The organism is Phycisphaerae bacterium, from assembly GCA_019636475.1.
In the GTDB taxonomy this organism is placed as follows: domain Bacteria; phylum Planctomycetota; class Phycisphaerae; order UBA1845; family UTPLA1; genus JADJRI01.
In genome coordinates this window covers 115,344-173,014 of record JAHBXN010000008.1, presented here as the reverse complement: position 1 = coordinate 173,014, position 57,671 = coordinate 115,344, and the positions used below count along the sequence as shown (strand labels likewise).

Genomic DNA, 57,671 nt, shown 5'->3' with positions numbered 1-57,671 from the left:
CCACAAGATCGCCGGCGTGTCGAATCGCGCCGACCGGCGCCGAGGTGATCTGACCCGCGGTCTCGGTCAGATTCATGCTGACTGACGGATCGACGACGAATGTCAGCGAATCGCCACTGACGACGGCCTCCATCAGGTTCAACCCTGTGTTGATCGAGAAGACCTCTATTCCATACTCATCGAGAGCCGGTCGCTCCAGACGAATCGAAGTCTCACCGCCAACAACCGCCCAAACCGAATCCGCCGATGCAATGGATGGGCCGGTACAAAGACACGCAAGTAACGACCACGCTGCCACTCGATTGAGCATTCCCACTCTCCAGAAAAAAGTGTAAACGGCAAGACCGTCGACGAGCCGTGTCGATCGGCCTCAGCTTGAAGGATTTACAACGATCCAAGTCCCGTTTGAATCGGTTGAACAGGCTCGCGAATGGAGAAACCGAATCTCAGAATTCAGAGGTTTCCTATCACGATCCTGCACGAACTCGGGACCTCGCGGGTACGAGGTTGCGGAAGGTCCTTCATTTTCCTACCTACCCCTCACCCACATTATTACCGATAACCGAAACTTGAATCAAGCATTTGCTGGAAATTGACATCCGTCAATTATCGAACCCGTACCGTCCACTGAGGCAAAAAACGCAATCGGCGACCCGCAATTTCGGCGCGAGTAACCTGAACGGGGGATCGTTCGGGTAATCCCACATCAGCGAAAATCGCAGAAAACGGCCAGATCGGGCCTGGGGTGCGGCAAAATTTCCAGTCGAGGAAAAACCCGCATTCAACGCGGCGAGGGCATGAATTGATCGACTCGATCGCCGACAAATCGGGTGCGGGAGGTTCGGCGTGGAGGCAAATCGACAATCCCAAGGAAGGTCTCGTCGCCGATTCGCCGGTTACGACTGGGGAGTGTGAAGCTACTTACCAGGGGTCGAATCAACGAGCCGAACCTTGTCGTAGAAGCCGTCTTCCTTGATTCGAACCAGTTCCGGCTCGGCCTCCTCGCGCGTGACAAAACGACCAAGAATGACTCGAACGCCTTCGGGTGACATGCCTTCGACACGCCAGTACTTCGGCGGCGGCGGCTCTTTCACCGCGCGACCTCGCTTCGAAGCCGCGTCTTCGCCCTCTTCCTCGGGCGCATCAACAATTTCAGGCTCTTCCGCAGCCGTCTCGACTTCGTCACCTTCTTCAAGAATTTCATCCGGCACAGCATCTTCCGCGGTCTTTTTTCCGGGCTTCTTCGTTTTTCTGGATTTTGCCGCCATAATTCGAGTCCGCCGTACGACCTGTCGCGGTTCTTCCCGATCTGAACTCAGAACGTGACCAGTTCAGTCTCGCGGAGCTCACCGCCTGATCTTAAACAATTCCTGATTCAATCCACGTGGCGTCCGCATCAATTCGCGATGTCACGTCACGAACGAATCGCCATCGCCTGCCGCGGAACGGATTCTACCGAGGCCGCATTCAAAGGCAACAAGTCGGATTGAAGCGACGAGCGACATTTTCCGTGTTCTTTAGAAACAAGCTGAAGCGAATACTTGGCGCTACTCACTCCGAATTCCGCCACACTGAAGGTCGCGGATTTGCCCGATGCGACCGCAGCACAATGCGCCGACGTCGCTCGAAAACCAATTTCACCCGTAACGCCGCGGGCGACGTTCTGCGGGCCCCACCGACGGCCGGGTAATCGACTCGCCGGCGCAATCGCTAAGTTCTGATTAAATCATCAAAGAACACGCCCGAGAACGCCGAATCGCCTTATGGCGCGACTTGGAACTCGTTGAATTGATACAGCGGGTCCGGTATCATTGAAGCCAATGGTGGCGTTGCCGCGAATGCACCGCGAAGCGGCGCCAAATTTCCGAGACAGCTTGGAAATGCGTAGGAGGGGAGGAAGTATGTCCGCTACCCGAAGCGCGGTTTGCGCCTTGGTGTTATGTTCGGTCGCGCGCATCGCCCTTGCAGGCCCCGGCAACGAGCCCATCCCGCTTCCGACCAATCCAGCCAATTTCTATATTCGCGGCACGCAACCCAATACCCTTCTCGATTTTATTTCTCCCCCAGAAGAATGCGGCGCGTGCCATGGTGGTGTCCCTGACAATTACTATGACTGGCAAGGCAGCCTCATGGCACATGCCGCTCGTGATCCGATGTTCTACGCAGCGCTCGACATTGCCGAAAATGACGCCCCGGGAATCGGCGACACCTGTCTACGTTGCCACGCACCGCAAGGATGGCTCGAAGGTCGTGCGGATCCCACCGATGGCTCGGCCCTCGATTTTGCCGACCGCAGCAGTGTCTCGTGTTCCATCTGTCATCGTTCGGTCGACCCATTCGGAAGCCCGGGCGCCCCCAGCATTGATTCGACAATCCTGGCCGACCTTGGATCCGACGCGCCCATTCAATCAATCAATCTCAATGGCCAGCCTGGCCATAACGGAAACGGCGGATTCGTGATCGATCCTCTGAATCGCATCCGCGGTCCGTTCCCGGTCGGCAGTCTACCGCCCGGGCAGAACATGCCGCCGTCCACGAACTGTAACTGGTTTCACAATACCTTTCTGGGTCAGCCCGCATACGAATCGGCCATCCACCGGCGGTCCGATCTCTGCGCGTCGTGCCATGACGTCAGCACCCCCCACTTCATCTATAACTCGGTGAATGATGAATTCTCATTTGCGGGCACTGGCGTGACTGAGCCGTCGGGCAACAAGTACCGCATGATGCCGCAGCAGCGGACCTACAGCGAATGGCGAAACAGCCAGTTCGCCGCGGGCGGCGTCAACATGCTCGGCCGATTCGGAGGCGACAACGGCCCGACAGTCATTCAGAACTGCATGGACTGTCACATGCCGAAGTCAACCGGCAACATGTGCAACTTCGTCGCAATCCAGCGGAACGACATCGGCCGACACTTCCTGAACGGCGCGAGCACCTGGGTTATGGAAGCGATCGCGAGGATGCACGGCCCCGAAGGCGATTCCGAACTCAGCTTTGATACCGTTGAAGCGATGGCAGAGGGGGTCCTGCGAAGCCGGAAGATGCTGAAATGTGCCGCTGACCTGGATGTCACGGTCGTGAACAGTCCGCAGCCCGATCCACCCCAGCTTCGAGTTCGGGTCATCAACCAGACAGGCCACAAGCTTCCCACGGGATTTCCCGAGGGCCGACGCATGTGGTTGAATGTCGAGTTCTACGATCTTTGCAACCAGGTCATCGATCCGATCGCAGTTTTTGGTCAGTTCGACGAGGTCACCCATACGCTCGACTCGGCTTCCACCAAGGTTTACGAAGCCAAGATCGGCCCCAATTCGAACCTCGCACCGATCGTAAACCTCCCGGCGGGTCCCAGCTTTCATGTCGCCTTGTCGAACCAGGTTTACAAGGACAACCGCATTCCGCCCCGTGGTTTCTCAAATGCCGCGTTCGTTGGTATCAACGCTGCGCCGATTGGAGCGGCCTACGCCGATGGTCAGCATTGGGACGACACTTTCTTCCCGATTCCTCCGAACGCATCGGGTGTCCGGGTCCGGCTCTTTTACGAGTCCGCCTCTCGCGAGTACATCGAGTTTCTCCGCGACCGGAATCCCAACGCCGGCACCCCCGGAACACGCGGTGAAATACTCTGGGAAGCATGGGATAATAATGGCGCGCCGCCGATGCCCGTACTTATGGCCAGCTTCCCACCGACCTATGAAACGGATGACGGCATGCCGCCCTGCTCGCTACCCGATCAGGATCTCTTCGCGCTCGACCCTGACGGCGACGGCATCTTCTCGCTGGTGAAACCCGGTGACGCAAACGGCGATCTCGCCGTTAACACCGATGACATCGCAGCGTTTGTCGACGCGCTGCTCGAAGGCTCGGTCGATCCCCGGCTGCTCTGCGCGATAGATTTCAACAACGATCAACAACTCGACGGCGGCGACGTGCAGGGCATGGTCGATCTGCTCATCACGCCATAGTCGCAACCATCATATTGCCCCCCAAGCCATGCTCTGCCGGGATATCCGCGGCCCCGTCAGGGGCATGTCGTGTTTGCGGCACCCGGCGTATCGAATCCCAATCCGATATCAAAATCGCCTATGACCCATGTGCCTGTCCCGCTCGGACAGCGATAGACATGGCTCGGAGGACCGAAACCGTCCGGACCGATCGTATCCACCGGGCTCGTTCCGTAGTGACATTCCGTTCCGGAGGGCGGGTTCATCTCTTCAATCAGCGCGACCCGATCCACGATTTCGATCCAGGGGGTCGTCTCCAGCACGCAATCGTTGTCCAAATCGAGGTCCTGATTGAGAACACCCGAGAACCCTCGCACAAGCATGTGGGTGACATTATCACCATTCTCGAAATTCAGTGGGAAGACCAGATCCACTCCCGCCAAGGGCACGAGCGACATCGTGGATTTCGCGACCAGCAGGTAACCGTCCGCCGGAATCGAAAGTGCATCCAGATTGACAACCAGTTCGATGATGCCGCTGTTTCCATTTGTCGAATCGCCGATTACCAGATAGGTGTATCCGGCCAACGATGCCCCGCTGGGACCGCAAAGCTCGAAGTACTCGTTCGGATCGGCCGATCCCGATTCGTCGATGCGTATTTCGTTGATGCGAATCATGGTGGCGACGCCGACACAATCGGGATCGTCACCGTCCGCCACGCTGTCACAATCATTGTCGATGCCGTCCGAACAGTTGCCCTCCGCCGTCGACTCGACCACTCCCGGATTGATCGAGGGGTCGAAATCGTCGCAGTCCAGACCATTGCCGAACGGACCTTCAAACCCGTCGCCGTCCGCGTCTTCGTCGCAGGCATCGCCGATCTCATCGCCATCCATATCTTCCTGGCCGGGATTGAAAATCAGATCGCAATTGTCACAATCGTCGGGCACCAGGTCGCCGTCCGTATCAAAATCGCATTCGTCGGGCACGCCATTCTCGTTGCAGTCCTGGCTGACCAGCCCGTTGCCGTCCGGATCCAGCGGATTCAGATCGCACTCATCGGGGATGCCATTGCCGTTGCAATCCAGGCTTGTCGCGCAAGGCGCATACACGTCGCATGGATCACAGACTCCGTTGCCATTGCAATCCGGACATGTTGGCGACCCGAGCACCGGATCATCGGCGCTACACGCGCTCGTTCCCATGACATAAACCTCGCAGCCGTCACAATTCAAATCCGGCGCGGGATCGAGCGGATTAAAATCGGTATTCCACTCCACCGGACTGGTGCGAGTAAAACACCCTGACAGCGCGGGGCGACAGCATGCGGGTGACACAAATGCGGCATCTTCAAACGCGTCCGGAATACCGTCGCTGTCCAGATCGTCACACGTCGTGTGATCGCCACGGAAAACCCCGCCCTGGCTCTCGCAAACCGTCCGCTCCGTGATCAGACATAGTTCTCCATTGCCGATGCAGCATGCCCCGGGGCACGATGCGGGACTGACCTCGGCGACGATCAGACAACCCGCTCCCGCGTGAACCATCGGGACCTGGATCGCGCACGGCGCGGGATCGACGCTGTCGCGCATTGCCGGATAGAAATTTCGTACGTGCCCGTCGCCCGGGTCGCAGTAGCCGATCTCGAGGCCTGGAAGGGGCACTGCATGAACCCACGGCATTGACCCGCCCGGGCTGAGTTCCGCCGGCACGACACCAGCGACGGCCGGCTCGAACACTCGAAAAATGGCCGGATTATCCGATCTGACGAAGGTGTACCGTGCCGGAATACGAAATGACGACGTAAACTCGCCGCCGTTGTCCGAGATCTTCGACGCATGGAGCATGCCGATCGGCGGCTCGGGCGGAGGGGCGAAGTTCAGTGTCCAGTTGCCGATCGATCCGGATAGACCACTGGCGCAATCCGTCACGATCAACTGCCATGTGCCGCAGGTCTGCCCGCCGCGGAATGCGCCGACCTCCAGCGCTTCCTTTGGGCGGTAGGACTGCCCCGTGTTCACCGATGTCGTCTGCGACTGGATCGTCGCGGAGGCTGAATCCGCGAATATGACATTCAAGTTGGAAGTCGTGTTTCCGGCCGGCGTGCAGGCCCCGCAGTTTGGGGGGGACGCACCCGCTCCGATGCGCTCCATCAGCGTGACCGTTCGATTGCTTTCCACGTGTCGCAATCGAACAGTAAGATCGCCGACCCGCGGATGGGAAATCTGCACCGCGACACGCAGTGTGTAGACCTGCCCGCAATTCGGAGGCGACACGCTCGATTCCGATACGGCCTGCGCGCCGCCGCAGTCCGGAATCGGCAGACCCCCGGCACTGACATTGACGATACGTTCCTGCGGCAGATCGATCTCGACGTTCCAGAGCTGAGGCGACTGACCGCCGTTGTACGTCACCGTCGCAGGCTCGCAGGATGTCAAGCGCAATGCGGTTATTTCAAGAGGTGTTGAATCGTTGGACGGCACACCACAGAATGACATCGATGCGGCACGTCGCCATTCCATTTGGAAATCGCCATCCCCGCCGAAAGTAAGTCGCCCGTCGAACGGATCCGATCCGTGGCCAAAGAAATCCGCCGGTACCGGATGCGCACAGAGATCAAAGAGCGTGCGACCGTCCAAGCATGTCGGGATCCGCCAGCAGTCCCGACCGGCCGGGACCAGAATCGGCCCGCCGAATCCGATCAGCGCATCGACAAACGGATGCACATCCTTACCGTCGCAAGCGCCGTCTCCGTTCAAGTCGGCGCAGCCCGAAGGATCACAACCGCCGCCGGCGCTGATGAGCGCAGCGGCAAAGCCCGGTATGTCCTGCAAATTGACCGCCCCGCTGCCATTTATGTCGCCAGGACATGGACAAGCAGCCGCCGTTGGCGTTGCGTGGACAGAGATCACATAGGCGGCCGCGAGAGCGCTGGCGATCAACCCAAGGGCAAACCGAGTCATTTCTCCCCTCCGGGCCCCCGAGTTCGAAACGGTGAGTTCAACAGTACGGTGAGAAGCGAACATCCAATTCGTGCGGCATTCCCGCCCGCAATTCGATCGGCTGCATCGCCCTAGGACCGATAATAACTAAGAGAGTTTGCCCAGTCAACGAAATTACGTGCTTCAAAGAACGGGGCGACCGAGAGCCACGGCTCGACCAGATGGGATCAGGGGAGTTGGTAGCTGCCGACCCGACGCTGACTCCAGATGTCGGTGGTCGGCGTGAATGCCTTCCGATCGGCTTCACCCAACGCGAGACGAATTTTCCGATTCTCGTCAGCCGCACGCCTTAGCACGCCTCCCGACGGCTCCACAACCAAATCGATTGCTCGATCATCTCCCGCGATCACAAAGACTCGGTTCTCCGCCGCGCGCGCCCGAGCGATTCGCTCATCGCATTTTCCGCGGTCCGCGACGATAACCTGAGCGCCGTCCAATGCGGCGCAGCGCGCTGCAGCGAAACATTGCAGTGCGCCGCAGGGCATCACGACGACACGCGCATGCTGCATTGCCAGCGAAGCGACCACCTCGCTTGTTCCACGCCGGCATTCGATCTCCGCCACGCGATCCGTCGGCACATTGCCGAATGGCGACTGACGATCCAGAAGGCGAGATCGTAACTGCTGGGAAATCGCCTGTGGTCGCGGTGACTTCGGCTGCAATTCCGCAACCACAAGTTCGTCCCGATGAATGCCCGCCGTGGATTTAGTCATGCCGTCGGCGTCGACGATACGGCTTTGACCTACGTAAGACATGCCCGACGCTTCATGCCCGCTCTTGCTGCAACTGATGAACGGCAAGCCGAATTCAATCGCTCGAGCAGCGAGCAGGAAATCCGGCTGAATATTAGCGTAAGAGCCTTCGTTCGCGCTCGCGTTGACCCATGCCGTCGGCTGGACCACGAATTCTGCGCCCCGTGCAGCCAGCGTTGCAGTGATTTCCGGCATTCGCAGGTCGGCGCAGATCTGTACGCCCATTCGTCCGAGTTCGGTGTTTATCACGACCGATTCTTCACCCGCCGAGAACCATCTGCGATCACAATCCCACATGAATTGTTTTCGAACCAACTGAACAAGTCGCCCGGTCCGATCGAAGACGGCTGCGGTGTTAAAGAGGCGCTCCCCGTCCTCCTCGACGATCCCCGCAACGATCCAGATTCGATGGGCAGCGGCTTGTCTCGAAAACCGCGCGATTACCGCGGGGGTTCGCTCAATATCGGCATGACGATATCGATCAGCGGATTCCAGCCAGTATGAAGGATAGACGACTTCGGGATACACAAGCAGATCGGCGTTCGCGGCTTTCGCGCGCTCAGCCATGGACTCGACACGCGGCCATACACCGGATGCCGCGTCCATGCCGACGGCTTCGAGCTGTGCACAAGCGACGCGCATCACGAGACTCACCCGCCAGATTCTATCACTGCATGCAGAATTGCAGTAGCGCGCTTCGGTTCATATAATCCGGTTGGATCAAGCGATTGGCCGTAAAGTGATTGAGGAATGAGTCCCCTCGAATGGGCAAACGTGATTATTACGAAGTGCTCGGCGTCGCGCGCGGCGCCTCGGACGACGACATCAAGAAAGCCTATCGGCGACTGGCGAAGCAGTTTCATCCCGATCAGAACCGGAACGATAAGAACGCTGAATCCCGATTCAAGGAAGTGCAGGAAGCATATTCGGTTCTGTCGGATCGCGGAAAGCGCGCCCAATACGACCAGTTCGGTCATGTCGAATCTTCGCCGGGCGGTGCCCAGGGCACTCCAGGCGGTGTAAGGTACACATGGACCGGCGGTGGACCGGGGCAGAGCATCAACATCGAAGATCTGGCCGACATGTTCGATTTTGAGTCGATCTTCGGCGAACGATCTCGTGGCGTGCAAGGTGCTTCACCGTTTGATTTTGTCGGCCAGGACGCCAGGCGACGTTCTCGCGGCCCTGTGCACGATTCTTCGCGAGACATTGAGTTTCCCGTGTCGCTCACCTTCGATCGAGCTGTTCGGGGAACGACCATCGAATTGGATCAGCCATCTTCTGATGGCACGCGACAGCGCATTCGCGTGACAATTCCTCCGGGGGTCCGGGACGGGCAGAAAGTTCGCGTTCGCGGCAAAGGCGCATCCGGGCGCGGCCGCCGTCCTCCCGGCGATTTGTATGTCGTCGTGCACATCCAGACGCATCCCTTTTTTCATCGCGATGGCGACGACATCTATGTCACTGTGCCGGTCACGGTCGCCGAAGCGGTGCTGGGGGCTAAGGTGGATGTTCCCACAATTGATGGCCGCAGTACCGTGACGATTCCTCCGGGTACGCCCAGCGGGGCGAAGCTGCGTCTTGCCGGCATGGGCGTCGCGCACTCGTCGCGAAACGACCGGGGTGACCTATATGCCGTCGTGAAAATTGTTCCGCCACGATCGCTGACCGCGGAACAACGCCGGATCATGGAAGAGTTCTCCAGGGAAGATCAGACCAGACCGCGCGACGGAATTTGGTGACAGCTTGCTCAAACCGATCGCACAACGCGGAGCGCCCGCCGTGGCGGCGATGCTTGCCGCGCTGCTCGCTGTCAGTGCGCACGCCAGAGGCGATGAAACAAATCGGCTGCCAACCGGTACGACGGCCAGTCAAGGCGTGGCCGGGCGCGGCGAATCGCAGCCATGCGACCACGTGGCCCATGACGACGGTCGTCGATTTCAAGACGACCGCCGCGTGCAACACTGGTGGTTTACGATGGGCTGGGGGTTTCTGATCCTTGTGACTTTTTTTGCCGGTGCGACCGCAATCATCGTTTTCTCGCGGCGCTTCCGCACGCTTCTGCGATCCGAAGCCGCCCCACCGACACCATCGGAAGACCTATGGGCGATGCACAAGACGCCGCCCATCGACGAAAACGTCTTCGAAGAATTCGAAACACGCCATGACGCCGAAGACCCAATCGAGTTCGAAGATGGATTCGATGAGAAGCCTGAAGACGATGACAGCGGCTTCACGGGTGAGGACAAGGACGATGACGACGAACCACCCGGACGATGAGCGCCACTCCCCCGGCCGGTGAATCCTGTCGCTGCCCGCTCATTCTTCAATGCACTTCACGGAAGCGATTCGAGGAAACGAATCAGCGCCCTTCTTTCATCGGCCGCCAGATTAGTGCCAAACTCGTGTCCCATGTTGCCATTCCCCGGAAGTAATGTGTCAAACGTGAATCGCTGTGCGGGCAATCCCGCGGGAAAGCGCTTTGTTCGTTCGCCGGATGGACGCAGCAAATCGTCGAGCGTCGGCACCGAACCGTTATGAAGGTAAGGCGCTGTGCGCCGGAGCGTGAGCAGTGGAGCCACTCGCACGAATCCGAATCCCACTCTCGAATACTCCAATTTCGAGGGCACTTTTCGGGCATTCGGCGATACGACGTAGGTCTCCTGATGCCGACGCCGATCCGGCGGCAGGAGTTGCTGCGCGAAAATCGAGTCAAGATTCAGATGGGCGTCAGTGCCGATGCCGCCCGCGCGAAGGTCCTCCGCTTCGTCGCCATGGGTGATCCCGTCACCGTCCGCATCAAACGGCAGGAGCCACGAATTGCTGAATACCTGCGGCCCAAACTCGGGATGCGTTTCATGGCAGCTCAGGCAGCCGTCAAACGTCTGAATGGACCGAAGTTTCATATGCCGCGCAAGCGGGATGAACGAGTCGGGTTCGTCTTCGTCGGGATGATCGAAATGGCAATTGTCACAACGCAACATTGCATCGATCGGCTTGGGCATCGGCCGTGCAAGCGTCCCGGGGGAATGATTGTGGCAGGTCGCGCAGCGCACGCCGATCAGATCAGTCATCGGCCTGGATCGATCAAGAGGAACCACGGCTGTCCTCGTGCGTGCATCAGCCGGTACCCGCGCCTCCCGACCGAAGACGATGCGCTGATTGAGAATTCGTCCGGTCTCGCGATCAGTGAAAATGCGAAGCCCTTCGGCAATCAATGGATCACTTGTGTCGCCGTGTGCGGGCCAGTTATGCCGCGTCAGCAACGAACGGATGCGATCCGCCCCATACATTTTCGGAATCCGCGATAAGGCGTCCTTGCTTGGCGTCTGCATGGCGAATTCCGGCCAGTGATTTCCCGCGTTCGAGTCCGACTCGCGGCCGAATGTTCCGACGTTGCGAAAATCCAGCGTCAGCGCGCGCGACAGAATCTCGTAGTCCACGTGGTCTTCGAATGACAGGCCGACCAGCCGGGCCAGCTTGTCCGCGGATACATGCATTCGGGATGTGATTTCGGCGACGGGATCAGCCTTGAAGGAAGAGTCCTTGCCCATCCATGAATAATGCGACACGCCCAATCCACTAAGGCTCGACGGGATGCTGACAGGATTGAACACCGTGTACTTCGGGCTCTTTGCATTCGCGAGGTATTTCGATTCGCCCCATTTATCACGCCAGTAGTGCTGAAGATTCGCCAGCGGGACGAATCCATCCATTCGCGCGTCAACGCTCTGATCAAGACGCCCTGGTCCCGCGAGTAGCATGAGAGCCTGAGTCACCCGGGCAGGCGGCAGCTTCATTGTTCGGTGCCATTCATCAATGCTCACCGCGCCGTCGCCATTCGTGTCGAACTTGAATTCTCCGGTGAGACCCTCCGCGGCGATAAGCTCCGCTTCGCTGATCGGCTTGCTCGATCCGGGCCGACGAATCAAATGCGACTCGTTCATGGCAAGGGACGAGGCAAAAATAAGACCGAGATAGATGTTCGTATTCGGCGTGCCGTAGAGGATCGTGCCATCGTCATCGACTGTCGCATGACAATACCAGCAATTGAAGCCGTAACGGCCGGTGCCCTTGCGTGTCCGCCTGTCCATTTCCTCGCGAACACCGAGAAAACCCGTGCTGATGCTGAACAACCCGGCCTTACCCCTGGGATCGTTCGGCGTCGGCACGAATCCCGCCACCTCGGGATTGGCGAGCAGCCCCCCCTTCAATTGCCAACGGTCTGCAAACACCAGGTCCGGATGTCTGTCCAGATTCAGATCAATCGGAGTTTCCGGGATGTTCAGATCAATATCCCGATCGAAGGCCACCCCAACGATGCCAGTCCAATACTCCGCCGAGGCATTGACGCGGCGACCATCCTCAGTCGAAGCCTCCGGGCCGAGAAAATCGTTCAGCCACGCGATCTCGTCCTGTGACAATTGCGCCGACTCCTGCGACAGACCGACCGACGCGACTGAAATGAATGCAATGGCGACCGAGCAGATCATCGGCAAGTTCCTTTTGTGGCGATCGACGCGAAGAAAACAATGAACTCCGCGCGGATTATATCCAAGGCGACAACCGTCGCGCCGAGGTGCATCTCGTCGCAGTCTGCAAACAATCGCTGGAAATTGGAACCCCGGAGGGCTTCGATCGGAAGGAAAGTTGTGCGACCATACGATCAGCCGGCAAGCACTTCGACCGACGACTCACTGAGCGAGGCCTTCAGCTTGCGAAGGGCCCTCACTTCGATCTGCCTGACGCGCTCCTTGCTCAGGCCGAATTCCCGGCCGATTTCATCGAGCGTTCTTCCGCCGCCCTGACCGGAGATGCCGAAATGCTGTTCAACGATTGCCCGCTCGCGCGGTTCCAACCGAGCCAGACAGCCGGCGACGCGCGTTCTGAGCTGCTCGGCGTCGGACTCCGAGGGAAAAGGAATCGACCGAGGGTCATCCGCGGAGGCGAGCACCTCTTCGAAACCTGTGCGGAATCGGGTGGAGCGAGTGCGCTCATCTGGAACGCTTCGCGCGAACGCCCTTGTTATGGCCCATGTTGCATAGGTGCTGAAGCGGAAGCCTCGCGAGTAGTCGAATTTCTCCACGGCGCGAATCAGTGCCATATTCCCGTCACTGATCAGTTCGAACAGATCGGACGCAGTCCATCCGGCTGCGTGCCGCTTCGCGATGCTCACCACCAATCGCAAGTTCGCCTGAATCAGTCGGTTCTTTTCGACTGTCGCCGCTTCGATGAATCGATCCACGGAATCCGCATTTGCGGCGGACGCGTTCGCCGGATCCGCCGCGATCTCCCGGCGAGCCATCTCGGCGCGATGGAGCAGGTAGTTCATTTGTCGGAACAACCGCCGTTCCCGTGCGGCCGATAGCAGCGGCGTGCGGTAGAGTTCCTGCAAATAGGACGGAAGCTGTGACGGAATGCGCGTGATCGCCGGATCTTCGACTGGCTCGTCATCGATCTCGGCCACGCCATCCAGGAGCATCGCCGACTCCGCGTCCGGCGAATCAAACTCGTCGCAGTAAATATACTCGATTGGCGAAGCCGCATACTGCGATATCCGCGAGCGATGAATCAGCGACCGAATCTCTCGCTCGGTTTTGCCGAATCGCAACGCCAGATCGCGAATCGAATCGCCTGCCGAATGCGAATCATGCACGACTTTCTCAAGCGGTTGACGGGCCGCGGATTCATTGCGATCGAACAACGCAACCGACGGATTCTCGAAGTCGAACCGGCGCAGCGTGTAGCGAATCGTCTCGACCGCTCGTCCGGTTTCCTCGGCAAGTCGAACCGTAACGGCATGCAGAGACGCCAAGCCGTCCGCGGTCAACTCCCGCGCCCGTCGCACAATCCGCTGTCGCTCACCTTCGTCCATCAACCGGAACGACGAACCTCGCCGAACCAGATCGAGATTTCTCGAAATGAAGACCTGAACCGCGCGCGTTGTGAAGATCGGCTTGGTTCGGCCCTGCCCCAGATCGAACCAGATCGAGACCAGACCGCGTGAGCGCCACCGCGAGATCGTCTTCGTGGACACCTTGAACCGCGCCGCCAAAGCCTCTGCATCGCACGCGCCACGTCCCGCCGCCTCAAGCGGCAATGGGTGGGCTCGCGTCAGATCATCGGCCATCTCGACGAGATCCTCGATCAGACTCTTGCCGCCATAGACCGTCTCGTCCGCGTCACCGCGCGAGCGGAACCCAGTGACCAGATATTCCACGAAAGAATAGGGATAGTCCTTCTTTGAATCGACGAGGGAGATCGCACGGATGATACCTTCGATGTGATGCAGACGATGACGCCATGGCGACAGACCCAACTGGTGCCGCAGACGTGCAACTGACTGGCAACAAAACGATCTCATCGGCGTCCTGCATCCTCCCGGGAGAGTACACAAACTTCAGCAGGCGAATGCCCTCCGCGGCCGACCGTGCGATGTCGGGCTGCCAGAAGGCGGTGGGCGGCCCTTGTCCGGGCCACAACGTCTCTCAATCTAGTCTAGCACGACCGATCGACTTCTTTCAATCCATTTCTTTTATGAAATTATCGGCACCTTTCGCCGTAAAGTCAATCCTCATCGGCGTTTGAAGCAGCCTCACTGGACAGCAGCCCCTGCCGAGGCCAACATAGCGATCCATCGCCGCACGCATCGGCGCCGGCAAAACAAAAAAAGCGATCACGACAGGGGTCAAATCGACCCGACCGTCGAGATCCGGGGTGTCAAGATGGCACACATCGAGCCGTTTCGAGGAATTCGATACACCTTACAAGACGTCAGCGAGCTGATTGCGCCGCCTTACGACATCCTGTCTGAGAAGGACAAATCCACGCTGCTTGGCAAGGACGACCACAATATCGTCGCCATTGATCTGCCCTACGTTCCACCGAAGAACGCCGGACCCGATCAGGTCTATGCCCAGGCGGCGGGCGATCTGACTCGATGGCTCGATATTCGGACGCTTCGACACGATCCGAAGCCCGCGTTGTATGCCTACCACCAGACTTACAAACTCGGCGGTCGCACACTGACCCGAAAGAAGTTCTTCGCAAGACTGCACCTTGAGGAATTCGGCAAGGGCAGCGTCTTTGCGCACGAGCAAACCTTCGGCGGCCCCAAGGAAGATCGCCTGAAGCTCACTGTTGCAACGCGATGCAACCTGAGTCCGATCTTTGGACTCTATCCCGATGCGGACAATGAAATCAGCGGACTGATCGACGAAGCTATTCATCGCGCGCCCGATCAGTTTGGGCAAATGGATCATGTCGCCAATCAGCTCTGGGTCATTGATGACGCGCCCACGATCAAGGCGATCCAGGTTCGGATTGCCGACAAACCGATCTTCATCGCCGACGGCCACCACCGCTACGGCACGGCACTGATGTACCGTCAGAACATGCTCGATCAGATGGGCGGCCTCGCTGATAACGATCCGGTCAACTATGTGCTCGCGGTGCTCGGCGGAATGGAGGATCCGGGCGCATCGATCCAGCCCTATTTCCGCACCGTGTCACACATGGGCCACGTCACGGCCAATGACCTGCAATCGCTGCTGAGCGAAGCCTTTCATTGGACGCCATGCCCCATGCCGAAGTCCGCCGATGATCTGGCGACCGCGATGTCGTCGCATGGCATGTCCTCGATGGCGATCTACATTTCCAAGGATGACGCCTGTGTGATCATCTCGCCGAAGCAGGCAGATCTGCTTGCCGAGTCCGAGCCATCGCATCACCCGGAATGGCGCAAGCTCGCGTATACGATTCTGCATCGATACATCTTTGATCGCCTGCTGCAACCGAAGCTCAACAACGGAAAGCCACTCGAAATCCACTATCACAAGACAATGGAGGAGGCCGTCCGCGACGCGCGCAACGACGGCGGCATCGCCTGCCTGATGCCCGCCACTACGATGAGCCAGTTGCGCGAGATCTGCCTGGCCGGCGAACTCATGCCGCAGAAGTCGACCTACTTCTTCCCGAAGCTGGCGACGGGGATGGTGATCAATCCGCTCTACTAGTCGTCAGTATTTGAAGTGCTTGATCGGCTCGCCGTGAATGCCGAGTTGGGTCATTGCGTCGACACCGATCTGAAGATGCATCTCCGACCACATCCGGGTAACTCGGGCGTCGCTTTCCTCGGTTTTGATTCCGTCTGGCGTAATCGGCACATCGGACACCAGAAGCAGCGCGCCGCGTGAGATTTCATTCTTGTGACCGACGATGAAGATCGTGGCGGTCTCCATGTCGATCGCGATCGCCGTCATGCCCTGCAAACGTCGCTTGAAGTCTTCGTCATGTTCCCAGACGCGCCGATTTGTCGTGTAGACAACGCCCGTTCGATAATCCAGACCGCGCTGAACGATTTTTTCGGAAACAAACTTGTGCAGCTTGAATGAAGGCAGCGCGGGAACCTCGGGCGGGAAGTAATCGTCGCTCGTGCCCTCGCCTCGAATCGCCGCAATTGGCAGGATGAAATGCCCAATTTCCGTTGTATTTTTCAATCCGCCGCACTTGCCGAGAAACAGCACGCCGCGCGGACCGCGAGCCGTGAGCAAGTCCATGATGATCGCGGCATTCGGTGAACCGATTCCGAAATTGACGATGGTCAACCCGTCGGCATTTGTCGCCGCCTGCATCGGCCGGCCTTCTCCCTGCAAGTCGCAGGAAAACTGCTCCGCAAATTTCTCGACATAATGGCTGAAATTCGTGAGCAAAACGTAGTCGCCAAACTGGTCGATGGACATGCCGGTGTAGCGCGGCAGCCAGTTCCTCGCGATTTCGATCTTGGTGGTCAATGCTGTCTCCACGAATCGGCGGGCGACGCGGCGTTATCCGGCGCCCCTTAACTGCGGCATTGTACTCCGCCGCGCCCATGTGTGAATCCAGGCAAATCACGGTGAATGCGCTTCCCCCTTTCCCCCAACCCCCGACTTGATCCTGAAACAACGCCGAGTCCCCGGCGAAACTCCCCCCGCTCCATGCCAAACCGGTGTTTGACAACTCCGCCACTTTAGTTAGCTTATGGTCATTTTATTGGTTGATACTTTATGAGTTATCTAGATTGCTTCTTATTAGTATAGGAGAATTTCGAGCATGTTGATGCCATGTCTCATTCGCCGTCACGCGTTTAGTCTTATCGAGTTGCTGGTCGTCGTCGGAATCATCGCCATTCTCATCGGAATTCTCCTTCCTGCCCTGTCGAATGCGAGACAAATGGGCATGCGCACCAAGTGCCTGGCCAATCTCAGGCAGATCGGCACCGCAGTCACCATGTATCTCGGTGACAATGACGATCGGTATCCGATGACAATGGAGACGGATTCGAACGGCTCGCCAACAACGATCAGTTGGTGGTCGATTGAAAATTATCAGGCCGCACTAAACCGCTACATCCAGGTTGACCGAGGCGGCGTGGACGCCTCCGGAATGGCACGAGGTGGCGTCTCAAGCGTCTGGTACGATCCCGCCGACCCGGATGCCGCACAACCTGCCATGTGGGGCTCCTTCTCGGACAACGGCCTGATCACCGGCGTTCCTCGCCAGCAGAGTGAAATCAAATCGACCTCAGCGACGGTCTATGCGACATTGAGAGAAAAGAATTGGGCCCGGATCGTCGGGACCGAAGTACCCAACCCCCTGCCGATCGACAACCCTGAGCACGCATTCTGGTCCAGCGAATATTTCGACATGTGCCTCGATCCGTGGAGTCCGACCGACGACCCCGATGATCCCTATCACTGGGCGACCGGCCGCGCCCGACCGCCCTGTGAAGATTTTCCCGCTGATCCGGCGTGCGGCGACTGGGCCCAGCAGATCGACGGGCGATCACCTCTTTTTCAGAACAACCGGCCGCGATATGGCGCTGGTCAGCCCTACCTGTTCTGCGATGGCCACGCCGAGGTCATGCGTTTCGAGGACACCTACCATGACCCGGACGGCAACATGTGGGACGTCCACTGAATTCCGGCAAGGAAAATCAACCTTTCACAATCACCTTGAATCCGCCATAAGCCATCTTCTTGCAGTCAAACGGCATCTTCTTACCAGCCATCATCTTGTGAATTCGTGGATCGTTCATGACGCTGGCGTTGACCTTGTCCCGATGAGCCCTGGATTTGTAGTGGATCATCGCCAGCACCACCGTTTCATTCGACTTCGTCTTGACCATTTTCGGAAACGGCAATGGTCCGCCCTTGATGTTCAGATCGTCCCCGAGACATTCGTAATACTCCAGAGCGCCATGCTCTTTCCATAGCTTGGCAGCCTTCCTGGCAAGGGCGCGATACTCAGCGACATTCTTCGTCGGGAGCGGCAGTACAAATCCATCAACATAGCTCATCGGCGGGTCCCTTTCTCATTCAAACGGATCGGCGGCCTGTCCACGCGGACAACCCGCAGTTTCATGCAATCGACCGGGTTTGTCGAGATTGCCCCGAGTTGCAGTCGGACACGACACGTAGGCGCTTTGGAAATCACGTCATTCCGTCTACGATGGCTCCATGCGGATCGACCTGCATACCCACATATTACCGGAGAACTGGCCGAATCTCCGCGAGAAGTACGGCTACGGCGGCTTTGTACAACTGGATCATTACGCCCCTTGTCGAGCCCGGATGCACATCGACGGCGCGTTCTTCCGTGAGATCGAGGCCAACTGCTGGGATCCGAAAACCCGCATCGCGGATTGCGATGGCGTCGGCATCCAGTTGCAGGTGCTCTCTACCGTGCCTGTCATGTTCAGCTACTGGGCCGAGCCGCAGCACGGGCTGGACCTTTCCATGCTGCTTAACGATCACATCGCCGGCGTCGTTCGCGACCACCCGACGCGATTCGCCGGGCTGGGCACCATTCCGATGCAGGACGCCGATCTTGCAGTCAAGGAACTGGAGCGATGTGTCAATGACCTGGCACTCCGCGGCGTTGAAATCGGGAGCAACATCAACGATAGGAATCTTGACGACCCTGAATTCTTCCCGATCTTCGAGGCCGCACAGGAACTCGGGGCCGCTGTCTTCGTGCATCCCTGGGAGGTCATCGGGAAAGAACGCATGCCGAAATACTGGCTACCGTGGCTCGTCGGAATGCCTGCGACGACTTCGATGGCCGTCTGCTGCATGATTTTTGGTGGCGTGTTTGAGCGCTTGCCGGGTCTAAAGGTGTGCTTTGCCCATTGCGGTGGCAGTTTTCCCTTCACGCTGGGACGAATTCAGCACGGCTTCGAGGTGCGTCCCGACTTGTGTGCGGTGGACAACCCGGTTCCTCCGATCGACTACGTCGGCCGATTCTACATGGACACACTGGTGCATGACGCCGATACGCTTCGCTTCGTTATGAAACGCTTCGGAGCAAACCGTCTCGCCCTGGGTAGCGATTATCCGTTCCCCCTTGGCGAATCGCGGCCCGGCAGTTTGATTGACTCCATGACCGACCTCACCGCGTACGAGCGGGAGCGAATGCTCTGGGGCACTGCCGCGGAGTTTCTCGGTCTTCAATTCGGCTGACGGCCCGCCAAAAACGCCCTAAAGACCGTCACGACAACATTGCCTGTTTGAAACAACACGACTTCTACGGCTACACTTCCGCCATGTCTGTTTACTCCGATGCCCCGCAATCATGGGATTCAGCAGAATCCACCGCCCTGCGCCTCGACGCGGCCGATCCGTTGCGTGAATGGCGCGATCATTTTCACATGCCGATCGCACCTGACGGCAACACCCATCTCTATTTCTGCGGGAACTCGCTCGGCCTGCAACCCCGATCCGCTCGACAACTCCTCATGGAAGAATTGGACGACTGGGCGGCCCTCGGCGTCGAAGGCCACTTCGACGGCCGCCGACCGTGGTACCCCTATCACGAGCAGTTTCGCGAATTGGGCGCGAGACTCGTCGGAGCGCACCCCGGCGAAGTCGTCATCATGAACAGCCTGACAGTCAACCTGCACCTGCTCATGGTGAGCTTCTATCGTCCGCATGGCCGACGATGCAAGATTCTCATCGACTGGCCCGCATTTCCATCCGACATCTACGCAGTCAAGTCACAGCTGACCTTCCGGGGATACGACCCTGACGAGAATCTCATTGTCGCCCGGCCGAGCGGTGACCGGCACACACTCCTGACGCATGACGTTGAGAGTCTGATCGAACGCCACGGCTCCGAGATCGCCCTTGTCCTCTTTGCCGGTGTCAACTACTTCACCGGCCAGTTCTACGACATCAAGCGAATCACGGCCTTTGCGCGTGCTCGGGGCTGCGTCGTCGGTTGGGACCTTGCCCATGCCGCGGGAAATGTGCCATTGGCATTGCACGATTGGGACGTCGACTTCGCCGCTTGGTGCAATTACAAGTATCTCAATGGCGGCCCCGGTGCCGTCGCCGGAGCATTCGTTCATGAACGCCACGGCCGTGATGCGTCGCTTCCGCGATTCGCCGGCTGGTGGGGCAACGATCCCTCCACGCGATTCAGGATGCATCTTCAGCCGGACTTCATTCCGCGCGAAGGCGCAGAGGGCTGGCAGCTTTCGAATCCGCCGATCCTGGCCATGACTCCCGTGCTCGCCTCGATGCGGACTTTTGACAAAGTCGGGATGAACGCCTTGCGTCAGAAATCGCTGAAACTGACGGCGTATCTCGAGTTCTTGATCGACGGAATCGCCGGAAAGCCCTACGAGATCATCACTCCGCGCGAACCATCGGAGCGAGGCTGCCAACTATCCATTCTCGCAAGGGACAATCAAAAAACGCTCTTCGCCCGCTTGAAGGCCGCGCACGTCATCGGCGATTTCCGGGAGCCCAACGTAATTCGAGTAGCGCCGGTGCCGCTCTACAACTCGTTTCACGATATCTGGCGCCTCGCTCGTATCCTTGCTGACTCGGCGCACTGAGATCGCCGTGACAGCGACCGGAAAATCGGCAGATTCTGCTCTCACCGAGAATATGGATCGGGAAATTCCGCACTTCGCGTCGGTCTAGTCCGCCGCCAGCCGGTCGAACATTTCAAGAACAGGCGCCCTTGCCGTCTCGCTCCGCATTCCGTTGAATACGTCCAACATGACACGCACGCATCAACCTCGTTTCACGATCGTCGGCGGCGGACTTGCGGGCGGCGTGCTCGCAAACTACCTCGGCGCTGCGGGCTTCGAAGTCCATGTCTATGAAAAACGGCCCGATCAGCGAAAAGCCGGCGTAATCGGTGGTCGCTCGATCAATCTGGCCCTTTCCGTTCGAGGAATGCACGCGCTGGGCGAAATCGGCGTCCTCGACTCGGTCATGAAACAGGCCGTCCCCATGCCCGGCCGCATGATTCACGCCATCGACGGCTCGACCGTGTTCCAGCCTTACGGCACCCGCGGCGAGGCCATCAATAGCGTCTCCCGCGGCGGACTCAATTGCATTCTGCTCGATGCCGCCGAGCGATATGCCGGCGTCAAACTTCATTTCGATCACAAGTGCCTTGACGTTGACATCGACACCGGGGAGACCACCTACGAACGATCCGGCGGCCAAATCGTCAAGGCATCGGGAGATATCGTCATCGGCGCTGACGGCGCGTTCAGTCCGGTCCGAGCGCGCATGCAGCGCCTTGATCGGTTCGACTACAGCCAGAATTATCTCGAGCACGGATACAAGGAACTGCACATTCCACCGGCCGACGGCGGCGGTTGGCGCATTGAGAAGAACGCACTGCACATCTGGCCACGGCGAAGCTATATGATGATCGCGTTGCCCAATGCCGACGGTTCCTTCACGGTGACATGCTTCTGGCCGTTCGATGGCGCGAATGGCTTTAATAACCTGCGCAATGGCACCGACGTCGTGGCCTACTTCAACGAGCACTTTCGCGACGCCGTGCCATTGATGCCCACCCTTGCGACCGACTTTTTCGAAAATCCAACCAGTACGCTTGTCACGGTGCGCTGCGCCCCGTGGTATTACAAGGATCGCGTGGTCATGCTGGGCGACGCGGCACATGCCATCGTTCCCTTTTTCGGGCAGGGGATGAACTGCGCATTTGAGGACTGCACGGCGCTCATCGAGCGAATCAGAAGTGCCGACGGCGACTACGAATCGGCTTTTCGCGCCTTTAACCACGATCGCAAGCGACACGCCGACGCCATCGCTGATCTCGCGCTGCAGAACTTCATCGAAATGCGCGACAAGGTCGGCGACCCCGCCTTTCTGAGAAAGAAGCAATGGGAAAAGCGGCTGCACCGCTGGTTTCCGAAGTCGTACACCCCGCTATACGAACTGGTCAGCTTCACGCGCGTCGGCTACGCAGACGCCGTCGACCAGGCAAGGCGACAGGAGCTTGCCATCGCATTGATAATGCAGCTGCTCATTGTCGGCGTATCAATCGTCATTTTGCTGATCCTGGCGCTGAGCTATTTCGTCAGGTAAAGCATGGCTGCGCGGACAGACGCTATTCGACCGCCTCAACGGAATGCACGCCGATCTCGCGGCCTGATTCAGATCCGGCCGACGGATGTCGCGTAAAAGATTGGAGTACATCGCTCATGGCGCTGACCTACGGCAGTTACCTGAAAATCGAGGAACTCCTGAGCCTTCAGGAGCCGAAGTCTTTTCCGCCGGAGCATGATGAGATGCTCTTCATCGTGATCCATCAGACCTACGAGCTCTGGTTTCGACTCATGCTGCATGAACTGGACAAAGTCTGTGGCGACTTCACCCGGAACGACCTGTTCGGGGCCATCCATACGTGGAAGCGCCTCCGAACAATCCTGAAGACGCTCGTCGGGCAGCTCGATATCCTCGAAACGATGACGCCGATGTCGTTTGCCAGCTTTCGCGACCGCCTCGAAACCTCGTCAGGCTTTCAATCCGCGCAGTTTCGAGAGTTTGAATTTATCCTGGGGAACAAGCGACCGGAGATGTTGAAACCGTGCGCGGGAGAGCCTCAGGGCCTCGCGCGCGTCGAGAAACGGCTGCATTCTCGCAGCGTCGTCGATCACTTCTATGACTTTCTGGCGCACCAAGGCGTCGAGATTCCGCCGGCGCTGCGATCAAAGCCGATCGAGGCTTCGACCCAACCCAGCCCGGAGGTTCAGGAAGCGATCCTTGGGCTATACAAATCAGGTGACCGTAGCGCGGTCGTGATTCTATTCGAACTCATGACCGACTTCGATGAAGGCCAGCAGGAATGGCGATATCGACACGTCAAAGTGGTCGAACGCACAATCGGGAACAAGCAAGGCACCGGCGGGTCACTCGGAGTTGAATTCCTTAAGCGATCATTGTTTCAGCCTGTTTTTCCGGATCTCTGGGCGATTCGGCACAGGCTCTAAATCCGACGGCCGCCGACCCGCGATCTGCCGACTGACTCACGCTCGGCTCAGGATGCAGCCGACCCGCTTCACAAAGCATCGCCGATGCGTGAAGCCGACGTAGGAGAAACCGATCATGCTTTATGATATCTCTCCTCCGATCACGCCGACGCTTGGTGTCTGGCCGGGTGACACATCCGCGTCGCGAGAGATACTCTGCGACATACATCGCGGAGACTCCATCACGCTGTCAACGCTGCGCGCCACCGTCCATCTTGGCGCGCACGCCGACGGGCCGAACCACTACGGCAAAGACGCGCCGGCGATCGATCAACGTGCGCTGGACTACTACCTCGGCCCCTGCCTTGTGGCACACGTAGGCGTAGCTCGCGGCGCGCGGGTCGATCGGTCTGCCGTCGAAGCGGCATTGGACCGTTTGCGCGTTGAGCCAGTTGAGCGGCGCGCAGCCGAAGAACGTGGTCAACCGAAAATGTTGAAGTTGCCGCCCCGACTATTGATCGCGACAGGAACGTTTCCTGACCCATTTCGATGGAATAACGATTTTGCCGCGCTCGATCCAGCCCTCGTCGATGGCCTGCACGGCCTCGGCGTCGTCACCGTCGGTATCGACACACCAAGCGTTGACCTGATCGATTCAAAAGACCTGCCGGCGCATGCGGCATTCCTTCGCAATGACATGGCGATTCTGGAAGGACTTGCACTCAATGACGTGCCGGAGGGGATCTATGAACTAATAGCGCTGCCGCTGCGCCTCGTCGGTTTCGACGCCAGCCCCGTTCGTGCGATACTTCGCTCAATGCCTGAATCAATCGCCCGCTAGCGCCCGACGGCCGCGATCACTTTCAATTCAACGGCGATGGGCGTCGGAAGCGAGCCGACTTCGACAGTCGTGCGAGTCGGATTCGGCTTTCCGGGACCCGCGAAGTGCTCGGCGTACAGCCGGTTAAAGGTCTGGAAATCTTTCTTCATGTCCGTAAGGAACACCTGCACATCGACAATGTCTTCCCATCGAGCGCCGGCATCTTCAAGGACAAATCGAATGTTCTCAAATACGGCCAGCGTCTGAATCCTGACGTCATATGCGACCACCGCGCCGTCCGCACCGAATGTGACGCCGGGGATTTCCCTGCTTCCCCGCTTTCGCGGACCGATGCCCGATAGAAACAGAAAATCGCCGACGCGCTTGGCATGTGGAAACGCCCCGACCGGTTCTGGCGCACGACTGCTGTCAAAATCCATTACCGAACCCCTATGATGCTCCGCTTAACTTTCCGCTCCGGCATTGTATCCGACCGTCGCCGCTTGCAAGCCGCTTCGGCGTGCGAAAGAATGACCAACTTGAACTCACGAAGCTGTCCAGGCCCGCCGAGATTATGTCATGGCAAAAAACCGGCCGATTCCCAACGTACTTGCCCGAAAGCTCGCCCTGGCATTCGCGGCTCATTTCATGCTGGCGACGCAGCCCGGCTGCAACGGCGGCATACACCGAAAAGGCGAGCATCAGATCGGCATTAGCGGCTCATTCGGACATGCCATCAAAGGTGAAACCGTCTGGCACGACGGGCTGGGCCGCGCCGACAACGCCGCGATCGCGGTGGACTATCGATACTTTCTGAAGGATCGGCTCGCCGTGGGCGGATCCGTAACGCCATATCGAAATTACAACTTGGCCGGACCAGACGCCTACGCCGGAGAATTCAACCTCGGCGTGAGATACTACTTCTGGGAGTTTGATTTACTCGAAAAACCCGTCGGCCTGTACGGAGAAATCAGTGGCGGGCTCATGCAGTCCAGCCGAAGCGTGCCGGAAGACGGCACCCACACCAACTTCACGCAGGACAATGCGGTTGGTCTCGAATGGCGGCTGAGCGAAAACGTCAGCGTCCTGACCGGATATCGCTTCCGTCACATCTCGAACGGGTACGTTTTTGGAAGCGAGAATCCCGCGCAGAACGACAATCAGGTCTTCGCCGGAGTCGCGATCACCTGGAAATAGCGCGGCCTCTTCATGTGACGTTCACGCCTGTATCCGCCGAACCGCTTCTCGCGCCGCATACTAATCTGAACGTTACCGACAGATCGTTTGTCGCCCGGCCTGCACGATATCAACTGGACTCAATCAGACCCTCTCGCGTTCAGCTATTGTCATTCGCATTGTCGTTGGCGTTAAGATTGTCGTTGCTGTTCGAATTGCCGTTGGAGTTGTCAAGCGGCACCTCGTCGATCCACGCGCCAGTGTAGTTCACGGTGAGTTCCGCAACAAACGACAGGCTCGAATCATTCGAACCGATCAGGCCCACGATCAGCCGTCGAACCACCTTGCCGGCAGTCGTTCGAGCTGGCACATTGAAAGATCCCTCAATCGATGACACATCGAGTACACCGCCGCCACCCTGCTGACTGCCGTTGCCGCCGCCGCCAAGAATCGCGACAAATCCGTACTGGGCGTTTTCGTTAATCAGCCCCGTGCCGTTCTTCAATGGATCTTCCGCATTGGCAATTCGCATCTGGAAAGAACCTGGGAAGGTGACGATCACGCGGTCGGGCATTGCGTCATCAACCGCCGCGTTCAAATCATCAAGACCTTCATTCCACTGTGCCACCAGATCGGCAAGTTGCTCCGGAAAATCCGCGGGATCGAGCGGCTGGAGCTCGCCGCCACTTGAGTTTTGTGTCACTTCGCCGCCGTTGTTGATCGTGAATGTGAATTTTGCTTCAAGCGAGCCGCGTTCGATCGACCACAATCCGGCAAGAGAAGAGAAATCCGGACCCTGGCATCCGTTATCTGCCGACATGCCGACCCCGGCGGCAAGCGTAAAAAACGAAAGCAGTGTAAAGAGTCTTTTATGCATCATCTGGTGGATTCTCCTTCGCGAGGGGACTGAGCGAGGATTCGAGGACGCGGCAGTTGAACGATGCGATCGTGCCGCACCACCGCACTCCGGACTGAACTCCATGAAGTCTACTTGGATCATTTCACCCGTTCAACCATGCCGACAAAATCAGGTTGTTGCAAATCGGATCGCGCGATTCCTGTAACACTCCCGATATTCTCATGATTTGCGCAAGCGAGATCGCCCGACCGACGCAGACGAGTCGATAACTCGCCGACATCGACCGGGCGATGGTCGATCATTTAATGAACTGTCAGCGGTGATCAGGAACAAACCGTGAAGCCGCTGCAATCAGTATGCATTCACTTCGTCAGGATGGCATCCTTTGCGGCCTTCGCGACGCGGAACTTCACCACGGTCTTCGCTGGAATCTTGATCTGCTGACCCGTCGCCGGGTTTCGTCCAATTCGAGCCTTTCGCTTGACGAGGACCAACTTGCCGATGCCGGGCAGCGTGAAGCCATGCCGCGCTTCCTTGTAGGCGACGTTCACCAGCGTGTCCATGAATGCGATCACCTGCTTCTTGCTCATCTCATTCTTCTCGGCGATGTGGCTGATGAGGCCGGACTTCGACATCTTCTTTGATTGGGCCATGCGCGACTCCTTGAAAGAACCCACCTTCCGTGGCGGCCGCATCCTTCGGTCCGTCGGCGCGGAAGTTCAATAATTGGATTCGACCAATTTCCGCGAAAAATCGAAGAAAAATCGCCTCCGCCGCTCGAAAACGCGAAAAAATGTCAATACCACAGGGCTTTTTCAGCACATGACGGTCGAGAAACACCGGTCTGCGTGCCATAAATCGAGATGACTACGCTCCGTCCCCGGAAGAACCGCGCCGGATCGGTCGCCGTGCGTCAACGTGGCTTCCGGCCGTATACCCAGGCAACCTCGAGCGGGCCGCGCTTTACGGTGAATACCGGTTCAAAGAGCGTGTTCAATTCGTCGGCGGCGGGCATGTCCGGCGAGTGGCCGCAATATCCCAGCACATTGTTGACATGAAGCAGCACAAAATCGGCATTGTGGATGGCCGGTGGCGCGGGCAATTCGTCCGACGCTGAAGTCCCACCGCGCGGAACAAAAACATACCGGGGTCGTTCCGGCAACGCCGACCGCACAATGCCATCCTCCCAAAAGAAGCTCACGACGCGCGCTCCAGGAAAGACAGTGTCACTTGATTCGCACCATTCGATAACAGACTCAACACCATCGCACGACGTCTGAATCAAATTGCAGCTCCCACGCGAATCGGCTCCAAGCCATCGCCAGTTCGTCCGGTCCGACAGCAGCTCCGCTCCGTATACCTGATAGTCCGGCCAGGCCCGGCGAGACTCGAACCCGACAATCGCGACGCCCGCAGCAAACACAAGCAGCCATGCGACGATCAATCCGGTGGAACGCAGCTCGCGCACCCATCGAATGGTGCCAACCAGCGCGCCGGCCGTCGTAATGACCACGAGCGGATAAATTCCCATCAGGAGGCAGCTCTGTCGCTGCGGCAGCGAACAAAGTGCGATCACAAAGATCACCGTCGCTACGATGCAGGGCCGCCAGCGGCTGTCTTCACGCTCACGTAACATCGCATAGATCAGTGCCAAAACCGTGACAATACCCACGGGTACGGTCAGCTTCAGCAGCAGTACGCCGGAACAAAGCCGAAGCTGATCCAGTATCAACGCGAACGGCCAATGATGGTCCCAGGTGAAGCCGCGAATTATCAGTTCTCGCGCAATGCAGGGATCCAGCAGGTGGACCGGCATCAACACGAAAAATGAGCTGAACCCCATCGCCGCAAAGGCACGGAACCGCTCCCCGCGGCTGCGTGAGAGGATCCCGATCGAAAGCACATAGACGATCGTAGCGAGCCACATCAGCGCAAGAACACCCCATCCCACGATGGCCGAGGTCCGGGCATGCCTCGCTACAAACTCCAGCCCCGGCTGATCGGGAGGATAACGATCCAGAAGCGCGATCAACGCCGTCACGAGAATAATGGCGAACTGCCATGCCAGCAGGCGATTCAGCCGACGAGTGTGATCGGGCATACGCGACAGGCGAAACGCCGGCTCTGAGTAAGTCGTGGCCGAAAGCACCCAGAACACCGGCAGCAGGAAAAAGGCCAATACCGTCGTCCCGAGTGAAAGACCAAAGAGTATCGCGGCCAGCAACCATCGAGCGGCCGTCGGCGCTCGCAGGTAGGATGAATATCCCCAGAGACCAAGAGTCGCAAAGCATGCAAAAAAAACGTCGCCCTCGGTCATGGCCAGCCGGCTGTACGCCAGGAAATACGGAGCGAAGGCCAAAAGCACCGCAGTCAACAGACCGGTGCCCATGCCGAATTGCAGATTCGCAAGGCCGGCGGCGGCGACCACGGTCACCGCCCCAGCAAAGGCGCTGACATCGCGCGACTGGGCGAGATCGCTCCGTCCGGTCCACCAGGATGCCAACGCATTGACATACATTGGAAGCCGAAGTCGAGCCGGCTCGAGCGTCGGCCGTGCGCCAAACATCGGAGCGCTTCGCAGTCCTTCGGCGATCCGGAGATCAGTCTGCTCGCGCTGCATGATATCCATGTGCGCTACCGACCCGCGCGCGATCGTCATGCCGAATGCGGCGACGAACATTGAAAACACGAAGCAAAACGGCCCGTGCCATGCCGCTCGATGACTGCGATCAGATCCGTAGGTCGCGCTCATGCGGTAAATCCTGCTGCTCGAGTCCCGGCGAGGCACTCACGAAGACCGCCGGCCTCGGCCGTCAGGACGCAGTCTGGTGCGATCGAGATGACAACGAAGACCGCTATCCGGCCGGCGCGGCTTGTCGGATCGAGCCATGCAGGCCGCATGACTCCGGTTGGAGACGCGGGATTCGGACGGCCCTAAGGGCGCGATGCAATGGCCTGCGCCAGAGGCTGAATCACCATCGGAACGACCCGCTCAGCCGCCCATTCCATGCCGATGTCCGTCAGTTCCTGATGCACGCCAAGCAGGTTCTCGCCCTCATGAAAGCCGAAGAAACGCCGGACAGTCAGAAAAACGCTCAGGGGCTGCGACTCATACTGGCCCGTACGGACCTCGTATGTGCTCGTGCGACTCTTGATTTCGAGATACGCCTGCGTGTCACATCGATCGCTCAAAGCCATACCCATGAACGGCTGAGCATCAATCGTGTGAGCGACAGAAGGATGATTCGTCAGACCGGACAGCGGTCCCGTCGAGAAGAATGTCTCAGCGATCAACTGATCGTGATTACCGCGGTACTCAAGGTCGAATCCGAAGACCACCTCGATGTGATCATAATCCAGATCGCCAAGGGTAAGATGGTACGGAGCCAGCTTCAGGATCGTCCCGGCATATCGCCGTGCGTCCTCCAACTCGGTCGGATTGTGATGCCCCATCCGCAGCGTCGATTCATCAAGCCGAAGCCAGCGCCGCTGCCCGCGATCGTTCTCGTCCTCTTCAAGCAGAAGCGACGTATCCTCACGTCGCCGCAATCGCCGCATGCCGGGAAACTCTCGGCGGACCGTGTCGAAGAAATGCAGCACGGTCTCTCGCTCCAACCCGAGATCAAGCTTCAAGAACAACCGCGTCGCAATGTGAAAGTCGTCGCAATGCGCGCCAAATGAAAGGCTCATCGCGGGGTCCTCCGTGGGGCAGCCTGAAGACCGGAAATACACAGCGAATTATGCGGCAAGCTTCCGCGCGCGGCAATAGGAATTCCTCGCAGCATCGCAAACCGAATCCACGAACCATCGCGGCATCATTTGATGAAATCCCGAATTCGTCACGAAGATCGCTCCTGCACGAGAACAACGCGCGGCTCATTTTCTTGACGCAGCAGCCGCATTGACCGAGAATTTTGGTTCACCGTCGCTGGATCGATTTGTCGCGATGCTGACCGGGAGCACTCATGCCCAAGCGCAATCTCGCGTGGATTCTCATCGTCGCGGCCATCGCGCTTCTGATGTGGCAGCTTCCTCAGTTCATCGCCGGAAGAGACTCGATTATCCATGCCTTCGGCCCGCTGGTTGATGCGTGCTCGCAGATTCAGCGGCGATACGCCGAACCCGTCGATGATCAACACATGGTGAATGTCGCGGTCGATTCAGCCATTAACGCAATGATCCGCGATCTCGGCGACCCGCACGCCGCCTATTTCAATGATCAGGACTATCACCGATTTCAGCGGCGCACCGACGGGCTCTACGGTGGAATCGGCGTGGAGGTCTGGCCAGTGGATCTCGGCCTTGAAGTGCTCAGCCGCGAGCCGGATTCACCCGCCGTCCGAGCCGAAATTCTCCCCGGAGATATCATCACCCACGTCGACGACCGAAAGGTGGTTGGTGTTCCCCTGGTCGAGGCCGTGAATAGCCTCCTCAACGGACCGGTTGATTCACCCGTTCGAATCACGATCATTCGCCCCAGTGACTCAACTCAATCCGCCGAACCTCGTCAGTTGGTGCTTTATCGGGCGGCCATCAAGCTCAACCCGGTTCACGGCTGGGCACGCAGCGGGCCGTCCGGCTGGCATTTCATGCTCGACCCGAAGCTGCGTATCGGGTATGTGCGTCTGGTGAAATTCACAACAGACGTCGATGAGCGTCTGGACGAGGAATTCAACAGGCTTCAGACCGCGGGCGTCCGCGCGCTCATCGTCGATCTGCGGGAAAACACAGGCGGACTGCTGGAGAGTGCGAAGGAAGTTGCCGATCGATTTCTCGAATCCGGCCTGATCGTTCGAACCAGCGGCAGAAAGGCGGACACCAAGCAGTGGTTCGCTTCGCGCGAAGGCACTTATCCGCGAATTCCGGTGGCCGTGCTGGTCAACGGCACGACAGCCAGCGCCGCGGAAATCGTCGCGGGTGCGCTGCGCGACCATGAACGCGCCGTGGTGGTCGGCGAGCGAACCTATGGCAAGGGCAGCGTACAGGAGGTCGTACCACTCACCGGCAATCATGGTGCCATCAAGCTGACAACGGCATACTACTACCTCTTCAAGGGTGAGTGCATTCATCGCACTCCCGAGGCCGATCGCGCCGGGTCGTGGGGCGTGCTTCCGAATGTGGTCGTCGCGTTGAGCCCCGAGGAACGCCGGCTCTGGGCCGAAGCGTGGCGGGAAATCTCTCGTGAACCGGTGCCCACGGTTGACACGGGGACTTCGAACGGCGCCGGTCCGATCGCCGATCATGCCGGGGGAACCACATCGACGGCAACCACCAGCGCGGACGCGGCTTCAGCCGAGGACGCAGCCGGCGCCCCTCCCGAATCGATCGAAGCCGATCGACTGGCACGCGAATCCGATCGCCTGATTGAACGCGACCCGCAGCTCAGAAAGGCCCTGGAAATACTACAGAAGAAGCTGGAACCCAATGCGGCCGATTCACGGGATCTCGCAACGCGGCGTTCCTGAGAAGGATGCATTGGGATCGACGCAATCGCTCACAACCCTGTTATAATTCGAAAATGACACGAATCCTCGGCATTGAAACAAGCTGCGATGAAACCTCCGTTGCCGTCGTCGACGACGGTCGCCAGGTGCTTTGCAACCTCACTGCAACACAGTTCGATCTGCACGCGAAGTACGGCGGCGTCGTGCCGGAGATCGCCTCGCGCGCTCACATCGAAAAGCTCGACCTGCTCATCCGCGAGGCGCTGACCCAGTCAAACACGACGATCGATGAAATTGATGCCATTGCAGTGACACGCGGTCCGGGCCTGATAGGTTCGCTGCTTGTCGGGGTCACAGCCGCGAAAACAATCGCATGGAGCTGGACTAAACCGCTCGTTGGCGTCAACCATATCCACGCCCACGCCACCAGCGCCGCAATCGACTTGGACCGGCACCCGTGGCCGGCCATCGCGCTGGTCGTGTCCGGCGGACACACCTCTCTCTACCATGTGCTCAGTCCACTTGATGTGCGACTCCTGGGCGGGACCATCGATGACGCAGCCGGTGAGGCGTTCGACAAGGTTGCGTCCATCCTGCAGCTCGGATTCCCCGGCGGGCCGATCGTCGACAAGCGCGCCAGGCGGGGTCGCTCCGATGCCGTGCGTCTGCCGCGATCCCGGCTCGATCCAAACTCGCTCGACTTCTCATTCAGCGGGCTGAAGACCGCGGTGCTTTACCATGTCCACGGTCCCGGCCGGACCACCGGCGGATTTGACCGACTGACTGAAAGCGATCTCGACGACATCTGCGCTTCGTTCAGCGCAGCCGTCATTGACGTACTGGTCGATAAGACAATGCTCGCAGTTCGGCAAACCGGTGTCGGAGCGGTGGTCGTCGGTGGTGGCGTCGCGGCCAATTCCATGCTCCGTGACCGGCTGGCGGTTGCTTGCGCGGCGGGGACCGGCCATGCGATCAACCGGGAAAAACGCCAAAGGTCGAAGTCCGGCCGCGCGTCCGACACCACTCCCGTCGCCACCCCAGTGGACTCTTCGCCAACGAAGGCCGCCGAGGGCCCGCCCGGGCCGATCGCGCTGCACTTGACGCCGATGAAATACTGCACAGACAACGCCGCCATGATCGCCGCACTGGGCTATCATCTGTTCGTGAACGGCCGCCGGGACGATCTGAGCCTTTCCGCCACTGCAAATATCGCAAAGCTGTAAGCCAAAACCCTCTTAGCCGAGGGAAACGCGAATCCGAGTTTGCATATTCCCGACATCATCCGCGATAATCGAGAGAATATGTCTGTCTCATACGAAACCTACGAGCGTCTGAAGGACCGGGGCCTGGCCTCCTATAAGAATGGTGACTATGCCGCCGCCAAGCCGTTCCTCATGCAGGCTGCGGACGCGATGATAAAGATCGCCGCGGAAACGCCCGACGCCGCGCAGCGCAATCGGCGCAAGGCGATGGCAGCGGAACTGATCGAGTTTGCCCGACAATGCGATCAACGGGTCGAAGATAAGCGCACGAATCGACGCGCCGCCGCGAAGGATGGCGACGATTCCGGAGCAAAAGCCGGAGACTGGATCGTGCGCGAGGTGCCGGACATCGGCTTCGATGACATTGCCGGACTTGACGATGTCAAACATGAAATCCGGCTCAAAATGATCTACCCCTTCGCGCATCCCGAACTGGCTGAACAATATCGGATCGGTGTCGGCGGCGGACTGTTGCTCTACGGCCCGCCTGGCACTGGGAAGACCATGATTGCTAAGGCGATCGCGAAGGAAATCGAAGCGACAATGTTTGTCGTCTCGCCCGCACAAGTGCTCAGCAAGTGGGTCGGCGAGGCCGAGCAGAATATTCGCAAACTTTTTGAAGCGGCCAAGGCCGAACCAAAAGCTATTATATTCATAGATGAGATTGAAGCGCTCGTCCCGAGCCGACGAGACTCCAACAGCAGCGTCATGACGAGGGTCGTGCCGCAGATTCTACAGGAAATCGAGGGCTTCGATCGCAAGGGAAGCCGGCCGCTCCTGTTCGTCGGAGCAACGAACGAACCGTGGGCACTGGACTCAGCCATGATGCGGCCTGGCCGTTTCGATTCGAAGGTGTACGTCCCATTGCCTGATGCCCCTGCGCGGCACCGGCTGCTTGAGATTTACCTCGGCAAGCGGCCGGTCGGGACTGACGTGGATTTTGGGGAATTGGTCCAACGCCTGAATGGTTACAGCGGTGCCGACATCAAGGCCATCGTCGAGCGAGCTGCGACGATACCCTTCATGGAAGCCGTCGGAGGCGGCGAGCCCCGGCCGATCTCCAGATCAGATCTGGAGCAGATGACCAAAGCGACACCGCCCAGCGTCTCGAAAAAAGACCTGATCCGTTTCGAGCAGTTCGCGGAGGCGAACTGACGCAGCCTTTCAGGGTCGAAGACGAAGGCGGCATACCGGCGACAGATGGAGTTCCTTGATTCAAAGTCGTGACCCATGTCCGAAAGATTCGACCTCAACAGACTCCTGACAGACCCAGATCTGGTCGCACGCATTGCGTCGGCTGAAGAACTCTTCGGATTCTTCACACGCGAGATTCAAGTCCCGGCGTCATGCATCGCGCTCGGCTACGGCAAGAGCCGACAGCCCGCCCTCATGACCGGCGGTCAGACTGTGGATGCGGATCACGCTGCCGAAATACTTTTCGTGAGATCGGTTCCGTTCCAGCTCGAATATGCCATCGGCAACCTGCCGTCGAGCGACGGATTCTCCTTCGGCGCCATCGTCAAACTTTCCGTGCAGGTCATGCCGGAACGCATCGATCTCGAAGCCTTCCGGCAGGCGGTCGTCGGCAGCCGTCGCATTGTCAATGTCGATCGGCTGCATCAGCATTGCGCCGCCGCGGTCCACGCCGCGACCGAGAAGTTCGTTCGAGCCCGCGCCGCGTCCGATCTCGTCTCGTCAGCGACCTGGAAGGAGTTCGACGACGAATTGGCCGAGTTATTCAAGCCACTCGGATTCGATTCGGGCTTGGCGCTGGGTCGCGATCCACGAATTACGCTCCACTCGGCCGCCTATGAGGAGACTCGACAGGAATCTCGCGCCGCCGCGCTTCGGGCCGAACGTGACCGCGAAGAGCATGCCCGGCGCGAAGCGGCAGCCGGGGCGCGCGAAGCCCGCTTCGAAGAAATCAAGGCAATGGTCGCGAAGCTCGAATCGGTGGCCGGCGCGAGTGGTGCTTTTCACGTCGCCGACGTTATCAGATATTTTGACGTCGCCCAGCGCGGACAGCTCTATCAGGGACTCATGGCGAGCCATGTCTCCGCCAATCCGGCGCGGTACATCCTCCTCGTTGCCGGAGGCGACCTGGTCTGGTTCGAGCCCTCAAACATTCAGGTGCCTGCGCGAAAGCAGTCCCTCCCGGACGACGTGGGCGCTTTGCGATCCGTGCGAATCGCCGAGACGGCCGGCCAGCGATCGATCGTCGTCGGCGCGCGTAACGGCGTGCATGTGCTGAATGAAATTGGCGAACACGTTCGAACCTTCCGATTCGTTCCGTCTGAGAGCCTTCGCGGTGGAGTCAACGCCGCCACATTGACACCAAAGGACGTCTTCGCGACGCACTCCGAAGTCGGGTTGTTGCACTGGGCGATTGACCACCCGGACGCCATGAAACTCTGCCTGACGGATTTCACGGAAGGAAGCAGGGCTGTTCGAGATGTGCAGACCGACGACGCCGGCAGAATCTGGCTCGCCGTTGATAATCTCTCAATCGGCTGGAGGCCCGGCGATGAATCACCGGCCTTCGTCTTCGCGGCGCCATCGGAAATCACATCGCTCATCATCGCGGACCATCACGCCATCGCCGGTCTGCGAGATGGCGCCGTCGTTCGCTGGCTGATCGGTGATTCCAGGCCGGACATGCAGACCCTGAGGTCTGCAATGGGAAAGCCCGTTCAGTCCCTCGAATGGCATGCCGGCGGCGGCATCCCGCGACTCCTGATCGGCGACGGCCGGCCTCATCTCGATCTGCTTGTGCTGGGTGACAGCATAACGGCACAGTTTCGCAGCATGCACGAGCTTCGCTGGGGCTTCGCCAGTGATGATCTGATCGTTGCCGTAAACGATCGCAGGGATCACCTCATCGTCTGGTCGCCTGCCAATCCGGAGATGCCCCGCGGCGCGGTGGCCGTCCGCAGGCTGATCGGTCGATCCATCCAGGATGTGGCCATTCTGTCCTGACAATCGGCGGGCACTTTGGTCCCCCCCCCGGAGGGCGATTATTCATCCTGCTGTAGTTTCGAGAGAAGTACCGCCGCCAGGATGATGATTCCGCGCGCGATGAGCTGCCCGTCTTCGTGAATGTCCAGCAGGCGCATTCCATTGACGATGACCCCGATGAAGACGACGCCGATCAGCGTGCCCCAGACTCGCCCTGAGCCGCCTGTCAAACTCGTTCCGCCGACAATCACGGCGGCGATGACATCCAGTTCCCACCCTTTCGCAACCTCCGGACTCCCCGCGCTCATGCGCGATGCCAGCAGAATCCCGGATAACGCCGCAAGGCTGCCCGTAACCGCCAGGACGCTGACACGCACGCCGGTGACGTTGATGCCGCAAAGCCTCGCGGCCTCCGCATTCCCCCCGACCGCATACACGCTCCTCCCGAACGGAGTGTGAGACATAAGGACATGTGCCGCCGCGAACACACCCGCGAAAATCAGCACAGGAAGCGGAATCCCCGCGACATAGCCGTTCCCAAGATACGAAAATCCCCCGGGAAAACTCGATAACGGATAACCGCCGGTCAGTTTGAACGCCGCCCCGGAAAGCCCCGTCAGCAGCGCGAGCGACGTGATGAACGTCGGCACGTTGAATTTCGCCCTGGCAAATCCGATGAACGCTCCCGATGCCGCGCCGACCGCGATCGTGCAAGGCACTGCAACCCACGGCGACAATCCCAGCTCAACCAGAAACGCGGTCAGGCACCCTGCGAACGCGGCCGCCGATCCGACGCTCAGATCAATCTCGCCGGCAATAATAACCATCGTCATTCCGAACGCGATGATCCCGATCTCCGACACATTCCGAAGCACGAGGAGCAGATTGTCCTTCGTCAGAAAATACTCGCTCTGAAAATGCAGCCAGACGCACACGCCGAGCAGCACAATCTCCAGCACGGCATGGCGCAGCCGCTTCCATATTCGTTCGCCCGTCAAGTCTTATCCCTCGCCCATGCAGGCCGCGAAGAGCCGATCAACCGTGAGTCCCGATGTATCCAGACTCGCCTTCGCCTTGCCGCCGTGAAGCACCACGATGCGATGACACACTTCCAGGAGTTCCTCCAGTTCACTCGAAACAAACACACATGCGATGCCCCGGCTGCTCAGTGATCGCAGAATGTCGAATATCTGCCCCTTGGCCTGAACATCGATTCCCCGTGTCGGTTCGTCAAAGAGCATCACCGACGGCTCGGTGTTCAGCCAGTTCCCGATCACCACTTTCTGCTGATTTCCGCCGGATAGCGAGGTGATTGGACGATCAACGCTCGACACCGCGATCTGAAGTTCGCGCACATTGAATTCGACCATCCGGCGCTGTTTCGAACCACGAATGAAACCCCATGAGCTGATCCGCCGCAATGCGGCCAGACACGCGTTGTCTCGTATCGACATCCGAGGCACGATGCTCTGCGTCTTGCGGCTCTCGGGTGTCAAGGCCACGCCAAGACGTTTCATGCCGGCCGGCGTGGCCCTGCAAACCGATTCCCCGTTCACCAGCACCTCGCCGCGGTCATATCGAAGGCTTCCGAATATCGAATGAAGCAACTCGCTTCGACCCGAACCGAGCATGCCGCCGATACCGACAATTTCGCCTCGACCGACCGAGAACGACACGCCGTTCAGCTTGTCGCGATATGACAGGTCCCTCACTTCCAGAACAGGCGGCCCAGGCTCCACGGCGGACGGTCTGTGCGGCGTCGGCGCCGCGTCCCCGAACATCATGCGCACAACGGTGGGAGTGGACGCCTCGCGAATTGGAATCGTGCCGACCAACTTGCCGTCTCGCAGCGCGGTCACCTCGTCCGCCACCCGCGACAGTTCGTGGAGCCGATGGGTGATGTAAATCACGATCACGCCGCGAGCCGCCAGATTGCGAATCGCCTCAAACAGGCGCTCCACTTCCGTGCGAGCCAGCGCCGAGGTTGGCTCGTCGAACATCACCACGCGCGGACGAAAGGATACCACACGCGCAATCTCGACAATCTGCTGCTGTGCGACGCTCAAGCTGCCGGCCCGGCTTTGCACGTCAAGCGACACACCCAGATCGGCCAGGACCGACTCGGCGATCGCATAGGCCGAACGCCAATCGACAACCGCGGACATAAGACCGCGCCGAAGCGGCAGACGGTTGAGCAGGATGTTCTCGGCCACGCTGAGCGATGGAACCAGGCTCAACTCCTGATGCACCGTGCCGATGCCGCGTGCCAGTGCATCGCGCGGTGAGCGCAGCTCCAGCGCGCGGCCGTCCAGACGCAGTTCGCCGCAAGTGGGCCGGATCGCCCCCGACAAAATCTTGATTAACGTGCTCTTGCCGGCGCCGTTCTTCCCGATCAGCGCCGTCACGCGGCCGACAGTGAATGAAACCGACACGGCATCAAGCGCGACCGTGCCCGGATACTCTTTCCGTAGTGAGATCGTCTCAAGCCGAGTCGTATGCGTCATAGGTCGATTCGTGCCACGATTGGCGAACGCCGACTCACCAGCTCCCACGAATCATTGATCGAGCGACCGAAGATAGGCTTTTAGTCTGGCGTCGTCGCCACGCTGAAACAGTTCGACCGGCACGACTTTCTTCGAGTCCATCGACTTGCCCTTCGACGCGCGAATCGCAGCCTCCATCGCCAGATAACCCATGTCACGCGGCCGCTGGGCCGTGACGGCCCGCAGAATCTTGTCGTCAGCCATGAGAAACTCGATGATCTGCTTGCTCACGTCCGTGCCGAATACGACGATCTTGCCCGCTTTGCCGGCATTCCGAACTGCCGTCACCGCGCCGACCGTCGCTCCTTCGTTCGCACCCCAGATGATATCCGGTTTCTTCACAAGCAATTCACTGACAACTTCGGCCGCCTTCGAAGCGATCCATGCGTCCTGCTCCGCGACAATCTTGATGCCCGGTAGGTTTGCAATCTCTCGCTTGAACCCCTCCAGACGAGCATTGCCCTGCTCCGGTAACTGGCTGGCGAAGCCGATGATCGCGATGTTGGCCTTGCCCTTGCGGTGCTTTCGAACATACTCAACCACCGCTCGGCCGGTCGAAGCCCCGATCTCGGATTGATCGCTCGCCACCGTGCATGCGGGAAAATCGGCGTCGATTGAGTTGTTGTATGTCACGATCTTGATGCCGGCGTCGTGCGCCTTCTTCAGGGCATTCACCGACGCCTTCTCGGACAGCGGTGAGATCACAATCGCCCGCACCTGCTGATTGATCAACGACTCCACAAGCGAAATTTCCTTATCCAGCGCACCCGTGGCATTCTGAGCGGTCATCGTCGCGCCGAACTCTTTCGCCGCAGCCTTCATGCCCGCTTCGTTCGCCCGGAAGAACTGATCCTGCTGCATCAGTATCGCGCCAATCCGTATGTCCACGGTGGGCCGCGTCAGGTCAAATGCCTTGGCAGGCGCTTCCGCAGGCGTTTCGCTCTTCTTCTCGCACCCCACCACCGTCAGACAGAGCAAGCAGCCGAGGCGGACAAACAAACTCATACGTCCCCGGATTCCGCCGCGCGCGTCCGACTGATTCAAGTCGACTTGCATTTCCATATCACTCCTTACCGGATGTAGGTTCACCGGAACATCATCTTACAACGTGGCCGTTCTACATGAAATGACCGAGAATCGTCGCGGTTGAGGCGGTCTGGACGAGCCGAAAGCAGCTGCCCATCGCAATGGCCGCTCAGGGCCGCGCGACGATGCGAGCGCCTGTAATGTATGGAGAAGCTAGGATTGGCGAGGGTAGAATTGGCGGACCACGGCGATCAGGTCCCGAGGGGAAGTCGGCTTGCTCGCATGCCAGTCACAGCCCGCTGCGAGGCAGCGATCCCGGTCCGTCTGCATCGCCGAAGCGGTCAGCGCGATGATCGGCCCGCGGTATCCATCGCGCCGCAGCATTCGAGTTGCCTCATAGCCGTCCATCTCGGGCATCATCATGTCGAGCAGAATCACATCGATCGTCAGATTGACCCGCCCGGCGGCTCGAACGGCATCGACCGCCAGCAGCCCGTTCTCAACCACGGTCACCTCGGCGCCCGCGCGCGTGAGCAGCCGGCTGATCAATCGTTGATTGTCCGGCCCGTCTTCCGCAAACAGAATGCGGCATCCCGCCAGTTCGTCACCCGAAATTCGACACGGCGAGGTCGTCTCCCACGTGCCGCCCGCGACGACATCCCGCGAGGCGGAGGTCTCGGCGACCTGTTCAGTCGGACGACACGGAAGTATCAATGTCATGACGCTCCCGACGTTCTTCGTGCTCTGGACATGGATATCGCCGCCAAGAAGCCGGGCCAGCCGCCGGCTGATCGTCAGCCCCAGTCCCGTGCCGCCGAAGTGACGCGTGGTCGTCACATCGCCCTGCGAGAATGGCTCGAACATCGTCCGCATGAACTCCGGATCGATCCCGATCCCCGTATCATGCACTTCGATGATCAGTTGCTCGCCCGTCCTGCCCGTGTACTTTCGTTCAACCACCAATTGCACGCCGCCGACCTCCGTGAACTTCACGGCATTGCCGACAAGATTCAACAGAATCTGCCGAATTCGCGTGGGGTCGGACATGATTGCGTCAGGCAGCCCGTTGCGAAACTCGTGAACCAGCGTCAGACCCTTCGCTGACGCCCGAACCTGCATCAGCTCCATCACTTCCATGACGATGTCATGCGGCGAACAGGGCACGGACTCGATCTCCAGTTTCCCTGCCTCCACCTTCGACACATCAAGAATGTCGTTTATCAGCTGCAGCAGATGCACGCCGTTGCGCCGGATGGTGTCCGCGGCCTCACGCATATCATCCGGCGAGGTGTCCGGCAGCATCAGCATTTCCGCGAATCCGAGAATCGCAGTCATCGGCGTGCGAATTTCATGACTCATGTTCGCCAGAAATTCACTCTTCGCGCGCGTCGCGGCCTCGCTTTGCGATTTAGCGGCGATCAGTGCGCGGTTCGCCGCCTCCAGCTCCTGATGATGCGCCTCCAGCCGGCGATTCGCCGCCTCCAGCGCCGCGGCATGTTCTGCCGAACGCTGCTGCGCGGCACGCGCCTCCGTGACATCCCGAAGCACGCCGAAAAAAGACAGTCCGCTGTCCAGAAACAGCGGCCGCAGTTGAAGTTGAACCCATCTCGTCCGGCCCGCCTCGCCGACACGAAATTCTCGATTTAGCTCCACCACATCGGAGAATGAACGCCGCCAATCTTCACGAAGACCCGCTTGCTCTTCTGAAACAACCTCCTCGATCCACTCCTCCCCGAATGACTCTGACTGCTTCATCTCCATCATTCGGAACCACTGGCGATTGGCATAGTACACTCGGCCGCGGTCATCAGCCTTGATGATGCCGAACGGCAGGGCTTCATTCAGAGCGCGAAGGTTCTTCTCGCTGCTGATCAGTTCGGCTTCGCTGTGTTTGACCGTCGATATGTCCGTGAAGACGCAAATCAGACCTCTGACGCCGCCGAACGCATCCAGATCCGGTTGCAGCGTAACCTGAAAGAACTGAAGATTCCCCGTCTGTTCGCGGATGTGATATTCAAAATCGACCGCTCGCCCCGAAAGCGTCTCCGCAAAGCAACGAGCACGCTTCTCGTAGATCGATTCACCCAGCACATCGCGGATATGGCGTCCCTTGAGTTCGCCGGCCGCCCCGACCCAGGTCCGAAGAGGCGATCGATTCGAAAACCGCACACGCAGTTCAACATCGAGATAAAGCACGAGTACCGGAAGCGAATCGATCACGCTCTGAAGTTCGGCAGCTTGGGCGAGCAACCGATTCGTCTGCGTCACGTCTCGACTGATCATCACCACGCCGTCGATTTCGCTCGAATCACGCCGCGCCGGCGAGAACGACACTCGTACGTCGAACTTCTCTCCGCCTTTTCGAATATGCACGTCGTCGACCGCGTCAATCTGGACGCCTTCACAGGCGCGTCGGTGTAAGCGTCGCAGGGTCCCATGACGATCCGCGCCCGCGAGCACAGTCCACGGCCGACCGAGTATCTCCCCCTCGCAATACCCATATACCCGCGTGGCCCCGACATTCCACGCGACGATCAATCCCGCCCGATCAACCACGATCACCGCATCCGGCGCGGTCATGGCCGCCGCAGAATCGTACCCATCCGGCAACTGGTTCGACTGAAACGTCGCCGGGCAGTGGCCATCCTCAGATGGCAACTGCGTCGCGGTCGCGGTCAGATTTGACATGGCCTGCCCTGTCATTTCTTCCGGCCCGACCGATGATTGATTGGCACTCGTTCGATTCATGGCGACTAGACCAACTCAGCTTCAACGGCGATAACGAAGCCTAATTCGTGTTGGAACAATTCCGACATTAGATTTGTCCTGATTTCAAGACGAATTGAATACGGACCTGAATTCATCACGCCAAAACTCGCAAAAAGGTCACGAAATGCAAACCCCAATCGCATCGCCTTCAGCCCTTTGCCGCGCGATAATGTCCAAGCTAGAGTGGCGAAAATCCGACTATTGGGGGGCGAACACCCTACACCGCCTTGTATGCGGACTGACCCCTTGAACCGCATTCAAAGAAAGAGCTATCACCAGATGAGTACCAGAACGGCCGCGTTGTCCACATTAATCGTTACCGGCTGCATGCTGATTTCAAACGTGGCTTCGGCCGTCCAACCGAAGCTCGTCGTCCTGATCGTCGTGGATCAACTTCGTGGCGACTTGGTCACCCGATTTGAAGAGGACTTTTCCCAGGATGGATTTCGGCGCCTTCAGAACCACGGCGCGCTCTTCGTGAACGCTAGGTACACATATGGTTCCTCGGAGACCGCCCCAGGGCATGCCAGCGTCGGAACTGGTCGATTACCCCGCTACCACGGCATCGTCGCCAACAAGTGGTTCCCGGAAGATGCCGGCCCGAACGGCATTCATGCCGTCAACGATCCCCAGACACGGCCAGTCCCGATGCATTCGCAGACGACCACGCCGGGGGCTTCGCCATGGCGGCTTATCGGTCCAGGGCTGGGCGACCAGATAAAGCTCTCCGATCGACGTTCACGAGTCTTTTCTGTCGCGCTAAAGGACCGGGCCGCAATCTTCATGGCGGGTAAGCGACCGGATGCGGCCTTCTGGTGGGACCTCTCCACTGGCCAGTTCATTTCCAGCACATGGTATTGCGATTCACTTCCTGAATACGTCACTGCGTTCAACGCCGACCGACCGGCCGATCGATGGTTCGGAAGGAAATGGGAGCTGTTGCTCCCCGAGGCGAATTACGCGGGGTGCCATCCATTTGACTCAGACTGGATGAGCCATCCGGCTTTTGGATCGACATTCCCGCACGCCCTGCCGACGTTTAATCCGGATAAACCGCGCGACTACTACTCCGCGCTCTGGTGCACGCCCTTCGGCAACGAACTGGTCATCGATCTCGCCGAACGCATCCTCACGAACGAAAAACTGGGCCGCGGCAGCGCCGTCGATATGCTCTGCATCGGCCTGTCCTCCAACGATCTCGTCGGCCACTACTTCGGTCCCGACAGCCTCGAAACAAAGGATGTGACGGTTCAAACGGACCGGCAGTTGGCTCGCCTCCTGAAATCACTTGACGAAGTGGTCGGGCTCGACCGATGCCTGATCGCTCTCACCGGCGATCACGGCGCCACATCAACCCCGCTGCTGACTCAGAAGTTGGGACTCGGCGGTGGCATCTTCGACATTCCCACAGTCGAGGCGAGGTTGAACGATCAATTGCAGAGCTTCTTCCCGACGCCCGGATTCGGCAACCCGCCGCACCAGATAGTCATAAGCCTGGACATGCCCTGGTGCTACCTGAACCGGCAGTTGATGGCAACCTTGTCCGAGCCCGATCGGCAACGCGCCATGCAGAAGGCGGTCGAAATCCTCAAGGAATATGATGGCGTTTCGGAAGTGTATCTTGAGAGCGACCTGTCCGGACCCATGCCTTCCAGGGACGAGCAATTCCGCTACCTGGCATGGCGCTGCTGCAAACCGGGTCGATCGGGCGATATCTTCGTACAACTTGCGCCCTTCTGGTACAAAACCGACGACAAAATTTCCGGGCACGACTCCGGAACCAACCAGGACCGGCATGTGCCGATTTACCTGCTCGGACCGCGCATTCGCCCCGGTCGCTACTTCACAGAAGCCGACCCCTGTGACATCGCTTCGACATTGGCGGCGCTGCTTGGAATTGAGGCGCCACTCAACGCGACCGGTCGGGTGCTGCACGAAGCGATTGACACCCGTCCAGTGCTCGGCCCAACCGACTGAGCGGCTGTGCTTCGCCCGCCCGGAGCCAACCGCGCATAAAAACGGAGAGCCCGCGAACAATTGTCCGCAGGCTCTCCAAAATCTCACAACATGGCTTCATCGAGGATCAGCGCCGGCGTCCCATGCCATCATCGACTCGGCCGTTCTCATCACCGCCGCCGGCCACCGATTCAATCGAATTCACGCCATCCTTCGCGAATAAATAGTACATGCGGCCTTCGCTGTAGGTGAAGCCCGCCATCTGCCCCGCCCGATCGCCGACGCCCATGTAAATGTCACAACGGCCAGGAGCGCGAATCGCTGCCCCACGGTCCTGGTCCAGAACGAAATTCCGGAAGGGCCGCATGGTTTGGCCGCCTTCCTCCGGAACCCTGGTATCAAGAAAGCAGAGCGACGCGCGTGGGAAAATCTCTTTGTCAGTTGCGATGGAGTGCAACGGCGTTACGCGCTTGCCCAGACAGCCGTACGGCCCACCCGACGATTCTTTGAAGAAGATGTATCGCTTGTTCTGGAATAGATATTGATCCATGTCCTGCGGATACTGCTGAAAGTGCCGAATCATCGTCGCGAGCGAAAGTCGATTGCGGTCGATCTTTCCATCCGCGATGAGCATCTTGCCAATTGGCGTATAGTCATGCCCGTTATTGCCTGCATAACCCACTTCATAGAGCGATCCATCCGGCATTCGTATAAAGCCTGAGCCTTGTACCGTCACGACATAAGTCTCGAATCGATCGCCGAGCCAGACGAGTTCCTCGCCCGCGAGCAGTCGCTGCGACTCGATTTCCTCCCGCGTTCGCCACGGTCCGCCGACCACGTTGCCCTCGTCGTCTTTCTTGATTTCCGCCGGCAACTTGTAAAGCGGATAGCGGAAGTGCTCGGTCTGCGTCATGCTGCCGTCGAAAATCGGCGAATAGTATCCGGTGAACAGCACCGTGCCCTCATCGTCGCATCCAACCGAAACGTACACATCGAAATACTGCCGTATCAGTTGATTCAGACGCTCGGGACTGTCAGACTGATCAAGCACTTGAAGGAATAGCGGCAGTGTGGCAACCGCCTTCTCATGGGTGATTGGCCCCATCGGAAAGTATTTCCGGCTGGAGGGACTCTTCAGATACAGCATGCTCTGTTGAACAGCTTCCCGAAGTCCGACCCCTTTCGCCTTGTACCAGCCTTCCGCAAAATTCGGGTACTGGGATTCGTCGGTCAGTTTGCGGAGCGCGAACTGGCCCGGCGGTAACGGCCGATCATAGTTCTTTTCGATATTGCCCATCGGAACGGGCTCAACCGGCTTCTGACAACCGGCCATCGCGAACCCGATCACGAGAACGAAAATACAGAACGGAAAACGGCGAAACGGCATGTTCGACTCCTTTCGATTCCAGGAACGGGTCGCGGAGTTCCATCTCCGCCAGGACGAATGCGCGTCCCGATAACCTCATTGATCGGCGAAATATAGCGGAACACGATAACGGTTCGCAATCACCAACCGCCAAATGTACCCTGCTTCGCTCACGTTTTCCGCCGATATTTCAAATCCCGGACCGCATTGTTAAACTACCTGAAGCTGTGAATTCCCCGAAAAAGTCGCGTCAGGAGATCGGAATGAAACGCGAGAGATTGTATCTAATGGCATCCTTGGTCCTGCTCATGGCAACCGCGACCCGGGCGGAAGAGCCCTTTGCCGACCTGACTTTCGACGAGGCCCTCGCGAAGGCCGGAAAAGAGAATAAGGTCGTCATGATTGATTTCTTTACGACCTGGTGTGGACCGTGCAAGATGCTCGATCGTTCGACCTGGCCCAATCCGGACGTGCGAAAGTTGCTCAGCGAGAAGGCGATCCCGATAAAGGTCGATGCCGAAAAGAATCGTCCCCTCAGCCAGAAATACGCCATTTCCTCCTATCCGCAGCTCGTATTCATCAGACCGGACGGCACTGAAATTGACCGCATTGTCGGATTCGTGGGGCCTGACGTATTCATTCAGAGCGCGTCCGGCCCGCTTGCCGGAAAAGACCGTATCACGATCATGAGAGAAGCGCTGGCATCCAATCCAAACGATCCGATTCAACGATTGCGCCTCGGTGACGCGATGGTTCAGCGCGGCAAGCTCGATGAAGCGCTCGTCGAGTATCTCTGGTGTTTCGATGAGGGACCCAAACACAAGCCCGAATTCGCGAGTATTCGCAACGCGTTTCTTGCCGGAAAGATCGCCGGCCTGGGCCAGCGAAATCCGGCCGCCGTCGCCGCACTCGAGCAACGCCGCGGTGAAGCATCCAAGGCGCTTCTGGCCGCGACCGGACGGGCTGAACAGGGTGCGGACGCCGCCGCTGCGCCGAAGCATTCGCTGACCGAATCGGCCGCGACCGTCGTGGCGATCGACCGCGCCCTGATGCGCTCGGCAGGCTCCATTGCGCTATACGACCAGCTCAAGTCACAGGGTGAGACCGCCACCGATGCACGAAGAGCGCTCGCGAGCAGTCTGTTCGATGCGCTTTGGAACGCGAAACGGTATGAGGACATGCTCAATGACTGCGGCGATCCCGACAAGCGATTCGGTGACGATGTCGCCCGTTACACGGCGGGACTGCCGGAAATGGAGAAACAGGACCCGCGGGCAAAAGAGTTCATGCGTGCCCAGGTCATCACACCCGCTGCGAGATTCGTGGAAGCGCTTCTGGCGACAAAACGGCTCGACGCCGCTGACGCCCTGTCCAGGAAGGTGATCGAATTCGATGGGACGGGCCGAGCGTATGCCGCGCTCATCTCGAATGCCGTTCGGGCCGGTGATAATAAGTTCGCCGAATCGCTGGCGGCGCAGGCCAGACAGAAGCTGTCACCCAAGGAACTTGCCGCCATCGAACCCGTGCTCAGAAGCATCCCCGGCGAAGTCGCGCCGACATCCGCTCCGGCCCAGCCATGATGCCACGGACTATCGCCGTCTGCGACGCCTCATCACGAGCGCCCCGAAGGCGAGCAGCGTCGCGGTTGCAGGCTCCGGCACATATTCGCTCGTATGCAGGATCTCCAGCTCTTTCTTTTGAATGAGAGCGGTTGTGCCCGCCTCGCTTCCAACTGACACTTCGTTGTCGATTGTCAGCTTGACTTCCGAAATGCCCAAACCGCTGAGGTCGATGACGAGCAATCCTTCCGCGACACCGAACTGCGAACCGGGCAACGTGAAACTCGATGAAGGCGAAAAGCTCATCGGGCCACCGAACAGTCCATGCCCCCCGGGCGTCACATCTTCAACCGTGACCTGGCTGAAAATACTCGCAAAGGTCGCGGCCGTTCCTCCACCCAGAAGCGAATAGTCCGCCTGTTCCCGAAGAACGAGATAGTCGAGAAACTCACCGGCTGCCGCTCGGATATTCATGGTCAGAACGCCACTCATCACATCCGATGTCCCACCGAATCCAAATGCCGCAAATGCCGAAGGCTGAAAAATGAGCTTATCCCCGGCACGAATCGGTTCCTCAAAGATTGGCGGCGTGCCCGTTGTCGAGTCCTCCGTCACCTGCAGAAAGTCGACGCCGCCCGGAGCGGGCGACGGAAAGTCACCATGATTGAACGGAGACGCAACGGCCGGCGAAACGCCATGAGTCGCCCACGCGCAAAGTGTCAGCGCAACCGCGATCCTGATTCTCATAGGAAGTTCCCCCCACTCGTGAGTGGATTTGTTCAGACAGCACGATCAGTGACGCTGCACGGATGTCGGGCGTCATGATCGAATGATCAATCGATGTTAGGAACGGCCCACGGGCAAATTCAAGCCGGTCGCGCGCGGAAGTGCCACCACCACGCCCGAAAATGACGCACGCCGGATTATCAGACGCCGAAGCCTTCGCGTAACATCAGGTCTCTAACGGGAGCTTCCCGAACATCGCATGAAAAAAGGCCCGGCGATTCCTCGCGCGAGCCTTCGAATTGGTGACTTGGTGAATCGCTGATGTGCGAACTGGTTTCGGGCCGGGCGTCTCAGATGGGCCGGCGCCGCCCCCGTCGGAGAATCAAGGCCGCGCCAACGATCAGGAGGCTGACGGTGCCCGGTTCCGGAACGATGATCTGGATTTCCTTCTTCTGAATGAACGAAGTCGTGCCGTTCTGGCTGGTGGTTTGCAGCGTATTGTTGAAGTTGAAGGCAACCTCGCGAACGCCCAGGCCGGTAAGATTGATGACAGTCTCGGCGACAAACGCCACGAAGCCGGTGCCGGGCAGCGTGTACGGTGCTGCGGGGTTGACAGTCAGAATACTGGTCTGCGTGCTGAGCAGGCCGGGGTCAATGTCGCTGAGCACCAGCAGACCGTTTATGGTCGCGGCGGTGGCCGCATTGCCGGAACCCAGTAGAGACGCATCGCCGATCTCACGAATTCGAATTTCTCCGAGAAACTGTCCGACGTCCGCCCGGATGCGCATCGTGAGCGTGCCGCTCGTCGTGTCAGCCGAGCCGCCCTGAGCAAATGAAACAAAAGTCGTCGGAGTGAACTTCAGCGTATTACCGATCCGAATCGGCATTCCATTTCCGTCGAAAAGCGGAATCAGGCCGGGATCCGTTACGCTGTTCTCCTTGACCTGGAGAAAGTCAACTTCACCCGGATTCATTCCGATGAAGTCGCCATACAAATAGGGCGCAGCTTTTGCCGTCGAGGCGGCCATCAACACCGCCACGCACAGAATAGATGCGCGTTTTAAACCCTTAAGCATCTGTTTCTTTTCCCCAGCCAACCTTCAGAGTTTCCCCAAGCGCGACTTTCCCCAAAAAACCAGTGTGCGCAATCACTCCGAACATGGCTCTTACGCTGCGTATCATATACCGAATCTGGGACCGAAATCAACGCGCAAGCCACATTCTTGTTCCAAATTATCGGGACCAATTTCGACCTAACCACCGCATTAATATGGACTTCTAAACGAAGATGGTGGAGCACCCCAATTCTCAACTTCGCCCCAACATCTTCGCCCCAACATCCATCATATTCGTTACAATCCCACCTCCCCCGGTGTGCGAAATTCCTCTGCGAAATACCGGCGTGGCGTCAGTCGATTCGGTCCAGGCTTTTGCTTAATTCATTGCTGCCGGGACAGTTATGCCAGCAGAGTTCCCCCAGTCGCCGAGGAAGGACGAATCGGATGCCCGACTGACCACGCTTTTTGTCGACTTCAAGGAACCCGGCAATCACGCCTCGGTTGAGCGCGGTTTTCACACGGAGGGTCAGCCCGAGCGCGCCTATCAAACGCTCGATTCGCTGACGAATTGCTTCATCGAATCCAACCCATCGCACCGCGAGATCCATCGCCACAATCAGGCCAAGTGACACCGCCTCGCCATGTCGCAGTTCGTAACCGCTCGCCACCTCAAGCGCGTGCCCCATTGTATGGCCCAGATTCAGTGCCGCGCGTCCGACACTCTCGACAGATCGCTCGCGCTCATCCGACGCCACGATTGCCGCCTTGGTCTCGCAATTGCGGCGAATCAATTCGATCGTGGTTGCCGAATCACGATTCCGAATCTGATCAACATGGCGCTCGTGCCACTGCACAAACTCATCGCCCTCGATGACGGCGTGTTTCACTGATTCCGCCAGAGCAGCCGTGAAGTCGCGATTAGCCAGCGTTGACAGACAATCGACATCGATAAGGACAAGTTCCGGCTGATGAAATGCTCCGATCAGGTTTTTTCCCGCCGCATGATTCACCGCGGTCTTGCCGCCGACTGCCGCGTCGAGATCCGCCTCAAGTGTCGTGGGAATCTGAATCAGCGGCACACCGCGCATCCACGTTGCGGCGACAAAACCCGTCACATCTCCGACGACCCCTCCGCCCAGCGCGATCACGGGCTCCCCACGTGCGTGTCGGCGTTCCGCGAGCCGGTCGTACAGGTCTCGCACCGAGTCCATGGACTTGGCCGCCTCGCCTGCCCGGATCGTGAAAATCGCCGAGTCGACACCGCATCGTGAGAGCGAATCCGCCAATCGAGCCGCGTAGAGCGGCCCCACGTTGGCGTCCGTCACAATGGACGCGCGAGTGCCCCGCGTCAGCGCGGTGAATTCATCACCGGCCCGATCGAGCAGGCCGGAGCCGATCCGAATCGGATATCCACAACTCGCCAGATTCACGTTTACAGTGATCAATGATGCACGTCACTCACAACGGCGTCTGACTGCCCGACCGATTTCCCGCGAGGTTGAATGATCCACCCCCGGCATCTAAGATGCGTCCCAATTATAACGAGGCTTGTTCGCGCCACATCAAATACACTGTGAGACGCCAGATGAGTGACCTGATCCCCGTACACGGCGGACTTTCGGCCCCGGTCAATCGAACCGTCGCCCTTGAACGAATGGCCGAATTCGAGAAGGAGGCTTCGAGCCTCGAAACCATCGCGGTGGACGACGCGGACCTATCCAGCGTCTACCGATTCGGCGACGGCGCATTGAGCCCGCTGACCGGACCAATGAGCAAAGACCAATGGCATCACAGCCTGGACACCGGCACGCTTGAGCATAACGGCGAATCCTACGCGTGGACCATCCCGATCTCCCTCCCGATTTACGCCGACCAGGCCGCCTCGCTTTCCGTCGGGCAGAAGGTTCAGTTGAAGAACGGACAAGGGCAACTCGTCGGGATGCTGACGATCGGCGACCTCTTCGACTACGAGAAAGCCAAGTACATCAAATCCGTCTATCGAACCGACCGGACCGACCACCCCGGCGGGCGCATGGTCATGACGGACCCTCGCGACGCGCTCGTCGGCGGCGAAATCGAGGTATTGCCCCAACCGAAGAATCCGAAATACGGGAAATACGTCCTGCGACCGGAAGAAACCCGGAAGCTCTTCGCCGCGAAGGGCTGGACCAAGGTCGTTGCTTTTCAGACGCGCAACCCGCTGCACCGCGCCCACGAGTATGCGCTGATTTACGGTCTCGAAACGCTGATACGGGATTGCGATACCGCCGGCGCCGTGCTGAACCCGCTGATCGGCGAGACCAAATCGGACGACGTGGACGCCGCGACGCGCATGGCCACGTATGAGGCACTGATCGAGCAGAACGCCCTTGGACAAGGTGACAAGGATGAGGCACTCTGGGCCGGCAAGTCCTACACACTGCACGACCGCGTCATACTCCTCGGCCTTGATATCAAGATGTTCTACGCCGGCCCGAGCGAGGCCGTCATGCACGGCATCTACCGACAGAACTACGGTTTCACCCACATCATCATCGGTCGAAAGCATGCCGATGCCCCTTATGATGACGGGAGCGACATCTGGGACGGGCTCGATGCCCAGCGCATCTACGATCAACTGCCCGGCAAGCTGGAGATTCAGCCGGTCAAGGTCGGATTTGCCGCTTTTTACGAAAGCGTCGGTCGTGTCGCCCTGGTTGAGCAGCATCCCAATGAAAAGCCGGTTTCGATTTCCGGCAGGCAGATTCGCGAGGAATTGCAGGCTGGAAAGCTGCCGGACCCGCGGATCATGCGACCCGAGACCGCCAGAATTCTGATCGAAAAAATGAAGAAGTGACGCCGCTCCGGCGGCGCCGGCGGCTGGCACGTGGTAGAATCTTCTGTGGTTGAATGCGGTGCGGACGTGGAGTCGCCAAGATGCTGAAGTTATCCGATTTTCTCGCCCGAATGGACTGCCATCCGCAGCGCGTGCCGCTCGATGAACTGACGTCGATGCTGGCGGAACTGTCGATCACGCTCAATGACGTGAAGGACTTCGTCAAGTTCGGCGGCGAGACCTATCGTCGCAACCTGATGCATGCCGGTCCGGGATACCATGCATTGATCCTCTGCTGGAAGAACGGCCAACGCAGTCCGATCCATGACCACCGAGGCTCAAGCTGCGGGGTGCGCATTCTCAAAGGCGTCGCGACGGAAACATACTTCAATAAGAGCGCCAACGGCCTTATTTACGCCGCCTCGTCGCGAGAACTGCACGAGGGCCAGGTGTGCGGTTCCCAGGATGCGGACATTCACCAGATATCGAATCTTCAACCGGGAAGTGCCGAACTGGTGACACTCCACGTCTATTCGCCTCCGCTCATGGTGATGGGAACGTACTCGCTGCTCGATCAGTCGGTCGGTGAATTTGCGGATCCGGTCTTCGAATTCTGCCACGGCGCCGGCATCTGAACGGGGCTGTCCGCCGCCCGGAGACGTACGGCCTGTTCAGGCCTTCTCAACCTCGATGCCGACATCCCCGCGGCCAACCACCCAGAATCGATTTTTCCCGGCGGCTTTCGCCTGAAGGAGTGCACGATCCGCCGCCTCAATCAGCCCCCGGGTCGTGGTCGCCTGCCAGGGGAAATGTGCGATTCCCCCGCTGATGGTCAGACATCCGACGGCGTCCGGCCCCAGCCTCGAAAAGGCGTGTCGCTGCAACGCGCTGCGGAAGCGATTCAGCACGTCAATCACGCCTTCGGGCGGCGCAGAGCCGACGGCTCTCGGCCCTTCTGGATCCCAGAATACGACCACGAATTCGTCACCACCGTGCCGAGCGACGAGGTCTGACTTTCGGCTGCATGATGCGAACAGCTTGCCGACCTCGATCAGAATTTCGTCGCCCGCATCGTGTCCGTACTGATCGTTGTATTTCTTGAAATCGTCGATGTCGAAGACGAGCAGGGTCACTGTCATTCGGTCACGGCGAGCGAGCGCGAGCTTTTCCTTCACGAATGCGAGCAACTGACGACGATTGGGCAGACCGGTCAGATCGTCGGTCAATGCCAGTTTGCGCCAGACTTCCGCCCGGCGCGCCCCCTCGAGCAACCGACCGAGCAACAAACCGTAATGCCGCAGCTTCTGTCGATCCGCATCCGAGTACTCCGAATCGTCCGCCTTCGGCCCGACGCGAATCTGTCCGCCGCGCTGCTCCCCTTCAACGATCGGCTCAACCAGCACGGCCGAATCGGACCGCGAACTTCCGCGTCCCGCACGCCCCATCTTCCCGTCGGAGGAAATCGTCGCCCAATCCGCATTGACTGCGACGGCCACCAGCGCCGCCATCGCCGACAATCGCTTTGGATCGTGCTTTGAAATGCGCGGCAGCAAATCCGCCAACCTGGCCAGCTCCTCCGGCGTCGGCATCGGCACGGCCACCGCGGCATCGGCCTCGGCCCGCTGGTGCATCGCGCGGGAAGCGACTCGCAGGGCACGTTCCAGCTCCAGCGGCTCGGGCGGAAAAATGATGTAATCGTCCACGCCAAAATCCAGCAGGCGGCGGCCGACGAATTCGTATACGGGCTCACAGCAGAAGATTACGGGAATCTTCGGCCCGGCCACGTTCTTGATGGCAGTGACGGCTGATTCAATATTCCGGCAGGTCCGATCGTGGCCGACAAGAATGGCCTGCGTCTTGGCGCGCGGAATTTCGGCGATGCCGGCGATGTAATTGCGTGTGCCGTGAATCGGCCGCGGCGCGAAACAGTCACGCATGATCGGTCCGAGTCGATCCAGATCGCCGATGATCAGGAGTCGCGAATCCCGCAGCGGTGGGCCGTCCGTCATCGTTCGACCTCCCCGCCATCCTCCTCGGTCAGATCGGCGTCCGTGCGCAGCAGGGCCTCGATTTCTTCGGGCGTGATCGCCACGTCCCGATCGACATCTGTCCGGTGCTCGGGTGCCGAACTGGAGGCACCACCGGAAAATGCCATCGACCCGGGCGGCAGTCGGCGACCGATCGGGTTCGGTTCGCCGCCCATCCTCCGGCGAACGGCCTCGTGCAACGGCATGCCGGCATCAGCGGATTCGGCCCCGCCGTCGGTGGACAGCCTTGAACGATCGAGTGGTCCCGAGTCCGCGTCTTGCGTCGACCGGGCATCCTCCGGCTGCTCCCCGGTGTCGGTGTCCGACCCGGAATCCGCGATGCGCGCGTCCGCCGGATGAAATGCGTCCTGCGGCGGCCATTCTGCCGATGCACCACCGTGAATCGATTCCTCCGATTCCGGATCGACATCCAAAGTTCGCGAACGATCAGCCGCGACATCAAACGCGTCGGCGACCTCGACATCCGTATCCAGCAATTCCTCGCCACTCCATTCGACGACTTCGCCTTCGTCTTCCACGTCCGCCTCAACGGCCGCTCGAATGCCCATCGCTTCGTCGGTGATGTCCTGCAAAGAAGCCGTCTGATAGCGCCCCTTCACGCCGTTCAGTCGATCGAGCGTCCCCGCAAAAACGGGAACAGTCACCTTCAGATCCGGAAAGTATCGCGGCGCGAGATTCAGGAACGACAATTCGCCGTCATCCAGAATACGAACGTCGACAAGCAGATGATTCGGCCTGTTTCCGGTGCAGAGCTGAGCCATCGCTGAATAGACGTCGGGCACCCATTCGATGGGCGCGCCATGGCTCATCATCAACTCGCCGGCGGAGCAGATTGCGTCGTCCTTGCCGTCAAAGATGATCAGGTACGACTGTCGGACTTGCACCGTAGGTTCGGACATCACACCCTCTACCGACGGAAATGAGAAGCGCCTCCCCAGGCTCCCTGCTTGAAACTGCGCCCGAGGATATCCGAACGCAGCGGATTTCACCACTGCGAGGCCGACACGAATCGGCCGGCGGGAGTGCGGACGGTGTCGGCAAAGCAGCCCAAGCCGCAGCGAGGGCGGGCTTCACCCGATCGTCACCAGTCGCCGATATTCAACGCAAGAGAACCGGGATGGGTTCGAATTCCAACCGCCCCAATCGACTCTAGGGATTCCGAAGCGACAAGTCAAAGACTTGCGACTCGGCCCGCATTCAGTGAAACTTCTCCGCATGAATCGCCAAGCCCGATATTTCGCGCCGTTTCGCGTTAGAATTCACAGCCCACGCCGCATCACGTGGTTCGCAGCCCTCGCTCTCGCCGGACTGATTGTGTCCACGGCGGTTCGGGCGCAGCCGCAGGCGCCGAAATCCACCTCCAGAATCGATCCGGCGGCGCTGTTGAAGGCGCGCCTCGATGCCATTCTGGCTGTGCAGCCGGGAGCGAAGGGACGGCTCAGCGCGCAGGTGATCGAGCTGGATTCGGGCGAAATCATTTACGCCAATCAGGCCACTGATCCGCTCATCCCGGCCAGCAATATGAAATTGCTCATGATGTCGGCAGCCGTCGATATGCTGGGAGTTGACTACAAGTATCAGACCGTGCTGGCGATTCGCGACGTGGATCTCGTCATTCTGGGGAGCGGCGATCCGACGCTGGGTGACGATCGCCTGGCAGTGGAGAGCGGCACGAGCATCACGAGCGTCCTTCACGAATGGGCCGCGTCGCTCAAGAAGGCAGGCATCAAGCAGATCCCCGGTAATATCGTGATCGATGACTCCGTGTTCGATCAACAGTTCACCCACCCGCAGTGGCCCGCCAACCAGTACCAGGCATGGTATGAAGCGCCCGTCGGCGGCCTCAATTTCGCGGAGAATTGCGTCAAAGCGTCCGTCACACCGACCGAACCGGGCAAGAAGGCCAAAGTACTGCTCGTCCCCGGCAACACTTATGTGAAAGTGAAAAACGACACGGTGACGGGCGGCAAGAACGGCCTCGTTGCATCGCGGCCGGCGGATTCAGACACGCTGATCGTTCGCGGCGGCGTATCGAAACCCGGCATCCTCGAGAAGGTGACCGTGCGCGATCCCGGTCTTTACTTCGGATCCGTCGTGCGGACCATTCTTGCCACCAACGGGATCAAAGTCGGCGGCGATGTTGTCCGCGAGAAGATCCGGCTTGAGGGCGGCCGCCTGCCGAAGGAGTGTCATATCGTTCACATCCATCGATCGCCTCTGGCCAACGCCTTGCGGCGCTGCGGCAAGGACAGTCGCGGGATGTTCGCCGAAGCGTTGCTCAAGACGCTCGGGGCGATTGATGGAGAAGTCGGGACGTGGGACTCCGGCCGGTCAATGGTTCATACGTTTCTCAGAAAGGTCGGGGCGCCGGCGAATCAGATCACGATCGACGACGGCAGCGGACTCTCCCGATACAATCGCCTGAGTGCAAATGCTGCGACACTGATCCTGAAGTACATCTACAAGAGCGGTCGGCCCGCGTTTGATCTGCTTAGAGATTCGCTGGCGATCCCCGGCGAAGAGGGCACCCTGAAGAAACGTTTGCGCGATCCTTCCACCCGCAACCGCGTTTTCGCAAAGACCGGCTACATCAACAATGTATGGACGCTCGCCGGCTTCCTGAAAACCGAGGATGAGAAGTGGCTCGCCTTCGCGATTTTCTATAACGCCGACAGTTCCATGCCCTCACCCAAGAGCAAAATGGACGACGCACTTCGGCTGCTCGTGAAATGGCCGGACATTCCTGGCCCGGCAGCGACCCAGCCGTCAACCAACCGGTAGATTTGCCCACGCCCAACGGAATGTATGGGACGTCCGGATGACAGCCGATCAATCCTCATTCGCAATCAGCTCGGCAATCTGCACTGCGTTGAGCGCGGCCCCCTTTCGAAGTTGATCGCCGCAGACGAACAGATCAATTCCGCGTCCGTCCGGCTGGCTCACATCCTCCCGAACTCGGCCGACAAGGCAATCGTCTTGACCGCTCGCATCGATCGGCATCGGGAATCGATTGCTGGCTCGATCATCGATGAGCCGCACCCCGGGGGCGGCAGCGAGAATCTGGCGGACGGATTCGACCGACATCGGCTTGTCGAATGTCAGGTTGATCGACTCGCTGTGGGCCCTCATCACCGGAACGCGTATGCAAGTCGCCGTGATGGCGATGTCCGGATCGCCGAAGATCTTTCGCGTCTCCTGAATCATTTTCGTCTCTTCGACGTTGTATCCGTCCGCTCCGATCGCCGTGTTATGACTGAACAGATTGAACGCGCATTGAACCGGGAACACGCTCGGCACGGGCGTTCGCCCGTCGAGCACGGCGCGCGATTGCTCCTGCAATTCGATCATCGCCTGCAAGCCGGCGCCACTCACCGCCTGATAGGTGCTGACGACCACCCGTCGCACACGATTGACACGATGCAGCGGCCAGACCGCCATGTTCATGATGATTGTCGAACAATTCGGATTGGCGATGATTCTGGCATTGCTGATGGCATGGGGATTGATCTCCGGCACGACGAGCGGCACGTTCGGATCCATGCGAAAGGCCGAGCTGTTGTCCACGACACGCACGCCGTTGTCCACTGCGATGGGGGCCCACTCGCGGCTGGCTGAAGCCCCCGCGCTGAAAAGCCCGATGTCCACGCCGCGGAAACTCTCCGGCGTGACCGCCTCGACAGCCAGTTCGCTGTCGCCGTATCGAACTCGCTTCCCCGCCGACCGTTCCGACGCAAGAAGGCGAACACGGTCGGCCGGGACGCCGCGGCTCGCGAGAATCTCGATAAACTCCTGCCCGACCGCGCCGGTCGCGCCGAGTATTGCAAACATGGCGTTCATGTCAGACTCCGGATCAAAACTGAAAATAGATGAAAGGGTGCGAATTTGCCGGGCTGAAGATCACAAGCAGAATGATCCATGTCGCATATCCAAATCCCGCCACCGGCGCGGGCAGCCTAAGCCGCGGACGGTCGCGCCGAACCCATTCCTCATAACAGTGCAAAATCGCAAGCAGCCCCAACAGCATGACCGAGGGCAGCTTGTTCATCAACCAGATCGGATCGGGCACCTCAGCCGGAATGAACAAATGCCGCATAAAGTACCAAGCGCGATTCAGGGCTGCCGCGGTCGATTCGCGTCCGAGTCCGTCCGCCAGGGTCATCGGCTGACACCTGAAGTACACCCAGGCGATATGCACGATCATGAGCGTCGCGGCCCAGTTGAACAGGCGACGTCCGGGCCCCGGGGCGGACTGCGTTCGTGAAGTGAACACGCGCATCAGAATCAGCGCCACACCATGAATGCCGCCCCAGATCA

The 57,671-nt window shown here is 59.2% G+C and carries 45 protein-coding genes (2 of these 45 cut by a window edge); 20 read left to right on the top strand and 25 right to left on the bottom strand.

Annotation, left to right across the window (positions count from 1 at the left end):
• Nucleotides 1–310: the 5' portion of a PQQ-dependent sugar dehydrogenase gene (locus KF841_13860; protein MBX3396444.1), read on the bottom strand. It extends 5,354 nt beyond the left edge of the window; 310 of the gene's 5,664 nt are visible here — the first part of the coding sequence; its start codon is at nt 308–310; its stop codon lies off the left edge, out of view.
• Nucleotides 311–917: 607 nt separating this feature from the next.
• Nucleotides 918–1,268 (bottom strand): hypothetical protein, encoded by a 351-nt coding sequence (locus tag KF841_13855; GenBank protein MBX3396443.1) that lies wholly within the window; start codon nt 1,266–1,268, stop codon nt 918–920.
• Between the two features lie 633 nt (nt 1,269–1,901).
• Between KF841_13855 and KF841_13850 the strand changes: the two genes are divergently transcribed.
• Nucleotides 1,902–3,968, top strand: coding sequence for a hypothetical protein (locus KF841_13850; protein ID MBX3396442.1), 2,067 nt, complete (start codon nt 1,902–1,904; stop codon nt 3,966–3,968).
• 56 nt (nt 3,969–4,024) lie between these two features.
• Here the strand turns inward: KF841_13850 and KF841_13845 are convergent, their stop codons facing one another.
• Both KF841_13845 and KF841_13840 read right to left on the bottom strand, forming a co-directional pair.
• Entirely contained in the window at nt 4,025–6,910 is a 2,886-nt protein-coding gene (locus KF841_13845) for a proprotein convertase P-domain-containing protein (GenBank protein ID MBX3396441.1), read from the bottom strand.
• Between the two features lie 206 nt (nt 6,911–7,116).
• Complete coding sequence (locus tag KF841_13840; protein ID MBX3396440.1) at nt 7,117–8,343, bottom strand: carbon-nitrogen hydrolase family protein; 1,227 nt, start codon at nt 8,341–8,343, stop codon at nt 7,117–7,119.
• A gap of 122 nt (nt 8,344–8,465) precedes the next feature.
• On the opposite strand from KF841_13840, the gene KF841_13835 reads away from it, so the two are divergent.
• Complete coding sequence (locus KF841_13835) at nt 8,466–9,443, top strand: J domain-containing protein (GenBank protein ID MBX3396439.1); 978 nt, start codon at nt 8,466–8,468, stop codon at nt 9,441–9,443.
• A 40-nt stretch (nt 9,444–9,483) separates the two neighbouring features.
• Nucleotides 9,484–9,981, top strand: a complete 498-nt coding sequence (locus KF841_13830) for a hypothetical protein (protein ID MBX3396438.1) — start codon at nt 9,484–9,486, stop codon at nt 9,979–9,981.
• A gap of 56 nt (nt 9,982–10,037) precedes the next feature.
• On the opposite strand, the gene KF841_13825 is transcribed toward KF841_13830, so the two are convergent.
• Both KF841_13825 and KF841_13820 read right to left on the bottom strand, forming a co-directional pair.
• A complete protein-coding gene (locus KF841_13825; protein MBX3396437.1) occupies nt 10,038–12,194 on the bottom strand; it encodes a hypothetical protein in 2,157 nt (718 codons plus the stop codon).
• Nucleotides 12,195–12,367: 173 nt separating this feature from the next.
• Nucleotides 12,368–14,065, bottom strand: a complete 1,698-nt coding sequence (locus KF841_13820) for a sigma-70 family RNA polymerase sigma factor (protein MBX3396436.1) — start codon at nt 14,063–14,065, stop codon at nt 12,368–12,370.
• A gap of 361 nt (nt 14,066–14,426) precedes the next feature.
• Here KF841_13820 and KF841_13815 point away from each other — a divergent pair, with 361 nt between their 5' ends.
• Nucleotides 14,427–15,716 carry a DUF1015 domain-containing protein gene (locus tag KF841_13815; GenBank protein ID MBX3396435.1) on the top strand — a complete coding sequence of 430 codons (1,290 nt, stop codon included), beginning with the start codon at nt 14,427–14,429 and terminating at the stop codon, nt 15,714–15,716.
• A gap of 3 nt (nt 15,717–15,719) precedes the next feature.
• Here the strand turns inward: KF841_13815 and KF841_13810 are convergent, their stop codons facing one another.
• On the bottom strand, nt 15,720–16,493 hold the full coding sequence (locus KF841_13810) for an AMP nucleosidase (GenBank protein ID MBX3396434.1): 774 nt from the start codon (nt 16,491–16,493) through the stop codon (nt 15,720–15,722).
• Between the two features lie 304 nt (nt 16,494–16,797).
• On the opposite strand from KF841_13810, the gene KF841_13805 reads away from it, so the two are divergent.
• Entirely contained in the window at nt 16,798–17,658 is an 861-nt protein-coding gene (locus KF841_13805; GenBank protein ID MBX3396433.1) for a prepilin-type N-terminal cleavage/methylation domain-containing protein, read from the top strand.
• 16 nt (nt 17,659–17,674) lie between these two features.
• Here KF841_13805 and KF841_13800 read toward each other — a convergent pair whose 3' ends face one another.
• Nucleotides 17,675–18,037, bottom strand: coding sequence for a DUF1428 domain-containing protein (locus tag KF841_13800; protein MBX3396432.1), 363 nt, complete (start codon nt 18,035–18,037; stop codon nt 17,675–17,677).
• A gap of 160 nt (nt 18,038–18,197) precedes the next feature.
• Here KF841_13800 and KF841_13795 point away from each other — a divergent pair, with 160 nt between their 5' ends.
• From KF841_13795 to KF841_13775, 5 genes are all read left to right on the top strand, one after another.
• Nucleotides 18,198–19,199 (top strand): amidohydrolase, encoded by a 1,002-nt coding sequence (locus KF841_13795; GenBank protein ID MBX3396431.1) that lies wholly within the window; start codon nt 18,198–18,200, stop codon nt 19,197–19,199.
• Between the two features lie 83 nt (nt 19,200–19,282).
• Entirely contained in the window at nt 19,283–20,578 is a 1,296-nt protein-coding gene (gene kynU, locus KF841_13790) for a kynureninase (GenBank protein ID MBX3396430.1), read from the top strand.
• A 166-nt stretch (nt 20,579–20,744) separates the two neighbouring features.
• Complete coding sequence (locus KF841_13785) at nt 20,745–22,091, top strand: FAD-dependent monooxygenase (GenBank protein ID MBX3396429.1); 1,347 nt, start codon at nt 20,745–20,747, stop codon at nt 22,089–22,091.
• Between the two features lie 116 nt (nt 22,092–22,207).
• Nucleotides 22,208–22,996, top strand: coding sequence for a tryptophan 2,3-dioxygenase (locus KF841_13780; GenBank protein ID MBX3396428.1), 789 nt, complete (start codon nt 22,208–22,210; stop codon nt 22,994–22,996).
• Nucleotides 22,997–23,111: 115 nt separating this feature from the next.
• On the top strand, nt 23,112–23,816 hold the full coding sequence (locus KF841_13775) for a cyclase family protein (protein ID MBX3396427.1): 705 nt from the start codon (nt 23,112–23,114) through the stop codon (nt 23,814–23,816).
• Here KF841_13775 and KF841_13770 read toward each other — a convergent pair.
• A complete protein-coding gene (locus tag KF841_13770) occupies nt 23,813–24,235 on the bottom strand; it encodes a RidA family protein (GenBank protein ID MBX3396426.1) in 423 nt (140 codons plus the stop codon). The two genes, KF841_13775 and KF841_13770, sit on opposite strands and share 4 nt — an antisense overlap.
• Before the next feature lie 139 nt (nt 24,236–24,374).
• Between KF841_13770 and KF841_13765 the strand changes: the two genes are divergently transcribed.
• Entirely contained in the window at nt 24,375–24,992 is a 618-nt protein-coding gene (locus tag KF841_13765; protein MBX3396425.1) for an acyloxyacyl hydrolase, read from the top strand.
• Between the two features lie 139 nt (nt 24,993–25,131).
• Here the strand turns inward: KF841_13765 and KF841_13760 are convergent, their stop codons facing one another.
• From KF841_13760 to KF841_13745, 4 genes are all read right to left on the bottom strand, one after another.
• On the bottom strand, nt 25,132–25,851 hold the full coding sequence (locus KF841_13760) for a hypothetical protein (GenBank protein MBX3396424.1): 720 nt from the start codon (nt 25,849–25,851) through the stop codon (nt 25,132–25,134).
• A gap of 341 nt (nt 25,852–26,192) precedes the next feature.
• The gene (locus tag KF841_13755; protein MBX3396423.1) at nt 26,193–26,483 is read right to left on the bottom strand and encodes an HU family DNA-binding protein; all 291 of its coding nucleotides are present in this window, start codon (nt 26,481–26,483) and stop codon (nt 26,193–26,195) included.
• 260 nt (nt 26,484–26,743) lie between these two features.
• Entirely contained in the window at nt 26,744–28,582 is a 1,839-nt protein-coding gene (locus tag KF841_13750) for a phospholipid carrier-dependent glycosyltransferase (GenBank protein MBX3396422.1), read from the bottom strand.
• Between the two features lie 182 nt (nt 28,583–28,764).
• Entirely contained in the window at nt 28,765–29,520 is a 756-nt protein-coding gene (locus KF841_13745; protein MBX3396421.1) for a hypothetical protein, read from the bottom strand.
• A gap of 275 nt (nt 29,521–29,795) precedes the next feature.
• Between KF841_13745 and KF841_13740 the strand changes: the two genes are divergently transcribed.
• From KF841_13740 to KF841_13725, 4 genes are all read left to right on the top strand, one after another.
• Complete coding sequence (locus KF841_13740) at nt 29,796–31,295, top strand: S41 family peptidase (GenBank protein ID MBX3396420.1); 1,500 nt, start codon at nt 29,796–29,798, stop codon at nt 31,293–31,295.
• Between the two features lie 53 nt (nt 31,296–31,348).
• Nucleotides 31,349–32,497 (top strand): tRNA (adenosine(37)-N6)-threonylcarbamoyltransferase complex transferase subunit TsaD, encoded by a 1,149-nt coding sequence (gene tsaD, locus KF841_13735; GenBank protein MBX3396419.1) that lies wholly within the window; start codon nt 31,349–31,351, stop codon nt 32,495–32,497.
• Nucleotides 32,498–32,575: 78 nt separating this feature from the next.
• Nucleotides 32,576–33,691 carry an ATP-binding protein gene (locus tag KF841_13730; protein ID MBX3396418.1) on the top strand — a complete coding sequence of 372 codons (1,116 nt, stop codon included), beginning with the start codon at nt 32,576–32,578 and terminating at the stop codon, nt 33,689–33,691.
• 75 nt (nt 33,692–33,766) lie between these two features.
• Nucleotides 33,767–35,512 (top strand): hypothetical protein, encoded by a 1,746-nt coding sequence (locus KF841_13725; GenBank protein ID MBX3396417.1) that lies wholly within the window; start codon nt 33,767–33,769, stop codon nt 35,510–35,512.
• Nucleotides 35,513–35,550: 38 nt separating this feature from the next.
• Here KF841_13725 and KF841_13720 read toward each other — a convergent pair whose 3' ends face one another.
• The 4 genes from KF841_13720 to KF841_13705 form a co-directional block, all read right to left on the bottom strand.
• Nucleotides 35,551–36,489 carry an ABC transporter permease gene (locus KF841_13720; protein MBX3396416.1) on the bottom strand — a complete coding sequence of 313 codons (939 nt, stop codon included), beginning with the start codon at nt 36,487–36,489 and terminating at the stop codon, nt 35,551–35,553.
• Nucleotides 36,490–36,492: 3 nt separating this feature from the next.
• Complete coding sequence (locus KF841_13715) at nt 36,493–37,995, bottom strand: sugar ABC transporter ATP-binding protein (GenBank protein ID MBX3396415.1); 1,503 nt, start codon at nt 37,993–37,995, stop codon at nt 36,493–36,495.
• Between the two features lie 51 nt (nt 37,996–38,046).
• Nucleotides 38,047–39,039 (bottom strand): substrate-binding domain-containing protein, encoded by a 993-nt coding sequence (locus tag KF841_13710; GenBank protein MBX3396414.1) that lies wholly within the window; start codon nt 39,037–39,039, stop codon nt 38,047–38,049.
• Nucleotides 39,040–39,273: 234 nt separating this feature from the next.
• On the bottom strand, nt 39,274–41,748 hold the full coding sequence (locus KF841_13705; protein MBX3396413.1) for a PAS domain S-box protein: 2,475 nt from the start codon (nt 41,746–41,748) through the stop codon (nt 39,274–39,276).
• Between the two features lie 360 nt (nt 41,749–42,108).
• Here KF841_13705 and KF841_13700 point away from each other — a divergent pair, with 360 nt between their 5' ends.
• A complete protein-coding gene (locus KF841_13700) occupies nt 42,109–43,806 on the top strand; it encodes an alkaline phosphatase family protein (protein MBX3396412.1) in 1,698 nt (565 codons plus the stop codon).
• Between the two features lie 106 nt (nt 43,807–43,912).
• Here the strand turns inward: KF841_13700 and KF841_13695 are convergent, their stop codons facing one another.
• Nucleotides 43,913–45,172, bottom strand: coding sequence for an MltA domain-containing protein (locus tag KF841_13695; GenBank protein ID MBX3396411.1), 1,260 nt, complete (start codon nt 45,170–45,172; stop codon nt 43,913–43,915).
• Between the two features lie 242 nt (nt 45,173–45,414).
• Here KF841_13695 and KF841_13690 point away from each other — a divergent pair, with 242 nt between their 5' ends.
• Complete coding sequence (locus KF841_13690; GenBank protein ID MBX3396410.1) at nt 45,415–46,731, top strand: thioredoxin family protein; 1,317 nt, start codon at nt 45,415–45,417, stop codon at nt 46,729–46,731.
• Nucleotides 46,732–46,740: 9 nt separating this feature from the next.
• Here KF841_13690 and KF841_13685 read toward each other — a convergent pair whose 3' ends face one another.
• From KF841_13685 to aroB, 3 genes are all read right to left on the bottom strand, one after another.
• The gene (locus KF841_13685; protein MBX3396409.1) at nt 46,741–47,457 is read right to left on the bottom strand and encodes a PEP-CTERM sorting domain-containing protein; all 717 of its coding nucleotides are present in this window, start codon (nt 47,455–47,457) and stop codon (nt 46,741–46,743) included.
• 329 nt (nt 47,458–47,786) lie between these two features.
• Nucleotides 47,787–48,512: a PEP-CTERM sorting domain-containing protein gene (locus KF841_13680; GenBank protein MBX3396408.1), complete on the bottom strand. Its 726-nt coding sequence runs from the start codon at nt 48,510–48,512 to the stop codon at nt 47,787–47,789.
• Nucleotides 48,513–48,844: 332 nt separating this feature from the next.
• Complete coding sequence (gene aroB, locus KF841_13675; GenBank protein ID MBX3396407.1) at nt 48,845–49,939, bottom strand: 3-dehydroquinate synthase; 1,095 nt, start codon at nt 49,937–49,939, stop codon at nt 48,845–48,847.
• Nucleotides 49,940–50,079: 140 nt separating this feature from the next.
• On the opposite strand from aroB, the gene KF841_13670 reads away from it, so the two are divergent.
• Nucleotides 50,080–51,330: a sulfate adenylyltransferase gene (locus KF841_13670; GenBank protein MBX3396406.1), complete on the top strand. Its 1,251-nt coding sequence runs from the start codon at nt 50,080–50,082 to the stop codon at nt 51,328–51,330.
• Between the two features lie 53 nt (nt 51,331–51,383).
• The gene (locus KF841_13665) at nt 51,384–51,944 is read left to right on the top strand and encodes a cysteine dioxygenase family protein (protein ID MBX3396405.1); all 561 of its coding nucleotides are present in this window, start codon (nt 51,384–51,386) and stop codon (nt 51,942–51,944) included.
• A 36-nt stretch (nt 51,945–51,980) separates the two neighbouring features.
• Here KF841_13665 and KF841_13660 read toward each other — a convergent pair whose 3' ends face one another.
• Together KF841_13660 and KF841_13655 are read right to left on the bottom strand one after the other, a co-directional pair.
• Nucleotides 51,981–53,318, bottom strand: a complete 1,338-nt coding sequence (locus KF841_13660) for a GGDEF domain-containing protein (protein ID MBX3396404.1) — start codon at nt 53,316–53,318, stop codon at nt 51,981–51,983.
• Nucleotides 53,315–54,256: a hypothetical protein gene (locus tag KF841_13655; GenBank protein ID MBX3396403.1), complete on the bottom strand. Its 942-nt coding sequence runs from the start codon at nt 54,254–54,256 to the stop codon at nt 53,315–53,317. Before KF841_13655 ends, KF841_13660 begins: the two co-directional genes overlap by 4 nt.
• A gap of 316 nt (nt 54,257–54,572) precedes the next feature.
• Here KF841_13655 and dacB point away from each other — a divergent pair, with 316 nt between their 5' ends.
• Nucleotides 54,573–56,138, top strand: a complete 1,566-nt coding sequence (dacB, locus tag KF841_13650) for a D-alanyl-D-alanine carboxypeptidase/D-alanyl-D-alanine-endopeptidase (GenBank protein MBX3396402.1) — start codon at nt 54,573–54,575, stop codon at nt 56,136–56,138.
• Between the two features lie 48 nt (nt 56,139–56,186).
• Here dacB and KF841_13645 read toward each other — a convergent pair whose 3' ends face one another.
• Both KF841_13645 and KF841_13640 read right to left on the bottom strand, forming a co-directional pair.
• Nucleotides 56,187–57,194 carry an aspartate-semialdehyde dehydrogenase gene (locus KF841_13645; protein MBX3396401.1) on the bottom strand — a complete coding sequence of 336 codons (1,008 nt, stop codon included), beginning with the start codon at nt 57,192–57,194 and terminating at the stop codon, nt 56,187–56,189.
• Between the two features lie 13 nt (nt 57,195–57,207).
• Nucleotides 57,208–57,671 carry the final stretch of an MBOAT family protein gene (locus KF841_13640; protein ID MBX3396400.1) on the bottom strand. The gene runs 991 nt beyond the window's last position, so only the last 464 of its 1,455 coding nucleotides appear in the window; the start codon falls outside the window, past its right edge; it ends in the stop codon at nt 57,208–57,210.

Excerpts from the sequence above, each read along its gene's own strand:
- KF841_13840 (MBX3396440.1), bottom strand. The coding sequence starts at position 8,343 with ATGCGCGTCGCTTGTGCACAGCTCGAAGCCGTCGGCATGGACGCGGCA.
- KF841_13800 (MBX3396432.1), bottom strand. The coding sequence starts at position 18,037 with ATGAGCTATGTTGATGGATTTGTACTGCCGCTCCCGACGAAGAATGTC.
- KF841_13805 (MBX3396433.1), top strand. The coding sequence starts at position 16,798 with ATGCCATGTCTCATTCGCCGTCACGCGTTTAGTCTTATCGAGTTGCTG.
- KF841_13680 (MBX3396408.1), bottom strand. The coding sequence starts at position 48,512 with ATGCTTAAGGGTTTAAAACGCGCATCTATTCTGTGCGTGGCGGTGTTG.
- KF841_13725 (MBX3396417.1), top strand. The coding sequence starts at position 33,767 with ATGTCCGAAAGATTCGACCTCAACAGACTCCTGACAGACCCAGATCTG.
- KF841_13820 (MBX3396436.1), bottom strand. The coding sequence starts at position 14,065 with ATGAGATCGTTTTGTTGCCAGTCAGTTGCACGTCTGCGGCACCAGTTG.
- dacB (MBX3396402.1), top strand. The coding sequence starts at position 54,573 with ATGAATCGCCAAGCCCGATATTTCGCGCCGTTTCGCGTTAGAATTCAC.
- KF841_13845 (MBX3396441.1), bottom strand. The coding sequence starts at position 6,910 with ATGACTCGGTTTGCCCTTGGGTTGATCGCCAGCGCTCTCGCGGCCGCC.
- KF841_13655 (MBX3396403.1), bottom strand. The coding sequence starts at position 54,256 with ATGTCCGAACCTACGGTGCAAGTCCGACAGTCGTACCTGATCATCTTT.
- tsaD (MBX3396419.1), top strand. The coding sequence starts at position 31,349 with ATGACACGAATCCTCGGCATTGAAACAAGCTGCGATGAAACCTCCGTT.
- KF841_13775 (MBX3396427.1), top strand. The coding sequence starts at position 23,112 with ATGCTTTATGATATCTCTCCTCCGATCACGCCGACGCTTGGTGTCTGG.
- KF841_13705 (MBX3396413.1), bottom strand. The coding sequence starts at position 41,748 with ATGTCAAATCTGACCGCGACCGCGACGCAGTTGCCATCTGAGGATGGC.
- KF841_13780 (MBX3396428.1), top strand. The coding sequence starts at position 22,208 with ATGGCGCTGACCTACGGCAGTTACCTGAAAATCGAGGAACTCCTGAGC.
- KF841_13850 (MBX3396442.1), top strand. The coding sequence starts at position 1,902 with ATGTCCGCTACCCGAAGCGCGGTTTGCGCCTTGGTGTTATGTTCGGTC.
- KF841_13700 (MBX3396412.1), top strand. The coding sequence starts at position 42,109 with ATGAGTACCAGAACGGCCGCGTTGTCCACATTAATCGTTACCGGCTGC.
- KF841_13665 (MBX3396405.1), top strand. The coding sequence starts at position 51,384 with ATGCGGTGCGGACGTGGAGTCGCCAAGATGCTGAAGTTATCCGATTTT.
- KF841_13695 (MBX3396411.1), bottom strand. The coding sequence starts at position 45,172 with ATGCCGTTTCGCCGTTTTCCGTTCTGTATTTTCGTTCTCGTGATCGGG.
- KF841_13740 (MBX3396420.1), top strand. The coding sequence starts at position 29,796 with ATGCCCAAGCGCAATCTCGCGTGGATTCTCATCGTCGCGGCCATCGCG.
- KF841_13690 (MBX3396410.1), top strand. The coding sequence starts at position 45,415 with ATGAAACGCGAGAGATTGTATCTAATGGCATCCTTGGTCCTGCTCATG.
- kynU (MBX3396430.1), top strand. The coding sequence starts at position 19,283 with ATGTCTGTTTACTCCGATGCCCCGCAATCATGGGATTCAGCAGAATCC.
- KF841_13750 (MBX3396422.1), bottom strand. The coding sequence starts at position 28,582 with ATGAGCGCGACCTACGGATCTGATCGCAGTCATCGAGCGGCATGGCAC.
- KF841_13755 (MBX3396423.1), bottom strand. The coding sequence starts at position 26,483 with ATGGCCCAATCAAAGAAGATGTCGAAGTCCGGCCTCATCAGCCACATC.
- KF841_13730 (MBX3396418.1), top strand. The coding sequence starts at position 32,576 with ATGTCTGTCTCATACGAAACCTACGAGCGTCTGAAGGACCGGGGCCTG.
- KF841_13770 (MBX3396426.1), bottom strand. The coding sequence starts at position 24,235 with ATGGATTTTGACAGCAGTCGTGCGCCAGAACCGGTCGGGGCGTTTCCA.
- KF841_13645 (MBX3396401.1), bottom strand. The coding sequence starts at position 57,194 with ATGAACGCCATGTTTGCAATACTCGGCGCGACCGGCGCGGTCGGGCAG.
- KF841_13825 (MBX3396437.1), bottom strand. The coding sequence starts at position 12,194 with ATGATCTGCTCGGTCGCCATTGCATTCATTTCAGTCGCGTCGGTCGGT.
- KF841_13835 (MBX3396439.1), top strand. The coding sequence starts at position 8,466 with ATGGGCAAACGTGATTATTACGAAGTGCTCGGCGTCGCGCGCGGCGCC.
- KF841_13855 (MBX3396443.1), bottom strand. The coding sequence starts at position 1,268 with ATGGCGGCAAAATCCAGAAAAACGAAGAAGCCCGGAAAAAAGACCGCG.
- KF841_13745 (MBX3396421.1), bottom strand. The coding sequence starts at position 29,520 with ATGAGCCTTTCATTTGGCGCGCATTGCGACGACTTTCACATTGCGACG.
- KF841_13660 (MBX3396404.1), bottom strand. The coding sequence starts at position 53,318 with ATGACGGACGGCCCACCGCTGCGGGATTCGCGACTCCTGATCATCGGC.
- KF841_13760 (MBX3396424.1), bottom strand. The coding sequence starts at position 25,851 with ATGATGCATAAAAGACTCTTTACACTGCTTTCGTTTTTTACGCTTGCC.
- KF841_13795 (MBX3396431.1), top strand. The coding sequence starts at position 18,198 with ATGCGGATCGACCTGCATACCCACATATTACCGGAGAACTGGCCGAAT.
- KF841_13715 (MBX3396415.1), bottom strand. The coding sequence starts at position 37,995 with ATGACGCATACGACTCGGCTTGAGACGATCTCACTACGGAAAGAGTAT.
- KF841_13765 (MBX3396425.1), top strand. The coding sequence starts at position 24,375 with ATGGCAAAAAACCGGCCGATTCCCAACGTACTTGCCCGAAAGCTCGCC.
- KF841_13815 (MBX3396435.1), top strand. The coding sequence starts at position 14,427 with ATGGCACACATCGAGCCGTTTCGAGGAATTCGATACACCTTACAAGAC.
- KF841_13670 (MBX3396406.1), top strand. The coding sequence starts at position 50,080 with ATGAGTGACCTGATCCCCGTACACGGCGGACTTTCGGCCCCGGTCAAT.
- KF841_13710 (MBX3396414.1), bottom strand. The coding sequence starts at position 39,039 with ATGAGTTTGTTTGTCCGCCTCGGCTGCTTGCTCTGTCTGACGGTGGTG.
- KF841_13785 (MBX3396429.1), top strand. The coding sequence starts at position 20,745 with ATGACACGCACGCATCAACCTCGTTTCACGATCGTCGGCGGCGGACTT.
- KF841_13685 (MBX3396409.1), bottom strand. The coding sequence starts at position 47,457 with ATGAGAATCAGGATCGCGGTTGCGCTGACACTTTGCGCGTGGGCGACT.